General features: G+C 39.5%; 52 protein-coding genes, 1 tRNA gene and 1 pseudogene (1 of these 54 running past the window's edge). 15 read left to right on the forward strand and 39 right to left on the reverse strand.

Features of this window, described 5'->3' with window-relative positions; genetic code table 11:
- Positions 1-151 (forward strand): annotated as a pseudogene (locus HH219_RS21950) (IS66 family transposase); the annotation flags it as partial.
- Between the two features lie 252 nt (positions 152-403).
- Here HH219_RS21950 and HH219_RS09265 read toward each other — a convergent pair.
- The 13 genes from HH219_RS09265 to rppH form a co-directional block, all read right to left on the reverse strand.
- Positions 404-1,378, reverse strand: coding sequence for a transposase (locus HH219_RS09265; RefSeq protein WP_169327271.1), 975 nt, complete (start codon positions 1,376-1,378; stop codon positions 404-406).
- A 349-nt stretch (positions 1,379-1,727) separates the two neighbouring features.
- Positions 1,728-1,853: a hypothetical protein gene (locus HH219_RS22280; protein ID WP_282960297.1), complete on the reverse strand. Its 126-nt coding sequence runs from the start codon at positions 1,851-1,853 to the stop codon at positions 1,728-1,730.
- Positions 1,834-2,862 carry a hypothetical protein gene (locus tag HH219_RS09270; RefSeq protein WP_169327273.1) on the reverse strand — a complete coding sequence of 343 codons (1,029 nt, stop codon included), beginning with the start codon at positions 2,860-2,862 and terminating at the stop codon, positions 1,834-1,836. The genes HH219_RS22280 and HH219_RS09270 overlap by 20 nt, the downstream gene beginning before the upstream one ends.
- Positions 2,863-3,242: 380 nt before the next feature.
- A tRNA-Arg gene (locus HH219_RS09275) sits at positions 3,243-3,317 on the reverse strand.
- A gap of 134 nt (positions 3,318-3,451) precedes the next feature.
- Positions 3,452-4,117 carry a FlgO family outer membrane protein gene (locus HH219_RS09280; protein ID WP_169327275.1) on the reverse strand — a complete coding sequence of 222 codons (666 nt, stop codon included), beginning with the start codon at positions 4,115-4,117 and terminating at the stop codon, positions 3,452-3,454.
- Positions 4,118-4,124: 7 nt separating this feature from the next.
- Positions 4,125-4,802: a FlgO family outer membrane protein gene (locus HH219_RS09285; protein WP_054453835.1), complete on the reverse strand. Its 678-nt coding sequence runs from the start codon at positions 4,800-4,802 to the stop codon at positions 4,125-4,127.
- A gap of 13 nt (positions 4,803-4,815) precedes the next feature.
- The gene (locus HH219_RS09290) at positions 4,816-5,409 is read right to left on the reverse strand and encodes a FlgO family outer membrane protein (protein ID WP_169327277.1); all 594 of its coding nucleotides are present in this window, start codon (positions 5,407-5,409) and stop codon (positions 4,816-4,818) included.
- A 74-nt stretch (positions 5,410-5,483) separates the two neighbouring features.
- Positions 5,484-6,071, reverse strand: coding sequence for an SPOR domain-containing protein (locus HH219_RS09295; RefSeq protein WP_169327279.1), 588 nt, complete (start codon positions 6,069-6,071; stop codon positions 5,484-5,486).
- Positions 6,072-6,742: 671 nt separating this feature from the next.
- A complete protein-coding gene (locus HH219_RS09300; RefSeq protein WP_054203389.1) occupies positions 6,743-7,594 on the reverse strand; it encodes a thymidylate synthase in 852 nt (283 codons plus the stop codon).
- A gap of 318 nt (positions 7,595-7,912) precedes the next feature.
- A complete protein-coding gene (gene lgt / locus HH219_RS09305; RefSeq protein ID WP_054203390.1) occupies positions 7,913-8,716 on the reverse strand; it encodes a prolipoprotein diacylglyceryl transferase in 804 nt (267 codons plus the stop codon).
- A 12-nt stretch (positions 8,717-8,728) separates the two neighbouring features.
- The gene (locus tag HH219_RS09310) at positions 8,729-9,538 is read right to left on the reverse strand and encodes a sulfite exporter TauE/SafE family protein (protein WP_054203391.1); all 810 of its coding nucleotides are present in this window, start codon (positions 9,536-9,538) and stop codon (positions 8,729-8,731) included.
- Between the two features lie 83 nt (positions 9,539-9,621).
- Positions 9,622-11,892, reverse strand: coding sequence for a phosphoenolpyruvate--protein phosphotransferase (gene ptsP / locus HH219_RS09315; RefSeq protein WP_054203392.1), 2,271 nt, complete (start codon positions 11,890-11,892; stop codon positions 9,622-9,624).
- A gap of 20 nt (positions 11,893-11,912) precedes the next feature.
- Positions 11,913-12,431, reverse strand: coding sequence for an RNA pyrophosphohydrolase (rppH, locus tag HH219_RS09320; RefSeq protein WP_054203393.1), 519 nt, complete (start codon positions 12,429-12,431; stop codon positions 11,913-11,915).
- Between the two features lie 753 nt (positions 12,432-13,184).
- Here rppH and mutH point away from each other — a divergent pair.
- The gene (gene mutH / locus HH219_RS09325) at positions 13,185-13,856 is read left to right on the forward strand and encodes a DNA mismatch repair endonuclease MutH (RefSeq protein ID WP_054203394.1); all 672 of its coding nucleotides are present in this window, start codon (positions 13,185-13,187) and stop codon (positions 13,854-13,856) included.
- 225 nt (positions 13,857-14,081) lie between these two features.
- Here mutH and eno read toward each other — a convergent pair whose 3' ends face one another.
- The 5 genes from eno to rlmD form a co-directional block, all read right to left on the reverse strand.
- Positions 14,082-15,380: a phosphopyruvate hydratase gene (gene eno / locus HH219_RS09330; protein WP_054203395.1), complete on the reverse strand. Its 1,299-nt coding sequence runs from the start codon at positions 15,378-15,380 to the stop codon at positions 14,082-14,084.
- A gap of 111 nt (positions 15,381-15,491) precedes the next feature.
- A complete protein-coding gene (locus tag HH219_RS09335; RefSeq protein ID WP_054203396.1) occupies positions 15,492-17,126 on the reverse strand; it encodes a CTP synthase in 1,635 nt (544 codons plus the stop codon).
- 161 nt (positions 17,127-17,287) lie between these two features.
- Entirely contained in the window at positions 17,288-18,100 is an 813-nt protein-coding gene (gene mazG, locus HH219_RS09340; protein WP_169327281.1) for a nucleoside triphosphate pyrophosphohydrolase, read from the reverse strand.
- Positions 18,101-18,120: 20 nt separating this feature from the next.
- On the reverse strand, positions 18,121-20,277 hold the full coding sequence (gene relA, locus HH219_RS09345; protein WP_054203398.1) for a GTP diphosphokinase: 2,157 nt from the start codon (positions 20,275-20,277) through the stop codon (positions 18,121-18,123).
- A gap of 8 nt (positions 20,278-20,285) precedes the next feature.
- Positions 20,286-21,611: a 23S rRNA (uracil(1939)-C(5))-methyltransferase RlmD gene (rlmD, locus tag HH219_RS09350; RefSeq protein WP_169327286.1), complete on the reverse strand. Its 1,326-nt coding sequence runs from the start codon at positions 21,609-21,611 to the stop codon at positions 20,286-20,288.
- A gap of 98 nt (positions 21,612-21,709) precedes the next feature.
- On the opposite strand from rlmD, the gene barA reads away from it, so the two are divergent.
- Positions 21,710-24,475 carry a two-component sensor histidine kinase BarA gene (gene barA / locus HH219_RS09355; protein WP_054453818.1) on the forward strand — a complete coding sequence of 922 codons (2,766 nt, stop codon included), beginning with the start codon at positions 21,710-21,712 and terminating at the stop codon, positions 24,473-24,475.
- 78 nt (positions 24,476-24,553) lie between these two features.
- Here barA and HH219_RS09360 read toward each other — a convergent pair whose 3' ends face one another.
- The gene (locus HH219_RS09360) at positions 24,554-26,275 is read right to left on the reverse strand and encodes an amidohydrolase (RefSeq protein ID WP_249118484.1); all 1,722 of its coding nucleotides are present in this window, start codon (positions 26,273-26,275) and stop codon (positions 24,554-24,556) included.
- A 276-nt stretch (positions 26,276-26,551) separates the two neighbouring features.
- Between HH219_RS09360 and HH219_RS21955 the strand changes: the two genes are divergently transcribed.
- The 3 genes from HH219_RS21955 to HH219_RS09370 are packed head-to-tail and all read left to right on the forward strand — an operon-like array spanning position 26,552 to position 28,381.
- On the forward strand, positions 26,552-26,941 hold the full coding sequence (locus HH219_RS21955) for a response regulator (RefSeq protein WP_249118485.1): 390 nt from the start codon (positions 26,552-26,554) through the stop codon (positions 26,939-26,941).
- Between the two features lie 47 nt (positions 26,942-26,988).
- Entirely contained in the window at positions 26,989-27,219 is a 231-nt protein-coding gene (locus HH219_RS21960) for a helix-turn-helix domain-containing protein (RefSeq protein ID WP_349251613.1), read from the forward strand.
- Entirely contained in the window at positions 27,212-28,381 is a 1,170-nt protein-coding gene (locus HH219_RS09370) for a HAMP domain-containing histidine kinase (RefSeq protein ID WP_169327287.1), read from the forward strand. The genes HH219_RS21960 and HH219_RS09370 overlap by 8 nt, the downstream gene beginning before the upstream one ends.
- 16 nt (positions 28,382-28,397) lie before the next feature.
- On the opposite strand, the gene HH219_RS09375 is transcribed toward HH219_RS09370, so the two are convergent.
- Positions 28,398-29,387 carry a hypothetical protein gene (locus HH219_RS09375; RefSeq protein WP_231658953.1) on the reverse strand — a complete coding sequence of 330 codons (990 nt, stop codon included), beginning with the start codon at positions 29,385-29,387 and terminating at the stop codon, positions 28,398-28,400.
- Positions 29,388-29,494: 107 nt separating this feature from the next.
- Here HH219_RS09375 and HH219_RS09380 point away from each other — a divergent pair, with 107 nt between their 5' ends.
- Positions 29,495-29,959 (forward strand): YcxB family protein, encoded by a 465-nt coding sequence (locus HH219_RS09380; RefSeq protein WP_054203404.1) that lies wholly within the window; start codon positions 29,495-29,497, stop codon positions 29,957-29,959.
- A 34-nt stretch (positions 29,960-29,993) separates the two neighbouring features.
- Here HH219_RS09380 and csrA read toward each other — a convergent pair whose 3' ends face one another.
- The 6 genes from csrA to ribA form a co-directional block, all read right to left on the reverse strand.
- A complete protein-coding gene (gene csrA, locus HH219_RS09385; RefSeq protein WP_054203405.1) occupies positions 29,994-30,185 on the reverse strand; it encodes a carbon storage regulator CsrA in 192 nt (63 codons plus the stop codon).
- A gap of 84 nt (positions 30,186-30,269) precedes the next feature.
- Complete coding sequence (locus tag HH219_RS09390) at positions 30,270-31,493, reverse strand: aspartate kinase (protein WP_054203406.1); 1,224 nt, start codon at positions 31,491-31,493, stop codon at positions 30,270-30,272.
- 6 nt (positions 31,494-31,499) lie between these two features.
- Complete coding sequence (gene alaS, locus HH219_RS09395) at positions 31,500-34,100, reverse strand: alanine--tRNA ligase (protein WP_054203407.1); 2,601 nt, start codon at positions 34,098-34,100, stop codon at positions 31,500-31,502.
- Positions 34,101-34,119: 19 nt separating this feature from the next.
- Positions 34,120-34,572, reverse strand: a complete 453-nt coding sequence (locus HH219_RS09400) for a regulatory protein RecX (protein WP_054203484.1) — start codon at positions 34,570-34,572, stop codon at positions 34,120-34,122.
- A gap of 11 nt (positions 34,573-34,583) precedes the next feature.
- On the reverse strand, positions 34,584-35,372 hold the full coding sequence (locus HH219_RS09405; protein ID WP_054203408.1) for a BPSS1780 family membrane protein: 789 nt from the start codon (positions 35,370-35,372) through the stop codon (positions 34,584-34,586).
- Positions 35,373-35,450: 78 nt separating this feature from the next.
- The gene (gene ribA / locus HH219_RS09410) at positions 35,451-36,074 is read right to left on the reverse strand and encodes a GTP cyclohydrolase II (RefSeq protein ID WP_054203409.1); all 624 of its coding nucleotides are present in this window, start codon (positions 36,072-36,074) and stop codon (positions 35,451-35,453) included.
- A gap of 275 nt (positions 36,075-36,349) precedes the next feature.
- On the opposite strand from ribA, the gene HH219_RS09415 reads away from it, so the two are divergent.
- Positions 36,350-37,435, forward strand: coding sequence for a TonB family protein (locus HH219_RS09415; RefSeq protein ID WP_169327288.1), 1,086 nt, complete (start codon positions 36,350-36,352; stop codon positions 37,433-37,435).
- 52 nt (positions 37,436-37,487) lie between these two features.
- Here HH219_RS09415 and HH219_RS22405 read toward each other — a convergent pair whose 3' ends face one another.
- A complete protein-coding gene (locus tag HH219_RS22405; RefSeq protein WP_169327289.1) occupies positions 37,488-38,312 on the reverse strand; it encodes a LysR family transcriptional regulator in 825 nt (274 codons plus the stop codon).
- Between the two features lie 104 nt (positions 38,313-38,416).
- On the opposite strand from HH219_RS22405, the gene HH219_RS09425 reads away from it, so the two are divergent.
- On the forward strand, positions 38,417-38,812 hold the full coding sequence (locus HH219_RS09425) for a hypothetical protein (RefSeq protein WP_054203411.1): 396 nt from the start codon (positions 38,417-38,419) through the stop codon (positions 38,810-38,812).
- A gap of 90 nt (positions 38,813-38,902) precedes the next feature.
- Here HH219_RS09425 and HH219_RS09430 read toward each other — a convergent pair whose 3' ends face one another.
- The 4 genes from HH219_RS09430 to HH219_RS09445 form a co-directional block, all read right to left on the reverse strand.
- Entirely contained in the window at positions 38,903-39,112 is a 210-nt protein-coding gene (locus HH219_RS09430; RefSeq protein ID WP_054203412.1) for a cold-shock protein, read from the reverse strand.
- A gap of 186 nt (positions 39,113-39,298) precedes the next feature.
- Positions 39,299-39,508 (reverse strand): cold-shock protein, encoded by a 210-nt coding sequence (locus tag HH219_RS09435; RefSeq protein ID WP_016706518.1) that lies wholly within the window; start codon positions 39,506-39,508, stop codon positions 39,299-39,301.
- 181 nt (positions 39,509-39,689) lie between these two features.
- Positions 39,690-39,899, reverse strand: a complete 210-nt coding sequence (locus HH219_RS09440) for a cold-shock protein (protein ID WP_054203413.1) — start codon at positions 39,897-39,899, stop codon at positions 39,690-39,692.
- A gap of 413 nt (positions 39,900-40,312) precedes the next feature.
- The gene (locus HH219_RS09445) at positions 40,313-40,735 is read right to left on the reverse strand and encodes a hypothetical protein (RefSeq protein ID WP_054203414.1); all 423 of its coding nucleotides are present in this window, start codon (positions 40,733-40,735) and stop codon (positions 40,313-40,315) included.
- Between the two features lie 584 nt (positions 40,736-41,319).
- On the opposite strand from HH219_RS09445, the gene HH219_RS09450 reads away from it, so the two are divergent.
- Positions 41,320-41,949: an SDR family oxidoreductase gene (locus HH219_RS09450; RefSeq protein WP_169327290.1), complete on the forward strand. Its 630-nt coding sequence runs from the start codon at positions 41,320-41,322 to the stop codon at positions 41,947-41,949.
- Between the two features lie 62 nt (positions 41,950-42,011).
- On the opposite strand, the gene HH219_RS09455 is transcribed toward HH219_RS09450, so the two are convergent.
- From HH219_RS09455 to HH219_RS09465, 3 genes are read right to left on the reverse strand one after another with little or no spacing between them, the layout of a single operon-like run.
- Entirely contained in the window at positions 42,012-43,157 is a 1,146-nt protein-coding gene (locus HH219_RS09455) for an ABC transporter permease (protein ID WP_054203416.1), read from the reverse strand.
- Entirely contained in the window at positions 43,154-43,888 is a 735-nt protein-coding gene (locus tag HH219_RS09460) for an ATP-binding cassette domain-containing protein (protein WP_054203417.1), read from the reverse strand. Before HH219_RS09460 ends, HH219_RS09455 begins: the two co-directional genes overlap by 4 nt.
- A gap of 3 nt (positions 43,889-43,891) precedes the next feature.
- Positions 43,892-45,418, reverse strand: a complete 1,527-nt coding sequence (locus HH219_RS09465) for an alpha/beta hydrolase (RefSeq protein WP_169327291.1) — start codon at positions 45,416-45,418, stop codon at positions 43,892-43,894.
- A gap of 92 nt (positions 45,419-45,510) precedes the next feature.
- On the opposite strand from HH219_RS09465, the gene HH219_RS09470 reads away from it, so the two are divergent.
- Genes HH219_RS09470 through HH219_RS09480 form a run of 3 tightly spaced genes read left to right on the forward strand, consistent with a single transcriptional unit; the run spans position 45,511 to position 47,965 of the window.
- On the forward strand, positions 45,511-45,885 hold the full coding sequence (locus tag HH219_RS09470) for a GntR family transcriptional regulator (protein ID WP_008167164.1): 375 nt from the start codon (positions 45,511-45,513) through the stop codon (positions 45,883-45,885).
- Between the two features lie 2 nt (positions 45,886-45,887).
- Complete coding sequence (locus HH219_RS09475) at positions 45,888-46,724, forward strand: ABC transporter ATP-binding protein (RefSeq protein WP_169327292.1); 837 nt, start codon at positions 45,888-45,890, stop codon at positions 46,722-46,724.
- A complete protein-coding gene (locus tag HH219_RS09480; RefSeq protein WP_169327293.1) occupies positions 46,721-47,965 on the forward strand; it encodes a hypothetical protein in 1,245 nt (414 codons plus the stop codon). The genes HH219_RS09475 and HH219_RS09480 overlap by 4 nt, the downstream gene beginning before the upstream one ends.
- A gap of 100 nt (positions 47,966-48,065) precedes the next feature.
- Here HH219_RS09480 and HH219_RS09485 read toward each other — a convergent pair whose 3' ends face one another.
- On the reverse strand, positions 48,066-49,919 hold the full coding sequence (locus HH219_RS09485; RefSeq protein WP_169327294.1) for a serine hydrolase: 1,854 nt from the start codon (positions 49,917-49,919) through the stop codon (positions 48,066-48,068).
- Between the two features lie 152 nt (positions 49,920-50,071).
- Here HH219_RS09485 and HH219_RS09490 point away from each other — a divergent pair, with 152 nt between their 5' ends.
- A complete protein-coding gene (locus HH219_RS09490; protein WP_169327295.1) occupies positions 50,072-51,847 on the forward strand; it encodes a histidine kinase in 1,776 nt (591 codons plus the stop codon).
- Entirely contained in the window at positions 51,844-52,557 is a 714-nt protein-coding gene (locus HH219_RS09495; protein WP_054203423.1) for a LytTR family DNA-binding domain-containing protein, read from the forward strand. Before HH219_RS09490 ends, HH219_RS09495 begins: the two co-directional genes overlap by 4 nt.
- A gap of 87 nt (positions 52,558-52,644) precedes the next feature.
- Here HH219_RS09495 and HH219_RS09500 read toward each other — a convergent pair whose 3' ends face one another.
- From HH219_RS09500 to betB, 4 genes are all read right to left on the reverse strand, one after another.
- Positions 52,645-53,352, reverse strand: coding sequence for a TorF family putative porin (locus tag HH219_RS09500; protein ID WP_169327296.1), 708 nt, complete (start codon positions 53,350-53,352; stop codon positions 52,645-52,647).
- Between the two features lie 42 nt (positions 53,353-53,394).
- Complete coding sequence (locus tag HH219_RS09505) at positions 53,395-54,612, reverse strand: choline transporter (RefSeq protein ID WP_054203425.1); 1,218 nt, start codon at positions 54,610-54,612, stop codon at positions 53,395-53,397.
- A 135-nt stretch (positions 54,613-54,747) separates the two neighbouring features.
- The gene (gene betA / locus HH219_RS09510) at positions 54,748-56,418 is read right to left on the reverse strand and encodes a choline dehydrogenase (protein WP_169327297.1); all 1,671 of its coding nucleotides are present in this window, start codon (positions 56,416-56,418) and stop codon (positions 54,748-54,750) included.
- On the reverse strand, positions 56,418-57,671 hold the 3' portion of the coding sequence (gene betB / locus HH219_RS09515) for a betaine-aldehyde dehydrogenase (protein WP_054203485.1). The gene runs 210 nt beyond the window's last position; only the last 1,254 of its 1,464 coding nucleotides appear in the window; its start codon lies beyond the right edge, outside the window; its stop codon occupies positions 56,418-56,420. Before betB ends, betA begins: the two co-directional genes overlap by 1 nt.

The following is a 57,671-nucleotide window of genomic DNA, read 5'->3' on the forward strand; positions in this document are numbered from 1 at the left end:
AGGCTGTTTTAGAAGTGACAATGGCGCTAAGATGTTTTTTGGGCTGCGTAGTTACTTATCAAGTTGTAAAAAGCAAGGGATCAGTGCGTCTACCGCATTAGCATTATTATTCAATGGCATGTTGCCCTGCATTTTTACCCCTCCTGAGTAGTTACAAAAAAAAAACAAAAAGACAGTCATCTTAATTGAACAAAAAACAAAAAAAACAAAAAGACAGTCATCTTAATTGAACAAACACAGCTGCTCCTTTAAATTTACTTTTTTGGTTAATAAGTTATCTTGTACTACTGCGTTACTTTCATTTCACCCATTAAATGAGTTACTTGTCCTCTTAAGCCTAAATTACGCGCATGAAAATAACTGCATAGTTGCAGTTTTAACTTTTTACTGGGGACTTTTAACTTTATGCCAGCAACTTTTCGCAGTTACCTATATTTGCTCGCCGTTTTCTGTGTAGATTTTCACAGTAACTCTCTTGTGAGGCCGTCCTACCTACTGCGCCATGAAATACGCGCGTAAATTGCGTGGTCAGTTTTAACCAGTTTTCTGGGGAGATATTGACTCTTTCTAGTAAAGGTAAATGTGCACTTTCAATATACCCGCGTTTGCCTTCTCGAATACAACGCCCTGTTAATTCAACCAATTCAAGGTAGGATTTCAGTTCAAACGGTAGTCCTTTTGGCATGATTTGACGTGACATGCCGGCAAAACGCAATAGTTTTTTTGGTTGCTTGCCTTCTGTTGCGCTTTCTAATCGTTTTTGCACACTCGTATGTGATGACTCTTCTGGCGTGTGTGCTATTTTGGCCCTGATAGGATTTAAATCAACGTATGCCATACAGGCTGCCAATGCTGCTTCATCAAGAAGCGCTTGTGACTTGAAGCGTCCTTCCCAGAACCTGCCTGTGCAGCTATCTTCTTTATTCGCTTTACGCGCAATATCTTCATTTAATAGCCGCATAAACCAGCTAATACTTGCTAGCCGTTCACGGTATTGTTTTACTGTTTGATTAAAAAAGATAAGTTCAGTTTTACTTAGCTTCTCACCTTGTATGTATCTTTGCGTCAGTAACGTGCCTTTACACAGCTTATGCCAGCGAATAACAATCGCTTTATCATTTAGCCGATTCGCTTTTTTATCATCAACATACAACACTAGGTGCGTGTGGTTGCTCATGACAGCATAAGCACACACATCAATGCAAAATACCTTCGCTAATGCGAGTAGCTTATCTTCAACCCAGCCTCTGCGATGCTCAAAAGACTGGCCTGTAAAACGGTCTTCCCCGCACAAAAAAGCACGACGAACGCAACGTGAAATACAGTGATAATACTTTGTATCAACCAAACTTATTTGACGCTTTCTTGCAATTGCCATATATCACCCAGTTTATTTTTCACACTAATTAAAAGTTAGTAAAAAAATATGAGTAATACAAACTTTATAATGGGTGTCATCTTTGTTTATCTTTCATCTTTGTTTATCTTTGTTTATTAACCAGTTCTCTGGGGAGATATTTACTCTTTCTAATAAGAGTAAGTGTGTACTTTCAATATACCCACGCTTACCTTCTCGTATACAGCGCCCTGTTATACTTTAGGATGGGTGTCAACATTGTTTCATCAATTCTCTAGACCTAGACATATATAAGAATAATTTTTCGATATTTAAAAACAAAAAACTGACATAAGAGTCAGTTTTTTAAGATAAATATAAAGCTATTAATTTATTGTGGGTTCAGGATCGCTTTTTTTGCTTTACCAGCTTTAATCGCAATATCACAAGCTTTTGATAGCTTACGCATAGCTTCAACTTTACGTTGATTAGTCACTTCATTTCTTTTTGAACGCATAATCTACTCCGTCATTACCAAAACCACACCATGGCTCATATTCTAGTCGATCAACATACCGATTTGCAAGCAAATTGTAAAATGAGACAAGTCTTTTATCTGCGGCTGACGCAGTGTAAGCTGTAGCCTCATTATCTATAGAATGAGATAATATTAACCCTGAAATAACCCTACCTAGCAAGTTTAGTTGCTTTCTTGTAGCAGGTTCCTTTGGTCGCTCAAATGGAGTTTCATTTTCAATATTAGATTTAAGATCAAACTTAATCTCATAGCAATTTTCGTCGAGTTCCATCCCTATTAACGATTCAGTTTCTTCAAGTCTTTCTGCACTAAAATCACTTTCAGTCGAGGGAAGTATATATACTATGTACTCATCACCCATGATATTACATTCGAGCTGGCTTACAGTATAACCTAAATCAACTTCGATGAACTCAACCTGTGGCAAATTATTATGATCTAGAGCTCTAAAAGTATCTACAACATCACCTAGAACCGTGTCAGTACTAGTTTCATTATTGGGCATCACATTGTAGTTTAAAAACCTTGCTCCACTTACAAGTACATTGTCTTCGATAGCAGCTAATGGAAAACCTGTATTACTGACACCCAACACAATTAAAATATCATTTTGTTCCCATTTTAATTCAAAAAGATCTATGCTTGGAATATCTTTAAAACTAACAATACTATTTGGTTCAGCTATAGAGCCGTGTATATGTATAGCACTTCCACCTGACTTTTCGATTAAATCATCAATATTAAGTGTGTAGTGTTTAAACTCTACACCAATAGAATCACAGTATGTCTCAAGGTACTTACATTCAAAGTGAGCTTGATTTGGCATAAATGTCGCATATCTGTAGCCAATAGTCTCAATTAACTTCAATAATTCAGATTCATCAGCTATTTGAAACTGTTTATACTCAGGAGTTTCTTTGATGTTTTCATATAAGGGTAAACCCGAAGGAACAGAAAGTCCTGCACCTGATAAGATAACTACTTTCATAATTTGAATACACTATTGTTCATTCGAATTACCAATCCTCGGTTATTATGCTCATATCCATTAAAAAATACCACAACAGACAATTACGGTATTGGTAAACAATTATGCATCAAAGGCTTATAAATTTCCAATAAGCTAAATAAGACTATAAGCCTTCAAGTAGAAAAACTATTAACTTTACATCTATGCAGATGAACTCAACCAGCTACTTTTTGCATTTATTAGATGCTTATAAATTAAATCACGATACAAAATTATCGGGGTATTAAGAAGGTATAAATAGCCTCTCTAAAATTATAATAATTCAATTTAGATTGCTATAAATGTACTATAAAAAATAAGCTCCACAACATGAGGCAGGTATAACCCATTGATTTAATTGGTAGCCCCTGCAGGAATCGAACCTGCAACTGCCCCTTAGGAGGGGGCCGTTATATCCATTTAACTAAGAGGCCACATTCTAGCTTTGCGCTGCTGATAGCTGATAGCTGATAGCTGATAGCTGATAGCTGATAGCTGATAGCTGATAAGAAATTATAACGGTTTATCCTATTTACAATCAAGCAGTTAAATTGATTCTTTAATTAAGTTAGTTAACGCTTGCTCGTTGCAGGTTTATATCTGCGTTATTTAATACAAAATAAGGCAGTATTTTTTGGCTGCTGGCTACCACACGCTTGCTGTTTACGTCGATTATGCGAGTGTTAACTTCAACGCCGTTACCACGGTAGATTAATGTTCCTGACAGTACATGGCTGGCAAGGTGTCTGCGGGCTAGCTTTTCAATATCGCGTGAAAAAACAAAATCGCCACGTTTGTTTACTAAAACATGGTCAGTGGTTTTAAAGTCGACCACACCGTAACCAAATTTTTGTAATTGGTGAATAAAGCTCTCTGACAACTGGTTGCCTAATTGGCTGCTGTTGTTTAAATGTGCATCTAAATCTACAAACGACGCGACCCCGATTGAAATATCTTCATCAGTGAGCATGGTATCAACCAAATCAAGGGCTATTTGTTCTACATAGTTCACCAAGGTTTTATGGTGTTTAAGAGGTGTGAATTGCGTTGAGTCTTGGTACGCTTCGCCCTCTTTCTCCTCTGCTTGACTGATCCGTTGATCTAAGTGGTCGTTTTGTGTTTCATTTTGTGTAGGCTGCGCTTTGGCTGATCCGTCAAACAGGTTACAACCTGCAAGTAATAGTATTGCTACACTTGAGCTAATAAACGCTATACGCTTGATGAGTGTTGTCATTATAACCTCACTTATTCACTTGTTTTAGCATGACACCATCTGTGCGGTAGCTACTATCGAGTGCGTCCACGACTGATTGCGGAATAAATCCTTGGGCTGAGCCTACAACTGCTTTGCTTGTTAAACCAATAATACGCGCATTAATTAATACTCCACCTTGGTGATTTACCATGGTGCCAGCTAATACATAATTAAAGTTTTGATCTTGGCTTAGCTCTAAGTAATCACGGCTAAATACAAAGTCGCCATTGGGGGTAACACGCATGTAGTCAGTGGTTTTAAAGTCAATAACTGGCACGCCAAAGTTATGCAGTTCGTGCATAAAGCTTTCGGCAATCTGATTGCCTAGTAATGTGCCGTCGTTGTAATCGTCATCTAAAAATATAAAGCTGGATACTGCCAACGGTGTTTTGGTGTTCACGTATTGTAGGTTTTCAGCCATGTCTTGCATTATACCGCGCACGTAATGATTAATGTTCTTACGTGTTGGTACATTGATATGGCTGTTGTCGTTCATAACGGCTGTGTTTTGATACAAGGCATTGCTATCGCCGGGCGCTGCAACGCCGCGCTCTTGATTAGCTAATTGAGGGGGGCCTTTTTTTGCAGTGGTGTCGTTGTCATTCATTATGTGCGAACAACCAAAACCCAGCGGCAAGCATAAAGTTAATATTAAGCGTTTCATGATGGGCTCCTAATTAGTATTCGCTGCGATAGATAAACCCATCGCGCTGCTGAATTTTTTCATCTCCCCACATTACGTTAATAGGGATCTCGGTACTTGCTGCTGATACAACGGCGCTGTCATGTGTATTGACCATGCGGGCATTAACAATATAGGCATGTTGTTGCCGTGTTAGCGTGCCGGTGATCACAAAGTCAATATTCTGACGTTTGCGCAGTTTGGTTATATCGCGGCTCAACATACCGTCTGCTATGGGCGATAAGTTAAGGTTATTCTCAAGGCGATACTCAATGATGTTGTAGCCTAGTTGCGTAAATTGCGTTAATAGGCTTTCTTGTATCTGCTGGCTAAGGCCATCCCCCGGCCCTTGCGCAAGCTCTGAATCAAGCCCATCGGCAAAGTAAAAGCTAGTAACCGCAATACGTGCAGAGCTTTTAAAAGGCCCTTTGATATGGCTTAGCTGTGCGCTCAAATCACCAACATATTGATGAACAGTAAACGGCGCCATTGCTGACTTGGTTACTACTGTACTACGAGCTGGCGGCTTCTCTGGCGTTAAGCTGCAGGCCGTTAAGCTCAGCAATAAAAAACATAATAAAAGGCGCATAATTGCCATCCTCTATAAACATAACAAATACAAAGCAATTATTATGCCTATTTATATAAAGGCTAGACCGTTTATTATTTACTCTGATAATCAAAGGGTTTATTTGTATAGTTACTAACTAGGCAATCAACTTGATAGTGCTTAAAAGTTTGGCAATCCGCGAGTGCATTTTTATAGTATTTGTAGGCTCCAAACTTAAGCCTATAGACATTCGTATTTTTAACCAGCGCGGTTTCAACATTGGCAATTACACTGCCTTGAAACAAGTTTGGCGCTTTACTTTTTAACGACGCTAAAGTGGTCATTAAGTTAGATTTTTTATTAACCGATGCGATTTGCAGTGAAAATCGCCATTGGATTGGCTTTTGTACAAAAAGCTCTTTTTTTTCTAACATTAAGGCCGCTGGCCCTATTAAAGCATCCAAGACCTTATTTTTATATATATATTCAGCGCTATCTATTGGAATATATAAATAAGATAAATTACTCATTTCAGTAAAAGGTGCATAACTGCGACTAAATTTTGGAGTTACCTTCGTTGGTGCACTTATTTTTGGTTGAGTGTTATCAGTGTTTTTTTTTGGCTGGTAATGACAGCTTGATATTGATAAACCAACCCATAAAAGGCCGATAAAAGAAAAGCAACGAGTTGTATTGTGCATAAAAGTTCCTGTATGTTGAACATACAATTTCCATGACATTCAATTGCATGGTTTTTTGCTAAGCGTTTACTCCTTTTAACAGCTAAAAATTTTAATTACAGGCATTTCAATACCTTTTCACTAATTTACATTAGTAAAATGTTAATAACCATACATGAGGTGCAAAAACAGCAATTATCACTATCAGATAAAAAAGAACATAATAATAAAGTTGCTATGACGCATCCATTTATCAGCAAAAACAAGCTTAAAACGTAACAATAGAGGGAAGCTGGCATAGTCAGCCAGAAATAGGATTAAGTTAGTAACTCAATTTAGCGCTTAATAATGAATTTTAAACACAGCTGTTACACTACCCTGCTCGTTAACATGAGCAATATTCAATAGAAATAATGACTTGGCAACTTTTTATCACATTAGTTTAAGAATACAAAAGTGCTTTATACTCTCAAACCGACGATAGGCTTATTACTCATAATTTATACCAATCGATTTAAATATTTAACCATTCTAGCGAGTTAAATCAAGCGCTAACTGCGTTATAAATGGCCAGTAACTTAACACGATTGGTATTAGGTTATTTTTAGTTAAGGAAAGGATGCTTATAATGTAACTGATGATTTATAAAAAGTGCCAATGACACTTTTTATAAATAACTACTCGCTTGTCGTTTAAACCGAAAACGGGTATTTAATTGCGTCATGGCATTGGTAGCCATGCACTTCAAAGTCATCACGGGTAACCCATGTTTCTATGTCTTCAAGTGATTTAATATCAGGGTTAATAGTTAATGTGGGTGATTCAAACGGTTCACGTTTAAGCTGCACATCGCGCATCAACTCGAGTTGATTTTCATAAATGTGTGCATTAACAATTTTATGGTAGGCCTTACCTGCTTTGTGGCCAGTAATTTGTGCAACCAAAGCGAGTAATACAAAACATTGTATTTGATTAAAGTTTAGGCCAAGTGGTACATCGCAGCTACGCTGATACGAGGTTAAATACAAGGTATCACCCAGCAACGAGAATGTATGCGTGTGCATACATGGGCGAAGGCAGCCTAAATCAAACTCACCAGGGTTGAAAAAGGTAACGATCTCACCTCTATCATCAATGCCATTTTTAAGGTTATCAATCACTTTTTTAAGCTGATCTAGTGGCGTACCGTCAGGGCGTTTCCAATCACGGGCCTGTACGCCATAAACGCGGCCCATGTCGTCATCACCTTTGCGATTTGGATTGTTTAGCCATGCTTGGTTGTCATTGGCATTGGCATCCCATGTCATACACCCAATATCACGAAACTGAGCGGCACTGCTATATCCACGTAAATAACCTAAAAGCTCTGCTATTGCTGCTTTATAGTAGCTTTTACGCGTTGTGATCATTGGAAATTTATTATTCGCAACGTCGTATTCAAGTTCAGCATTAATCACAGTTAAACAGCGTGTACCTGTGCGCTTATTTTCAACCCACACACCTTCGTCAACAATACGCTGACATAACTCTAAATATTGTTTCATTATTCGCTTCTTTTATTAGGGTCTGTTGACCTTTCAAGGTTGAATTTTCAGCAGCCTGTTTGGTATTTAAGCAAGGTAGCGCCTATGTCGTGTGGTTATTCCCCATAAATAGGTAATAACGCAGCATCAATGCAAACAGGCGCTGCCCTTTGGGTCTGCCTCGGGCCGATTTACTCTTTGTTGCCTACATAGATGTAGGTAAGGGGCGTGGGCAGGACGCACAAGCTTTGCTCGGTTTTAACTTAGCTCACTCGATTCCAAACCTCGCGTCGCGATTAAACCGCCCCGAGCTTAAACAAATTTTAATCCACAAAGACCCTAAGCTTTGCTAGCAACAGTTGGCTGTGGCTTTTTATACGCCCATATTATCAAACCTAGGCCACCGATGACCATTGGCAATGACAATATTTGCCCCATTGAGATAAACCCGCCAAATAAACCTAAGTGCGCATCAGGCTCTCTAAAGTATTCAATACCAAAGCGGAATACGCCGTAACCTAATAAAAATAAGCCTCCTACACTGCCCGCAGGGCGCGACTTTTTAGTAAATAGGTAAAGGATAATAAACAGTACTAAGCCTTCAAAAAATGCTTCATAAAGCTGCGATGGATGACGAGCAAGCGGCCCGCCCGTTGGGAACACCATGGCCCATGGCACATCGGTTGTACGTCCCCAGAGTTCGCCATTAATAAAGTTACCTATGCGCCCAGCTAATAAGCCTACAGGCACTAAAGGCGCTACAAAGTCACCCACTTCTAGCAACTGCTTTTTACGGCTCCAAGCAAAAATACAAATCGCGGTGATCACACCTAATGTACCGCCATGAAAAGACATGCCACCCTGATCTATTCTAAATAAATACAGTGGGTTTTCTAAAAAGTAACTAAACTGGTAAAACAGTACATACCCGATCCGACCACCAAGAATAACCCCTAACATGCCATAAAAAAGTAGATCGCCGACCTCCTCTTTTGTCCAACCTGAGTTTGGTTTTGCAGCTTGGCGATTTGCCCACCACATTGCAAAAGCAAAACCTATTAAATACATTAAACCGTACCAACGTACGCTTAACGGGCCGACTGTGAAAATGATCGGATCGATTTGTGGAAACTCAAGAGCCATAAAAATTAAACCTTAACTAAAAACCATTTGAAGTGCGATGATGACTAATAATACTGCGAACGCTTTTTTAATCGTTGCAACGGGTAAATAATGTGTCGCTTTTGCACCAATTGGTGCCATAAACCACGACGTAATAACTATACCTAATAATGCGGGTAAATAAACAAAACCTGCAAAACCATGTTCTAAATCGGTTACTTGCCACCCAGCAGACACATACCCAACTGAGCCAAATAGGGCTATGACGATACCACACGCGGCGGCGCAGCCAATTGCTTTTTTAATATCAACTGAAAAATAATTAAGTAACGGAACAATAAGTGCTCCTCCGCCAATCCCTATTAATCCTGATAGTCCGCCCATTATGGCACTTAACGAGCCAATAACAGGACCGCTTGGCATGGGCTTTTCACTCTGTGTTTTACTACGAGTAGATAGCACCATACGTGCTGCTATAAATACCACGCTGGTTGCAAACACTACGCGCAATAGTTGCTCTGGGATATAGCTTGCGGCAAAACCACTGATCAATGCGCCAAGCCCTACACCTGACATAACCCAAGGTGCAATATTCCACGGAACATTATTATTTTTATGATGCGCTAATGCGGAAGATGTCGAAGTAAATAAAATAGAGGCTAAGGATGTCGCGATTGCGATTACTAACACATGATCAACCGATGCCACATTAAACTTAACAAGTAAAAGGCTTAAAACAGGCACAATGATTAACCCGCCACCAATTCCGAGCAACCCAGCTAAAAACCCTACAATGCTGCCTAATATTGCACAGCTGATAACCAGTATGGCTAAATCCTGCATAGTACACTCTTAAATATAAATTTGTTATATGCATATACTAATAGATTATATTGCATGTTCACAGCAAAAAATGACACGGGATATTAACGGTTTTTAGGGGTATAAAACAATTCAGCCAGATTATGCTCAATCATAAAGCTGCGTGTTAGCCTTAGTACCTGTTTAGCTGTTGACTGCGCTAAACATTCAGCAAGTAATATTTCCATATCACTTACCTTTAAACGCCTTAAAACCCACTTCACTTTACTCAATGAGGAGCTATTCATACTTAAACGACGATAACCCATTGCAATCAGTAGGATTGCCCCCTCAGGTTCACCACCTAATTCACCACACAAACTAAATGGGAGTTCGTATTGTTGGCATTCTGTCGCCACTTTTTGTAGCACTCTTAAAACGGCGGGGTGATAAGGATTAAATAGCTCTGCCACACGTGCATTAGAACGATCGACTGCGAGTAAATATTGCGTTAAATCATTACTGCCTACTGAACAAAAATCTACTTTTTTAGACCACTCGGGCAACATAAAAACACTGGAGGGAACTTCTAGCATTAGGCCTATTTCTGGGCGTTCAATAACGTGTTCTGGAAACTGCTCTTCCAGCTCAAAGTAAGCTTGCTCAAGCAATGCAAAAGACTCATCGACCTCTTCAATACCGCTTATCATTGGCAGCATGATCTTTAAATTACCTAAGCCTATATTGGCTTTGATCATCGCTTTGAGTTGATCTAAAAATAGCTCTGGGTGATCGAGCGTTACACGTATTCCCCGCCAGCCTAAAAATGGGTTTTCTTCTATGATATCAAAGTAATCGAGTACTTTGTCACCGCCTATATCAAGCGTACGCATGACCACTGGCTCAGGGTGATAACTGGCGAGCACTTCTCTATACCAGTTTTCTTGTTCCGTTTGTGATGGAAACTGGCCTTTTTGCATAAACCATGCCTCGGTTCGATATAACCCGACACCATCACATACTTTGGTATTTGCTTTTTCGGTATTAAGATCAAGCCCTGCATTAAGCAATAGACTGATGTGCTCGCCGTCTAAAGTGATCGCGTCACATTCTTGTTCCGCTACAAACTTATCATTTAATAAATTTTCTTGGTGCTTTAATTGGCGATATTCATCTTGCAGCATTTGCGAAGGAGAAATATATAAACGCCCAGCGTAAGCATCTAGAATCATCAACTTGCCGTCAAACTGCAACAGCGGTAAATCTTCAATCCCCCAAATTGCTGGGATCCCCATTGCGCGTGTTAAAATTGACGCATGGCTATTGGCTGCGCCATTAACACTGACAACCCCAGCTAAATGCCCTTTAGGAACTTCAGCAAGCATTGCTGGCGTAAGTGTGTTTGCGATCAACACCGTATTTTTAGGGTAATTTTTTACTGCATGCTCAGTATTAACTAAATGATGTAAAACCCGTAAACCAATATCTTTAACGTCAACTGCTCGCTCTTTTATATAAGGGTCTTGCATGGCATTAAATTGAGCTATTAGTCGTTCTATTACGATTTTTAACGCACTTTTAGCACACCAACCTTCTTGCAGTTGTGCTTCAACATTTTGCCCTAAGCTTTTTGCATCAAGTAACTGCTGGTAAACATCAAATACCGCCAGTGCTTCTTTAGGAATTGAATCACTTAAAGTCATTGATAGCGTATTAAACTCTTTTCGTGTTGCCGCAACCGCTTGGGTAAATAAACGACGTTGCTCTGTGCTGTTATCGTCTTTTTTTACTTCTATCGATTTAAAGTCTAGCTTTGGTAAAGTAACAAATGCATGCCCTATAGCAATCCCAGGTGCGCCTGAAACCCCTTTCAATACCGACGTTTGGTGAGAGAATTCATCTTGTCGCAGTACTTCTTTAATTTCAGCATGCGCTAATTGTGATGCTAGCTGAGCTGATAAAGTTATTAAAAACGATTCTTCATCTTGGCTAAATAACCGCGCACTTTTTTGCTGCACCACGATAACGCCCAACACTTTTTTTTGGTGTACAACAGGCACTGATAAAAATGCGTTATAACCTTCTTCGTTTACTTCTGGGGAGAGCTTAAAGCGAGGATGCGATTTAGCAAATGCAATATTAATAGGCTCTTCACGTTGCGCAACTAGGCCAACTAAACCTTCTGTGAAGCCAATTCTAAACTTACCAACAGCTTTGGGATTGAGCCCACGAGTAGCCATTAGTACAAAGTTATCTTGACTGTAATCAGCAAAATAAATGGAGCAGCACTGGGTATTCATGGCATCTTTCACCATTTCGACAAAACATGCTAATGCACTCTCTAAACTCGCTTGATGCGAGACAGATTCGGCAATAGCTCTGAGTGTAGCCAGCATAATACTGCTCCTTTATATTTTTACCTTTTATGACGCCACGTGTCTTTGGTTTGTTCACGCTTGTTAAATGGCATTGCAAATGGAGCAAACTCTTTCATTACTCGCCTATAAACATCCCGTTTAAAAGACACCACTTGCCTAACTGGGTACCAATAACTCACCCAGCGCCAATCATCAAACTCAGGGTGATGTGTTTTAAGTAAGTCTACATCTTCGTCTTTACAGCGAAGTTTCAGTAAGAACCATTTTTGTTTTTGCCCAATACACACCGGACTTGAGTCGCGGCGTATCAAACGCTTGGGTAATTTATAACGTAACCAATGTTTTGAACTTGCGACAATTTCTACATCTTCCGGACGCAAGCCGACTTCTTCGTGTAATTCACGGAACATGGTCTGCTCTGGCGTTTCACCACTGTCGACACCTCCTTGCGGAAATTGCCAAGAATGTTGACCATAACGTCGAGCCCAAAAGACTTGTCCTTGATTATTGCAAATTACAATTCCGACATTGGCACGAAAACCTTCGGCATCAATCACCTTAGTGCCTCATTTGTAAGTCGATTTTTAATGATTGTTCCACATTAGCTGCAATACGGCAAACACTATTATACCCAAGTCACTTCAAGACGTAGAATTGAGCATTCCATAGGGACTGAGTATCAAGGTGTTACTTTACAATAAGGGTATTCTCTTTTAAAAAATAACAACATAGAGAGTTAGTTTCAGTGAAACGTCTTACGGGTTGGTTTAAAAGCGATTTATACTGCGTTATTGATTTTAACAAGGGAGCAACCATTATTTGCAATCAATGCCTTGCCTAAATCACTTTTAATTCCAACTGAAACTGTATCTTGAGGTGGCCTTGGTGTAGGTACACGATGATTTACAATCAACCCGTTACCTCAAACCTCCTATTTTGAGAAAGCGAGGTATACACCTTTTACGCACCTTACCCACAGCTTGTGCATAACTTTAGTTTATACAGCTCATTTAGCAAACAAGTCCACAATGAATGATCTAAAATACAGCCTTTTCCACAGATTCTGTGGATAACATTGTTTATAGTTCTGTATTTATCCCCGCAACTATTCAGAACACAACGTGCCACCTATAGGCAATTAGTATAAAAGCTATAAAATTCAGTATATTAAACTTTAAAACTCGCAATAAAAAACGTTCAAAAACACGCCAAACCACACCAGTACAAAAAACACACAAAACCAAAGATATCCACGGTTAGTCACTTTTGCTATCATGACCGATGAGTTTATACAATAGAATAAAGCGGTTATGCGAGTAATAAAACCACATTCAATCAATGAATTAATGCAACGTGTTAATAATATTGCCGGTATGACGTTAGGCCAGTTAGCACAACAATATCAATTTAAAACCCCCGAAGACTTATTACGCGAAAAAGGCTGGGCTGGGCAGTTAATTGAGTATGTATTAGGGGCTACTGCGGGCTCAAAACCAGTGCCTGATTTTGAGGATCTTGGAATAGAACTCAAAACATTACCTATTTCATTTAAAGGTAAGCCACTTGAAACCACTTTTGTTTCGGTTACCCCTCTTTTAAATGTCACAGGCATGACGTGGCAACAAAGCAATGTACGTAAAAAACTGGCTCATGTGCTATGGCTACCCATTTTAGGTGAGCGAGAAATAACTCCATTTGATAGAACCATCGGCAGTGGCTTTTTATGGCAACCAAGTGCTATTCAAGACGCGCAACTACAACGCGATTGGGAAGAGCAAATGGAGCTCATCGCATTAGGACGCGTTGATGAAATATCGGGGCACTTAGGTGATGCTATGCAAATTCGTCCTAAGGCGGCGAATAGTCGCATTGTTACAGATGCCATCGGGCCAAATGGGCAAATTATAAAAACCCTACCTCGTGGTTTTTACTTGAAAACCAGTTTTACCGGTGAGATTTTAAAACAGCAGTTTCAGCTTTAAAATACCTTTAAATAATGCGCGAGGTAAACTTGCGCCTTCTACGCATGTTTAATCAATTTAAGCTATTTAAAACTCGGTTAATAATCACGGCTAAAGCCGGTTTATATGGGCGTCAGAATAATTCATATCGGTGGGACTTTATGCTGCGAAAATTAAGGTTTAACAAAAAAATCCTCACCGAAGCGAGGATTTTCTAAGAGTAAAAATCAGATTCTAATAAAAGAATTACTGACCTTTAACCTCTTTAAGACCGTTGTACGGTGCTTTAGCGCCTAACTGCTCTTCAATACGAAGAAGTTGGTTGTACTTAGCAACACGATCAGAACGGCTTAATGAACCCGTTTTAATTTGGCCTGCAGCAGTACCAACAGCTAGATCTGCAATTGTAGAATCTTCTGTTTCACCAGAGCGGTGTGATATAACAACTGTAAAACCAGCATCTTTAGCCATTTTGATTGCCGCTAACGTTTCAGTTAGTGAACCAATTTGGTTAAATTTGATTAAGATTGAGTTAGCAATACCGTTATCAATACCACGCTTTAAGATTTTCGTGTTTGTAACAAATAAATCGTCGCCCACTAATTGGATTTTATCACCCATTAGTTTAGTTTGATGCGCAAAGCCGTCCCAATCAGATTCATCAAGACCATCTTCAATGGATACGATTGGATATTGTTCTGTAAGGTCTTTTAAGAAGAAGTTAAATTCTTCAGACGTGAACTGCTTACCTTCACCTTTAAGGTCGTAAATGTTTGCTTCTTTGTCATAAAACTCAGATGCAGCACAATCTAGCGCAAGTGTTACGTCTTTACCTAACTCATAACCTGCATTTGCAACTGCAACTTTAATTGCCGCAAGTGCAGCTTCGTTTGAAGCAAGGTTAGGTGCAAAACCACCTTCATCACCCACAGCTGTAGAGTGACCATCAGCTTTAAGTACTTTTGCAAGGCTATGGAATATTTCAGCGCCCATACGTAGTGCTTCGCGGAAGTTAGTAGCGCCAACAGGTTGAACCATGAACTCTTGAATATCTACCGAGTTATCAGCGTGCTCACCACCGTTGATGATATTCATCATTGGTAATGGCATAGAGTACACACCAGGCGTGCCGTTTAGATCAGCAATGTGCTCATAAAGCTCTACTTTTTTAGATTGTGCAGCCGCTTTTGCAGTTGCTAATGACACAGCTAAGATTGCATTGGCACCTAATTTTTCTTTATTTTCAGTGCCATCTAAATCTAGCATTACTTGGTCAACAGTGCTTTGCTCTAATGCGTTTTGCCCTGCTAATGCGCCTGCGATTTCATTATTAATAAAACCAACAGCCTTTAATACGCCTTTACCTAAATAACGTGCTTTATCACCATCACGTAATTCCAATGCTTCGCGTGTACCTGTTGATGCACCTGATGGTGCAGCTGCGCGACCCCATGAACCGTCAGCTAGATGTACATCCGCTTCTACAGTTGGGTTACCACGCGAATCCATAATTTCGCGACCGATCACTTTTACGATATTTGACATCTTGATTCCTCTTTTCCCAAAATGGTGAGCATATTCCGACTTTATTAATTTTCCTTAACGCAGTCGGTTTTAAAACAAAAAAGCCGTGCAACTAGCACGGCTTAATAATTATTACGACGACGCTTTTTGATAGGCGTGTGCTGCGGCCACAAACCCTTCAAATAGCGGATGACCATCGCGAGGTGTTGAGGTAAATTCCGGATGGAATTGAGCTGCAATAAACCACGGGTGATCTTTATTTTCGATGATCTCTACTAATTTCTTATCTTCTGATAAGCCAGTAAAGCTCAAACCTGCTTGCTCAAGTTTTTCAACAAAGTTGTTGTTAACTTCATAACGGTGACGATGACGTTCTACAATTTCATCACTGCCATATACTTCATGTACTTTAGAGCCAGGTGTTAAATGACATTTTTGTGCGCCTAAACGCATAGTGCCACCTAAATCAGATTTTTCGCTACGTGTTTCAACGTTACCTTCTGCATCTAACCACTCAGTGATTAAACCTACAACAGGGCTTGCTGAATTAGCATTAAACTCTGTTGAGTTTGCGTCTTCAAGGCCTGCTACATTACGTGCATACTCGATAAGCGCAACTTGCATACCTAAACAGATACCAAGGTAAGGTACTTTATTTTCACGGGCATATTTTGCCGCTAAAATTTTACCTTCAACACCACGACTACCAAAGCCACCAGGGACTAAGATTGCATCAAGGTTAGCAAGTAACTCTGTTCCTTTGCTTTCAACATCTTGTGAATCAACGTATTGAATATTTACAGTTAAGCGGTTTTTAAGGCCAGCATGTTTAAGTGCTTCGTTAACTGATTTGTATGCATCAGGGAGTTCAATATATTTACCAACCATGCCAATAGTCACTTCACCTGTTGGGTTAGACTCTTGGTATAACACTTGTTCCCATTCAACTAAATCAGCTTCAGGGCAATCAAGGTGGAAGCGACGACATACAAAGTTATCAAGCTCTTGCGACTTTAATAGCGCAGGAATTTTATAAATGCTGTCTACATCTGGTAATGAAATAACCGCTTTTTCTTCAACGTTAGTGAAAAGAGCAATCTTTGCACGTTCATTGTTTGGTAATTTACGATCTGAACGACAGATAAGAATATCTGGTTGAATACCAATTGAGCGTAACTCTTTAACTGAGTGCTGTGTTGGTTTTGTTTTCACTTCTCCCGCAGGGCCTAAGAATGGCACTAACGTTAAGTGAATAAACAATGCGCGCTCACGGCCAATCTCTGTGCCAAGCTGACGAATTGCTTCTAAAAATGGTTGTGATTCAATATCACCTACGGTTCCACCAATTTCAACGATAGCCACATCATGGCCTACAGCACCGTCATATACACGTTGCTTAATGTCGTTAGTTATATGTGGAATAACCTGAATTGTTGCACCAAGGTACTCGCCACGACGTTCACGACGTAGTACATCTTCATATACACGGCCTTGTGTGAAGTTGTTACGGCTTGTCATTTTGGTACGGATAAAACGCTCATAGTGACCTAAATCAAGGTCAGTTTCAGCACCGTCTTCGGTGACAAATACTTCACCATGTTGAATTGGGCTCATTGTGCCTGGGTCAACGTTGATGTAAGGATCCAGCTTTAAAATGGTTACATTTAAACCACGGGCTTCTAAAATAGCTGCCAACGATGCTGCTGCAATACCTTTACCCAACGAAGAAACAACTCCGCCAGTAACGAAGATAAATTTTGTACTCATGCGAACCCTAGAATATCAGGAATTAAAAGGAATATAATACCCAAACAAGTGATTTTGGAATATGATCAAGACGGGGCGAAATTATAGCAAAGGCACTGCCATCAATCCAGTGAAAGTTAGTATTTCCCTGCACAAAAAACGCACTCGGAGTTTCGTATTATTTACTTCTGCTTTTTTATTGCATCCCACGCGGCGTCCATTTCAACAAGGCTTGCTGTATCAAGCGACTGCCCACGTTGGTGCAAATAAGTTTGCACTTTTTCAAATCGCGCTGAAAATTTATCATTCGCGCTGCGTAACAACTGCTCGGGATCACGCTTGATATGCCGCGCAACATTGACGGTGGCAAAAAGTAAGTCGCCAACTTCTTCAGCACTGTGCGCAGAAAGTGGATCAACCGCTAATGCTTCTTTTACTTCATCCACTTCTTCGATTACCTTATCTAACGCACCATGATAATTTGGCCAATCGAAGCCTAACCCTGAAACACGCTCTTGAATCTTTTTGGCTTTGCTTAAACTCGGTAAATTTGCCGGAATATCTTGCCAAATTGATGCGCTTTGTGGGGTTGTTTTTATGGCGCGATCTTGGGCTTTAATTGCTTGCCACTGCTCACTGAGTTGTTCATCGGTTAATGCTTGTTGCTCAGTAAATACATGGGGGTGACGACGAACCAACTTGTCATTTAATCCAGCCATTACATCACTAAAATCAAACAGACCTTGCTCTTGTGCTAATTGCGCATAAAAAACCACTTGGAAAAGTAAATCGCCGAGTTCACTTTTAAGCTCACCTAAATCACCTTTTTCGATGCAATCAGCCACTTCATAAGCCTCTTCTAAGGTATGTGGCACAATTGATTTAAAGTCTTGCTTTATATCCCACGGACAGCCTGTTTTAGGATCACGTAATTTGGCCATAATAGCTAATAGCTCAGTTAAAGCGTTTGTTGAGGTACTAGTTGTTTGGCTCATTTAATTTCCTAGTTGTGATATTAGTGACTGCGCTTGGTTTCATGCACACCTTCGATTTGATCTAACTTTGATAAAAGCCTGTTAGTACTGGACAGATCATGCACTTCCACTTGCATGGTAAAGAGCGCTAGTTGACGCGCATCGACCATTTCCATGTTCATACTCAACACGTTAACTTTTTCATTCGCTAACACAGAGCTAATATCACGAATAAGCCCTGCTCTATCGCTGGCTTCTATCTTAATTGCTAATGCGTAAGAGCCATGAATTTCATCTGACCAACTTACAGCTATGACGCGCTCTGGATGCTGTGTTTTTAAATTGGTGAACGAATCACAGTCATCACGATGAACACCAATGCCACGCCCTTGTGTTATATAACCAATAATTTGATCACCAGGAACTGGGCGGCAACATTTGGCCATATGACTCATTAAGCTGCCGACACCGTCAACCACGATCCCATTTTTGTCACCGCTAACTTTGCTAGGCGTTTTAAACCGAATAACGGGTTCATCATCGGTTCTGTCGGTTATAAAATTAAGTAATTGATTTAAACGCACATCGCCTGCGCCAATCGCGACCATTAAGTCATCTAACTCTTTAAAATTAAAGCGCTTAATTGCCGGTTCAAGATGTTTGTAGTTTAAATCAAGCTTTTGCAATTCATTATCGAGAATTTCTTTACCTGCACTGAGGTTTTTATCGCGATCGAGCTGCTTAAACCAATGGTGTATTTTTGCTCTTGCACGCGATGATTTAATATAACCTAACGATGGGTTTAACCAGTCTCGGCTGGGATTAGGTTGTTTTTGAGTTAATATTTCAACCTGATCACCGGTGTGTAATTGATGAGTGAATGGCACTATTTTGCCAAATACTTTTGCACCAATACAACGATGCCCCACATTTGAATGAATGTAATATGCAAAATCTAAAGGGGTCGCGCCCAGTGGTAAATCAAAAATATCGCCACGGGGTGTAAATATATACACGCGATCTTCGACCACTTGATTTTTTAGCTCATCCGCTAGGTCACTGCCATCAACGACTTCTTCTTGCCATTGCAATAATTTACGTAACCAGCTAATTTTTTGCTCATAGCCAGAGCCACGCCCAGGCAATGCACCTTCTTTATACATCCAGTGAGCGGCAACTCCTAGCTCAGCATCTTGATGCATGGCATGGGTACGAATTTGAATTTCAACCGTTTTACCTTCAGGGCCAAACACCACGGTATGAATTGACTGGTAACCATTTTGTTTTGGTGTTGCTACATAGTCATCAAATTCTTTATTAAGATGACGCCAATTAGTGTGCACAATACCAAGTGCACCGTAACAATCTTGTAATTCATCAACAACAATTCGCATTGCGCGAATATCAAACAGCTGGTCAAACTCGTAGTTCTTTTGCGCCATTTTTTTGTAGATGCTGTAAATATGTTTTGGCCGACCATATACTTCAGCCTTGATACCCACTTGCTCTAGCTTTGTTTTTACCTGCTCGACCATATCAGCCATATACGCTTCACGGCCAAGGCGCTTATCGTCTAATTGCTTGGCAATGCTCTTGTATAAATCTGGGTGTAGGTAGCGAAATGAAAGATCTTCAAGCTCCCACTTAAGTTGACCTATTCCTAACCTGTTCGCTAGCGGCGCAAAAATATCAGCCGTGGCTTTTGCGGCAATAACACGCTCTTCTTCAGTGGCGTTTTTAACTTCGCGCAAATAGCACACTTGCTCAGCAAGCTTAATTACAACGGCACGTACGTCTTCAACCATCGCCAATAACATACGCCGTATTTTATCAACTTGTACTGTCCCAGTTCCTTGATGCGCCAAAGTGCTAATGGTCGCCATTTGCGAAACCCCCGTTAGCAGTGAAGCTACATGACTGCCCATTACTTCACTAATGGTGTCTATTTCAATGAGGTTAGCTAAAAAACACGGTGTAATATAGGCCGTTACTAGCGTGTCTGAATCGAGGTTCATCTCCACTAAAATTTCAACCATTTCCATGGCCATATTTTGCTGGTGATGATTTTGAAGCTCTGCACAAAGGGTATTTGCTTTATTTAACTGGTCGCGTTTTTCTTGCGTTAAATTAAGTAAATCAAGTCGTGTATTAAAATCACCCTGTGTATCGTGTTGGTGTGATTGCCGAGTAGCTACCATAATGCGCTCTACCTCCTTTGAAATAACGCCATTGTTTCAATATGCCCTGTGTGCGGGAACATATTCATTAGCCCTATTTTTTCGAGTGAAAATGCCGCTTGCGTAATAATCGCGCTGTCACGGGCTAAAGTAACAGGATCGCAAGACACATATAAAATTGTTTTAAACTGCTTAAGTGGCAGTTGCTCTAAAATAGCCATAGCACCGGTACGAGAAGGGTCAAGCACCAATATATCTAAGTCTTTACTAAACCACGGCGCTTGTTGCATTGCCTGAGTTAAATCAAAACAATGAAATTGAGCATTTGTAATTTGGTTAGTTTGCGCATTTTGCGCCGCTATTGCAACCGCCGATGAAACACCTTCTACACCAATCACACTTTTTGCGTAGTTTGCAATCGCCAATGAGAAATTTCCAATGCCGCAAAACAAATCTAAAACCTGCTCTGTGCCTTTTAAATCAAGCCATTTTACGGCTTGCAATAGCATAGCCTGATTTACTTGCGCGTTAACCTGAATAAAGTTATCAAGGCCAAACTCAAATTTTAAGTCTAATTCAGGTAAATGATAAAATGGCATAGGTAAATGGCTATGCTCAATATGTTGGCTTTCACCTTGAAAAATAACACGCCACTTATGCACCAAACCAAGTTCTACAATTGTATTTTTTAACGCCTCACTAATGTTTTTTGTATGGCGAAGTACAACAAAATTATGTTTGTCAGCTTGGCATAATTGAATATGGCTCACACTTCTAAGCTCGCCATTTTGATTTAGTACTTTATCAAAAACACTAAAAATATCGCGGTACACATCGCTTAACACTTCACATTGTTTAACCGACACGATTTGCTTTGAGCCTTGAGCACGGTAACCAACGCGCATTTTCTTCGCTGTTTTGTCGTACATAACAGCTAAGCGTGCACTGCGACGGTAATGCGTTGGCGCGCTAAGTAAAGGCACTTGCCAATTCATGCCATCTAACTTGGCAAACTTTGTAAACAACTGGCTCACAGCAACTTGCTTTTCAACTAATTGTTGATCAAGGCGTAAGTGTTGCAACTGACACCCGCCACACTGTTGGTAATGCTCACAAAAAGGTTTTTCTCGTGATTCACTGGCGCTAATGACTTTGATCGTATTTGCCGCGCTGTAGCGGGCTTTATCTTCTGTTAGTTTAACTTTAACGGTTTCGCCCGGCAGTGCTCCATTTACAAAACACACTTTGTTATGGTGCTTTGCGACCCCTCGCCCCTGATGATCCATGCCTGTGATAGCCAATGTTAATGACTCTTGCGTGAGGGTTTTCTTTTTTGCTTGGAAAAACTGCGCCATCGGGCAACACCTTAAATATTGATTCTACGTGAGTGATTGATTACTAGCTTATAAGTATATACTCTTTAACTAACTAATAATGATAACAACGTTCACTTATGACTAAACTTGGTTTGCGCGACTCAGTTTTAACGCTAACACTTATTCCCACAGTGCTTATTGGGTTGTTACTTGGCGGCTATTTTACAATAAATCGTTACATTGAGCTTGATGAAATTTTATATCAGCAAGGCAGCACTATTTCTGAGCCTCTTTCAATTGCAATTGAACAACCCCTATTGGCAAAAAACAAACAACTGCTAAACCGTTTGATCAGTCATGCTCATAATAAACACTCCCCTTCAATTAAGACCATTGCCATTTTTGATGAACGCAATGAACTCGTGCTAACGAGTAACTATCATCGTGACTTTGATGATCTTATGCATGACGAAAATTTAAAAAATACTAAAACAACAAAAGTTTTAGACAATAATCACCTTATTACCTTTTTTACTCCCATCATTAATCATTCAACACCCGATTCACAATGGGACAGCGCAGCATTTCAAGCATCGCTTGGCACGGTTGTGGTACAACTAAATAAAAGTCAGGCCATTATTGGCCAACAACGCGCGTTATTAGTTACCGGTATTATTATTATTCTGGCTTTAGTACTTGCTGCGATATTGGCGATTCGTTTAAGTCATATGTTTATGACGCCTTTAAACAGGCTTGTTTTAGCAACAGATAAACTAATAGAAGGTAAAAGAGACACTGGTTTAGTGCAGCCTATGGTTGGCGAATTTGAATTATTACGCCAAGGCCTAAATACAATTTCAGATACCATGGTGGGTCAAAAAGATGAGATGCAAAAACACATTGACCAAGCCACCAGCGATTTACGTGAATCATTAGAGCTTTATGAAACACAAAATATTCAACTCAGTATTGCCAAAACAGATGCGCAAGACGCTAACCGTGTTAAATCTGACTTTTTAGCAAAAATGAGTCATGAATTACGAACGCCTCTTAACGGTGTAATTGGTTTTACTCGGCAGTTACATAAAACACCGCTTAATAAACATCAAAAAGATTACCTCGATACCATTGAGTTATCAGCCAATAGTTTAATGACTATCATTAGTGATATTTTAGATTTTTCTAAATTAGAAGCTGGTGCAATGGAACTTGAATCAATTCAATTCCAGCTACGCGATAACGTTAACGAAGTGCTCACTTTACTAGCCCCAAGTGCTGATGAAAAACAGCTCGAACTATCGATTTATATTAATTCACAAGTACCTGATAACATTACCGGTGACCCAACTCGCTTTAAGCAAGTGTTAATCAATTTGATCAGCAACGCCATTAAGTTTACTGAAAAAGGCGCAATCAAAATTGATATAGGCCATCGACTCCTTGATGAAGAGCGCGCCTCTGTTTTAGTCTCAGTTACTGATACGGGCGTTGGTATTCCGATGGATAAACAAGATGCATTGTTTACCCCTTTTGGCCAAGCGGATTCAAGCATTACACGTAAGTTTGGGGGTACTGGTTTAGGTTTGATTATTACTAAGCATATCGTTGAAGCGATGGGCGGTCGAATAACCCTCAATTCAGCGCCGGGCCAAGGTACGTGCTTTACCTTTAATGGTGTATTTAGAATCCCTAATCATAGTTACAATAGTGATTTACCGAGTAAATCACTTGCTAACAAACGCATTTTATATCTTGAGCCGCATGAGCATACTCACCATGCTGTATTGTCATTATTAAATGAATGGCAAACTCAAGTGACGGGCTGCTTTACAGAAGAAAGCTTTTTAGCAGAGATAAACAAAGAGTTTAATTACGACATCTGTATTATCGGCCATGTTGCTGCAGTCGATGAAATGCAGCGTTTAAAAGGCTATATTAAAGCCGCTAGAGACTCTACCGATTACTTATATTTAATGCTCAATACCGTCTCTCATAATATGCGAGAAGCCTATATAGGCTGCGGTGCAGATGCATGCCTTAGTAAACCACTCAACCATCGCAAATTATGTGAAGTACTTGCAGCACCGTATCGCCTTGATCACCCTGTTCATAACATTGAAGAAAACACCGAAAAGCTACTGCCGCTTAAAGTCCTTGTGGTTGATGACAACGATGCTAATTTAAAACTCATTTGCACATTACTTGAAGAGCAAATAGAGCACATAGATACCGCTCATAACGGATCTCAAGCTTATAGCATTTGTAAGAGCAATAAATACGATATTATTTTTATGGACATTCAAATGCCCATAATGGATGGTATTACTGCCTGCAAATTAATTTTAGAATCCTCATTAAATGAAGACACGCCTATTATTGCTGTCACCGCCCATGCGCTTGCTGGTGAAAAAGAACAACTCATTAAAGACGGTTTTAAAGGCTATTTAACCAAGCCAATTGATGAAGATATGCTAAAACAAATTATTAGTGATCATAGTCCACAATCGCCTCTTAAACGTGACAAAAATCGGAATATCCAAGCATACATTGAGCCTCCTTTTGTTAGCACATCGCTAGATTGGCCATTGGCATTGCAACGTGCCGGAAGTAAAAATGAGCTCGCTCTTGAAATGCTCAACATGTTACTACTGAGTGTGCCAGAAACATTGCGCCTACTTGATGAGGCCACCACTAGCCAAGATTGTGAGCATGTTTTAAGTATTATTCATAAATTTCATGGTGCGTGTTGTTATACGGGAGTGCCAAAGTTAAAGGCTCTTTCAGAAACTATTGAAACTTCGCTTAAAAATGACTGTGAACTAGAGCAAATAGAACCTGAACTGTTTGAATTACAAGATGAGCTTGAAAACCTTATGAAAGATGCCGGTTTAAGAGGTGACTAACTGTAATAACTTTAAACTCGAGTGAATGCCACTGCTATTCACTCGAATTTAAAACGGCTACTTTCAAGGATTAAATTATTAACGTTTATAGACTTGCTCACCGTCTAGCAATGTCATCATCACCTTCACCGATGTAATTTCGTCTGGTTTAATGTTGAATAGGTTTTTATCAAGTACGACGAGATCAGCGTGTTTACCCACTTCAATACTGCCTACTAAATCATCTTGTCGCATCGCATACGCACTATTAATGGTGTACGCTGCAATGGCTTGCTCTAAAGTAATTGCCTGTGGTGCACGGGTAACTGCATGCATTAACCCTACTAAAGGATCAAACGTACTGACATTCCAATCACTACTAAGTGTTAGCCTTGCTCCTGCCGTTACCAGGCTTTTTATTGGTACTAAATCTTGCGCTCGCTCGGTGCCAATAAACTCAGCGACTTCAGGCCAATGCGCCGGGTTAGTAAACTCTCCCGCAACTTGCGCATCAGCAATTACATTAAGCTGTGCAAAGCGTTTATAGTCATCAGGATCTATGACTTCTAAATGGGTAATACGGTGACGAGATTTATCCATAGACGCATTACCTATCGCATTGAGCGCTTCGCTGATCCCTCTATCACCAATGGCATGGATATTAAAATCAAACCCTTGGTTTTCCAGTGCTGTCAGATACTTTTCAATACGCGCTTGAGAAAAGTAATTAAGCCCTTTATTACCATATAAATCGAGCCAATTAATGGCATAAGGTTCATGCATTGCGGCGGTCGTATTAACTAAAATACCATCCATATAAAACTTTACTTGGTTTACTTTTAACAAGCTATTTTGGTCTGACTGGTACAAGCTTTTTAGCTTAGCAATTTGTTTTTCGTCATTCATTTGCGGATATGCCCACAACCCTAAATTAACTCGTAAACTTAATTTATCTTCGTCAGCAACCCGTTGCCACGTTTCTATGTGCCCGCGCTGCCAATACGTACGCGCATCGCTGATTGACGTTATGCCTGCCTTGTTCAGTTCGGGCATAGTGTATTCAATTAACCCTAAGTAATCTTGTTGCTGTGCATCTGGTAAAGACTGCATAGCAAGCTCCATCACCTGATTACCTGCGTTATCATATAAAATACCGTCAAGGTAGCCTTCTTCATCGCGACCAATCACCCCACCTATTGGATCTTTACTTTGGCTCGTAATTCCTGCCAGTTCAAGTGCTTTACTATTGACCCACATAGAGTGCGATGTTTGTTCCTTGATGATCACAGGTCTATCTTTAACGGCTTCATTTATTACAGAAAGTGGCGAGTCACGCATAGCGAGTAAAGTCGCTATTTCATGCCCATAACCTATTAGCCATGTCGCATCTGGATTTTGTACCGAGGCATTATAAATAGCATCAATGTACTCATTGGCTGTAGCATAACTCGGGATACTAAATTGCGTCGCTGTAGAAGCAGATTCTAGTGGGTGCATATGCACATCGTGAAACCCTGGCAGCACCATTTTACCTTCTAAATTGAGCACGCTTGTAGTTGCCCCAATAAAATCTTGAACGTCATCGTTAGAGCCAACAAATACTATTTTGTTATCCTGCAAAGCGACTGCCTGTGCCCACGGTTGTTGACCGTTAACCGTATACACATCCGCATTATAAAGAACTTTAGTCGCCACATGCGCGTTAGAATTATTGTTATCGGTTTGTTTTTCAGATGCTTGTGGTGGCGTATCACCGCAGCCAGACAGCATACAGCTGAGAGCAAAAACACTCGTTGCTAAATTCATTTTAATAGTACCCATTGTTGTCTCCAAATATTTAGCGCTACACTAACAAAGTAATGGTAACTTAAAGGTAACTGTATAGAAGCAGTTGACTTTTTATGATTAAAATACGTTCAATAAAGGGGCTGTTTTATCACCCCGCGTCAGAGTACAAAGGGCAGCGCATGTTTAGCATTTATGCTACGTTATCGCCTATTTATGGGGAACACCACACGACATAGGCTCTGCCTTGCCTAAATACCAAATAGACTGCTGCAAAATCAATCACGAAAGGTCAACACGCCCTAAAACACCATGATTATATTATTAGTTGAGGACGACGCAATTCTTGCACAACAAGCTATTACCTTTTTAGAAAATGAAGGTATTGAGGTGGACTATGCCCGCTCTTTAGCGCAAGCAAAAGGGATCTGTGTTGGGCAACATTATGATGCCATTATCCTTGATATCAACTTACCCGATGGCACTGGTTTATCATTAGCACAACAATGGCGTGATACTAACACCGCGCCTATTTTATTCCTCACTGCACGCAGTGCGCTTGAGGATAAACTCGCCGCATTTGCAGCAGGGGCACTTGATTATTTAACCAAGCCATTTGCACTTGAAGAGTTAGTTATAAGAATAAAATTACTTGCAAAAAACATAGCTGTGAAGCCACACACTTTAATCTTGATACCCTGAGTATCGATCTAGAAGCTAAAATTATAAAACGAGCGCAGCGCACTATTATTTTATCACCTCAACAATGGACTTTAGTCGCTTTATTACTAAGGCATAGCCCTGCTCCAGTGAGTAAAGAGATGATAATAAATACAGTTTGGCCAGATCAAGATGTAAATAACAACATGTATAAGTCACTACTTACGCGACTAAGAACGAACCTCACTAAAGATGACGAGGTGGAGCTACTGCATACGTTAAAAAAACAAGGCGTAGCGCTTAGGTTGGCAAATGACTAAAGTAAAACAACATTCAATCAGTCAATTTTTAGTATTACGTACAGCCATTACACTACTCACGATTATAGTGATTTGGATAGCTATCGTATTAAATAGCCATCACTATGCATTAGATGATACCGCCGCACATTACCTGTTTTATGATGCGGAGCAATTAGCTGAAAACCATTTGGCGCAGCCTTACATTGATGATTTTAAAATCGTTACTAAAAACATAAACGACTTACCAGCTTGGATCATTGACTTATGGCAGCAACAGCAACTAGAGCTTAACGAGGTATCGCTATTACAACACAATCGTGATGATGTTTATATTTTGCCATACAGCACAAACACCACTCCAATATTTGTAGTTCATTATTTTGCCCAAGCAGAGTCCCTCTCTTTACTCCCTTGGTTAGCGCTTATAGCTGGGATACTCACTGTCGTTATTATTGTTATCAACATAAATAGTGCGAAAAAAATCATCACTGAAACTTTAAAGCTACATGCCACTGTCCATGATAAGAAAATTCGTACTTTTTATTTTGATGAATTTGATACTGTTGCAACTCAATTGAGATCAATTAGAGCGCAAGAGCAAGATGCACAACAAAAAGAGCGGCTACTGTCCGCTTTTTTAAGCCATGAAGTGCGAACACCATTGAGCCAAATAAACCATTGTTTATCTTTATTCGCCCAGCAAGATGATTTACCACTTGCGGCTCTACCTATTATAGATCAACTGTCTCATGCACAAAAAAACCTTACCACAAGTAGCAATGCAATTTTAGCGTTATGGCAATTAGAAGAATGCCACTTACACGAAGTAGACCTAGCTACCGAGCTCAAAAGTTGGCAAACTAATTTAGCAACTCAAGGAGTGTCTATCGTTCTTAAAATGAATATGAAAACGTTGAAAGTTAATACTTACAAGCCGTTACTGAATTTAATGTTAGAACAAATCAGTAGAAATTATCAACATTATGCAAATGGCGATTTACAGGTAACTCTTTGTGAAACTGGCATTACATTTACTAATACTACGAATAAAGACATTACCCAAAAAGGCAATGGACTTGGCTTTATGATCATCAACCAAGCCTGTAAACAACTAAACTGGCACTATAATGTTACCCAGCAAGCAGATATGTTTACTGTGCGCTTAACATTCAATTATTAACTTAAACATAGATTGCTCAGTTACAGATTCTTACTAATGGTTTGTTGGTTTTAAGGCTCGTAATTTGCCAGTTTATCCCGTTGCTATCTTTACTTTCAGTAATGCTAACTTGGGCAATATCGCTAAACATATAGTCGCCGGGTGCATTTAAACGAGTTAAATTAGCAGCTAACTTTTGTTGGCAAAACTCACCGGTGTCGCCATGAATGACAAGTACAGGTTTTGCCACCGATTGGGCGAACTGCGCTAGTGCATCACGATAGATTTTAAAGCCATCACAATTGGCAGTAACCAACTCACTGCATGCAGCTTGCTCTGTTTTATGAGTATAAATATCTGCCTGAAAAGCTATAACATAGGCTTTGGCTTTTGGGTCTGCTTGCGCTAACCAGCTAAGGTTATTGCTATCTCTTAAGTCTGCGTGGTGATAAGCCATTTGCTTATCACTTTTTAATACTTGCCGACGACCATTATGAGTCCCCGCTATATGCAGCGTCATAAATTCAACGTCAGCGAACTGCCAACGCGCATTTTCTGTCATACTCGTTTGGCGTTTAAAGCCCGTCAGTGTAGTCACTTTTTCAAGGTAAGCCTTATCAAACATCAATTCTTTTATAAAAGCCAAACGCTCTAGCTCATCATAACGAGGGGTTAAGTTTTCACGGTCGCAGTCGGTCCAATCATTATCCCCTGGTGTAAATACAAATGGCTGCTCTGTTAAAGTGCTAAGCAGTTGCTTATGTGTTGTAAGTAACTTATCAGTGCATGGCTCTGCGCCCGCTTTCATATCACCTAAGTGCATTAAAAAACCATGAGGAGTTTGCGCTATTTTTTTGCCTAAAAGACCTGTGGGGGCTAAGTTTTTATGATCAATAATTGTATAAGGCATGTCTGCCATAACCAAAAAATCTGTCACCGGTTTTGCTTCTATTGGGCTAGCACTGAGTGAGCTTGCACTTACCAACACAATGATCGAACTCATTAAACCAAACATATTACCCATCATAAAGCGTCATTATTTTGTTTAACATCTCATAATGAAAGCCAAAAGAAACGGCTTTTTTTAATTAAGCTTGCTAAAATAGCGCAACTGTTAGAATCAATAGTAAAACTATGTTATTCACTACAAGCTACACCCTTGATAAACCTTATTTTTATGAATGTTTTGATGAATCATTGCCCTATAGTGGACAAGCAAAACCTAAATATGCTTTTTTAGCATTACTGGTAAGCCTTGGGCTGATTGCAATATATGTAATGGATAAGCACTATTTAGGCAACTTTATGATCATGGCTGCTGTATTGGAGTGTGTTGCTTTTTACTACCGTAGACCTTGGTGGGTAACGCGTCAAATGCTCAGTCGTGCATCAGGTTCAGAAGCGACCCTAACGATTGATAAAGAAGGGTTTAAAAGCGTTAATCCGTATAAAAGCTATCAACTTGAATGGCAAAACATTGATGAAGTGATCTTTACTAATCAAGGCATTGTTTTAAAAAGTAGTAAAGGTATGCAATATATTTCAAACAGCGTACTCACTGATGACGTTATTCAATACATAAAAAAAAGAGCCACTTAATAAGCGGCTCTTTCATATCAATTCAATTGGCTAATTAATCGTTGCCCGGATTCGGGTTAGACTTTTCAGCTTGGATACGCATGTAAATTTCTTCACGGTGTACCGATACGTCTTTAGGTGCATTAACACCAATACGTACTTGATTTCCTTTAACACCTAGTACAGTGACTGTTACTTCGTCACCAATCATTAGGGTTTCACCTACTCGACGAGTTAGTATTAGCATTCTCTTGCTCCCATTATTCCAATAAATTAAAAGATTCCGCGTTCGTATCTTAAAGAAAATAAGCCTTAAAAGTAAGTAAAAACTCTAAATCGATTCATTTTCCGTTAAAAAAACCTTATGTAATGCACGTACTGCCAATTCTAAGTATTTTTCATCTATTAAAACTGAGATTTTAATCTCAGATGTTGATACTAATAACACTTGAATATTCTCTTTTGCTAATGCATCAAAAAATAAACTTGCCACACCTGAGTGTGATTTCATACCTACACCAACGGCTGATACTTTAGCTACTGAGCTACAACCTGATACATCATCACTGTTAATACAGTGGGGATTATTACGTAATACTTCAAGCGATTGATCAAAATCATTAGTGTGTACTGTAAAAGCATAGTCTATTTTTTCAAAGTTATGATTAACTTGATTAATCATATCTATTTCGATGCCATTTTCTGAAAAAAGTTTCAATATTGACGCTAAATACTCAGTGCCACTAGGCACACCATTAACGTTAATAAGACTTTCGTCACGATTAAAAGCAATACCAGAGACCACATTACTTTTCATATCGGTTTCCTCAAAGCTAATTAGTGTGCCTTGATCTGGGTTAAAACTCGATAACACCCTTATCGGTAAATTATATTTACCGGCGGCTTCTACACAGCGAATATGCAATACCTTTGCACCGAGGCTAGCCATTTCTAACATTTCTTCAAAAGTGACATGACTCATACGCCGCGCTTTAGGCTCAATACGAGGATCGGTTGTATAGACTCCGTCAACATCTGTGTAGATTTGACATTCATCGGCACCTATTGCACCTGCAATCTCAACTGCAGAGGTATCTGTACCGCCACGACCAAGCGTTGTAATATTACCTTCAACATCGCGCCCCTGAAATCCAGCTATAATTGCAATGCGATTATGCTCAAGTTCATGTTTTAGCCTTGTTGCTGCTACGTCTTCAATACGCGCTTTACCAAACATATTATCAGTACGAATATTCACTTGATCTGCTAATAAGCTCACCGCAGAATGGCCACGCTTTATAATAGCCATAGCAAGTAGTGCTACAGAAACTTGTTCACCCGTTGTTAGAAGCACATCGAGTTCACGGCTGCTCGGACGAGCATCGATTTGTTTGGCAAGATTGATGAGGCGGTTAGTCTCTCCAGACATTGCAGAGAGCACCACCACCACTTGATGTCCTTGTTGCTTAGTTTTCACAACAAGGTCGGCAACAGCTTCTATACGCTCAATAGAGCCTACCGAAGTGCCACCGAATTTTTGAACAATAAGCGCCACTTAAGCTTAAGTACGCTCAGTTAACCAAGCTGTAACACTATCAAGTGCTGCGCTTAAATGTTGTGGCTGCGAACCACCGGCTTGTGCCATATCAGGGCGACCGCCGCCCTTACCGCCAACTTGAGACGCCATGTGGTTCACAAGCTCACCCGCTTTAACTTTACCGATTAAGTCTTTCGTAACACCAGCAATCAGGCTTACTTTGTCGCCATCAGCAACGCCTAAAGCAATAACACCTGAGCCAATCTTATTTTTAAGATCATCAACCATGCCGCGTAACGCTTTTGATTCAGTGCCTTCAACGTTTGCCACAAGTAGCTTAATGCCATTAATTTCAACGATTGAATCAAGTAAAGATGCACCCGCTGCGCTTGCTAACTTATCGCTTAACTGTGCAATTTGTTTCTCAAGGCCTTTTGATTTTTCAAGCAAAGCGGTTACCTTTTCAAGCACTGAGGCGCTATCGCCTTTTACCAGTGCCGCTACATCGTTTAAATGCTGCTCTTGCGTGCTCACGTAAGCTATGGCATCAGCGCCTGTTACCGCTTCAATACGACGTACACCAGCAGCAATACCACTTTCAGATACGATTTTGAATAAACCGATATCACCGGCACGATTTACGTGAGTACCACCACACAGCTCAATCGAGTAATCGCCAATGGTGACTACGCGAACTTCGTCATCGTATTTTTCACCAAATAACGCCATTGCGCCTTTTTCTTTGGCCTCATCGATTGCCATCAACTCAGTGTTAAGGGCAAAGTTACGACGAATTTCGTCGTTTACTACACGCTCAATTTCACGTAGCTCAGCTTTAGTAACCGCTTCAAAATGCGAGAAATCAAAACGTAAACGTTCAGGGTCTACTAATGAGCCTTTTTGCGATACGTGGTCGCCTAATAACTGACGCAGTGCTTCGTGTAGAATATGCGTAGCAGTATGGTTCTTTTTAACGCGATCGCGACGCGCATCATTAATGTTTGCATCTACTTTGTCGTTCACACCAATACGACCCATCACTGTTCCGTGATGTGCAAAAGCATTACCAAGCTTGGTTGTATTAGTAACAGTAAATTCACCACCTGCAACTGTTAGCGTGCCTGTGTCGCCAACTTGGCCACCTGATTCAGCGTAGAATGGTGTACGGTCCAGCACTACAATACCTTGTTGGCCATCTTCAAGTACTGATACCGTTTCACCTTGTGCGAACATTTCGATTACAGTACCGCTATAATGTGTTGCAGTGTAGCCTTTAAAGTCTGTGTGTTTATCAGACTTTAATTGTTGGTTGTAATCTGCACCAAATTTACCCGCTTGCTGGGCAGTCTTACGCTGCACAGCCATGCACTCTTGGAAGCCTTGCTCATCAATACTCATAAAGCGCTCACGGGCAACGTCAGCGGTTAAATCAGCAGGGAAACCGTATGTATCATAAAGTTTAAAGACTAATTCACCAGGGATCACATCACCGGTTAAACTCGTTAAGCTATCTTCTAAAATAGCTAAACCACGCTCAAGTGTTTTACCAAACTGCTCTTCTTCGATACGCAGTACTTTTTCAATAATTTCTTGTTGTTTTGCAAGCTCAGGGTACGCTTGACCCATTTGCTCGATTAACGCCGCTACTAATTTATAAAAGAAAGAACCTTGTGCGCCTAGTTTGTTGCCGTGGCGAACCGCGCGGCGAATAATGCGGCGCAGTACATAACCACGACCTTCATTTGATGGCATTACACCATCTGAGATCAAAAATGCACATGAACGAATATGATCCGCGACTACGCGCAGTGATTTATCATCCATATCTTGTGCATTGGTCACTTCTGCAGCTGCTTTAATCAAGCCTTGGAATAAATCGATTTCGTAATTTGAATGCACGCCTTGTAAAATAGCGGCAATACGCTCAAGACCCATGCCCGTATCAACAGACTGCTTAGGAAGCGGCTCCATCGCACCGTCGCTTTGACGGTTATACTGCATGAATACCAAGTTCCAAATTTCAATGAAACGGTCGCCATCTTCTTCAGGCGAGCCTGGAGGGCCGCCCCAAATATGTTCGCCATGATCATAAAAAATTTCAGAACATGGGCCACATGGACCAGTGTCACCCATTGACCAAAAGTTATCTGAGGTAGCGATACGAATAATACGCTCTTCAGGCAAACCAATTTCGTTAGCCCAATAACCAAATGCTTCTTCATCGTCATGATAAATAGTAACAAGCAGTTTTTCTTTAGGCAGTTTTACTACGTCGGTTAAAAATTCCCAAGCAAACTTAATCGCGTCTTGCTTAAAGTAATCACCAAAACTAAAGTTACCTAACATTTCAAAGAATGTATGGTGACGGGCTGTGTAGCCTACATTTTCTAAATCGTTATGCTTACCACCGGCACGCACACAACGTTGTGAGCTTGTTGCACGGTTATAAGGGCGACTTTCTGCGCCTAAAAATACGTCTTTAAATTGCACCATGCCGGCATTATTAAATAATAATGTCGCATCGTTACCCGGAATAAGCGAGCTTGATGGAACAATTTGATGTTGTTTACTGGCAAAAAAGTCTAAAAACTGTTGCCTGATCTGTGCGGTAGTCATGTGCTGCATGTGAACGTCTCACCCATTTTTACTGTGCTTGCATTGCAAAATCTATTTGTTCGTAACTGAACCCTCGATACATTAAGTAGCGCACGCGCTTAGCTTTTTCTTTGTGATCGAAGTCGTCCTGTGAATTTGAATATTTCTTTAAATACGCATCCTGCGCTAACTCAAACCAATCTATTTCAAATGATTCAATAACACTTTCTAAAAGTGTTCGGTCAATCCTTTTTCCCATGGCTTCGCTTTGTATACGTTTTAAACCATGTTTTTTAGCAATATGACGACGAACAAACCCTTCAATATAACGCTGCTCATTAATAAAATTGTGCTCTTCGCACCAATCTAATAAAGCCTCGATAAATTCAGGCGTTGCCTCTTTTTGCTGTAATTTTTGGGTTAACTCTCGACGCGAATATTCTTGGCGTCCGAGTAACCAAAGTACATAATTCTTTAGCTTTTTTTGTAAAGCTTCATCCATTTCATCAGCCATTACGCGTCAAAACGACCGCTGTCATCATTATGCTGCTGCGCCACAGGCTTTTCATCTGCTGGCGGTACAATCGGCATAAAAATAGCTTGATAAGAAACAAAAAAACTAATGTAACAAATCGGCATTAAAACCAACAGAGGCAAGAATGATAAGAACATTGAAAACATCATCAAACCCGCTGCAATTGCGCCGTATATACTCAGTGGAGCCATGTTGTGATAAAACACCATAAATGAGCTTTTTAGCACTTCAAATATATGTTTTTGTTTATTAAAATAAACCAGTGGTACAGCGTACGCAAACGCGGTTAAATAAACCGACAAAGCAATTAAAAACAAAGCCACATTCGCCATCGAAATACTGTTAATGACTTGCTGCAATGCGATATTTGGATCTACATTTGGATTACTCATAATTTCAACCGCTTCACCAAATAAACCACTGGCTAATAGTGCCATCAGTATACCCGCTGCCATTTGGTACAATGCCAAACGTAATAGCCCCATTCGATTACCTTTAGCCGTGAAAGGCTTAAGAATATCGGCCAGCATAATTTTTCCGCCTTGCTGCTTAGTAATTACCGCTTGGTAAAAACCAGCCGTTAAAAATGGCGTTGCAAGCGCGGCTAATATTTGCAAAAAAGGCAAAAATAGCGACAGTAAGCCGACAATACCTATAAATAAGTGCATAAAAATAAAGGTAAATGGCTGTGTTTTAAAAATATGCCACCCAGCTTTAAACCATTTCAGCCCAGCATCGGCTTTAAATACTCGTAATTCAATTGACATACTAGCTCTTAAATTAGCAACAAAACACGCCGAGTATAACTCGGCGCAAGGTGGGATCACAGAGTTGAAAGCTCAAAACTATGGTTTTTTAATCTTCTTTATATCTAACATGTGCGCGCCGTGCTTAATTTTAGTTTCTAAATAAGCACGATTCCCTACGACACCCGCTTTAATATGAGCGTGAGTGCCTACAACTGAATCAACCTCAATCCCAGCATCTCGCAGTGCATTTAATTTATTTGGGTTATTTGTCATTAATTTAACATGATTTAACCCCATCGCTTCAAGCATCAAAACGGCGTCTGAGAAGTCACGTAAATCATCAGCAAACCCTAAATGGTTATTTGCTTCATAGGTATTCATACCTTGTGATTGCAATACATAAGCATCGATTTTGTTATATAAACCAATGCCGCGCCCTTCTTGGCGTAAATAGAGCAAAATACCACCCTGTTGGTTCATCATCTCAATACATTCATTGAGTTGTTCGCCACAATCACAGCGAGATGAATGAAATACATCGCCTGTTAAACACTCAGAATGCATACGGATAAGTGGTACAGATTGCTCTGTATCTGCACGGTTAAATACCAATGCAACATGCTCTTGACCATCTTTTAAACCGCTGAATGAGATTATTTCTGCGGGAATATCACTGTTTTTGCCAACATTAAGCTGGACTCTAGCTCTTACTTGCGCCACGACAAATCCAAATTTTAAGAATAAATGCGATGTTATAAAGTGTGATATTATCACGAGGTGTACTTGTATTTAAAATAATGCAACATCGCAATAAGTAATCACTATATTGAGGCAATTACCAACAATTCAAGCATTATACCTCAGATAGCGCATAGGCTAAATCGCCAATTTAACTTACCTATACCTTACGGCTGAGATATAAAATAAAAACTTTAAATCAGTGACAACACATCAACATCTTGATAGCCTAAATCGTCATTACAGCAAGGATTTTTATGAAGTTACCCACCTTACTTCTCTGTTTAGGGGTCGTTTATAGCGCCAACGTATGTGCAGAAGATACAGTAAAAAGTCAATTCTCCGCTGTGTATCAGCAATATTTAGATGCCATCCAATCATCGGAAAATGCACAACATTATGCACAACAAGCCTATTACTTAGGGAAAAAGTTCTATGGCGACAGCTCAGATAACACGGCTAACTTGGCTGTAAATTATGCAAATACGCTCAAGGGGAAAAGCGCTGAATTAAAAAAACAACGCTTTGAGCTATATGAATATGCATACAATACTTTATTAGCGAATCACTCATCTACCAGCCTAGAGACTATTGACGCGCTTATTGGTATGGCTGACAACACACTATCACCTAGAGAAGCGGCTAATTATTATGAGCAAGTGATAGAGGCAGCCAAACAGCAAAAACAACCTAAACTTGTTGCTGATATGCAATTTATTGCAGCACAAGGTCTCGCTTATAATTATCAAGGGGATAAATACAGAACAGCCCTAAATTATCTAAATGAAGCTGATGAATATTATACAAAGAACTTACCAGAAAATTCAGTTTCGAGAATTAAAGCTGACTTCCTAATGGCTGCTTTTTTACAAGGTAAACGCCAATATGATGAAGCAATCACACGACTTAACAGAGTCGTTAATGTGTTTGATAAAGCACTCAGCTTTGATCATGACGCGGAGTTAAGTGCCCATTCAAAGTTGATTTATCTTTATGAAAAAACAGGTAACAGTGACGAAGCCACTAAGCACTGCATTGCTATAGCTAAAATGGTGCCATGGAAAGGTAATCAAGATCTAACTCCGCTTTACAGACAAGAACCAAAGTACCCTAGACGTAAAGCAGAGAAGAGGCAAGGTGGTTTTGTCCAAATGGAATTTGATATTACACCATCAGGGTTTGTCGATAACATTAAAGTAATTAACTCATCTAAGGCTGGGTCTGCTTTTGAAAAAGAAGCCATCAAAGCGATAGAAAAGTGGCGTTATGCGCCTAAGTTTGAAGATGGTAAAGCTGTTACTGCAAGCACAAAAGTGCAGCTAGATTTTAAAATAGGCCGTTAATTTAAATGCTTGCACTGTTGCGCAAGCTTTCCTATTCACTTAAATAATTATTTTAAATCAGTGAGGTACCTTCGATAACTGCAACTACACTCTTTGGTAACTTTCGATAAGCTAATACAATCGAGCGCATTATAGGGTTATTTAAGACAATCGGAATATACTTTAAACCACATTCTTTTTGAATGTATGATTCAGGTATAACAGCAACCCCGAAACCTAACTTTACAAGGCCTTGAAGCTGAAAGTCATGGATAGCTTTGCCTTGATAAGTGATTGATATGTTTTCATCACTAATAAGTCTTTCAAATGCTTTTCGATTAGTGCAGTAAGGCCTTTCAATAAAGGCTAACCCTTGCAACTCATTCAAACCCACTGTTTTATTTTTCGCTAAGGGGTGATCTTTATGTACGATCAGCTTATAGCCTTCTTGGTTTAGCCCTTTAAATTTAAACTGTGGTGGTAATAATTGCTCATCAATCAGCGCTATTTGTGCTTGTTCAATAACATCAACGATGAATAAGTTAACATTTATAGGTGTATTTTTTATCAGTTCTAGAATATTAGCGTAGCGCTCGATATTTATATCCGGCTGCACATAAAGATTTAACTCGTGCACATTGCTAGGTATAAAAGCGGCCTCTAACTGCTGGTTTTGTAACAGTAAATCACTCGCAAGTTTGTAAAGCTTATGGCCATCAGCGGTGGGTTTTATACCTCGTTTACTGCGTTCAAATAACTTAACACCTAAACTTATTTCCAGAGTTTTAATAGCATGAGTAACTGAAGGCTGAGCAATGAAACATCGCGATGCCGCTGCAGTGATTGATCCTTCCTCATATGCTGAGATGAAGTAAGTTAATGGCCTAACCTCTATCACATAATTTACCTATAGATTGATAATATAAACAATATTATACCTATAACTATGAATTTGCTAATTTCAACTGAGAAAACAATACAATTAACCAAAAGGACTAAAAAATGATTGAACGCTATAGTGATATTGCAATTCATAAAGTTTTAAATTTATTCGAAAAAGGAAATATGGCATTACTAGATTTAATTGCTGACGATATTGATCTGCGTATAGAGCATTACAAAGATGATGCGCAAACCAGTTGGCAACAATGCAATGACAAAGCTGGCTTTATAACTTTATTAACTCGTCTAAGTACTGATATTTTTCCTAAAGGAACCCTTATTACAAGCATGGGATCTCAAGCTTTAGGGGATGGCTGGCATATAACAACCTTTGATCAATCATTTTGGTATGGTGAAGCAAAAAAAGACGTTAGCAGCCGTACTTATATTATTTCTCATGAGTTGGCAGGTAAAGTGGATTATTTTCGCGAAACTGTGAGTACGATAAGATACTGAATAAAAGAATGTGAAATGTATTAAAAATGCAGAGGTTATTTTAAATAATAATATTAATGGGTTATTGCTAACCCATTAAATTGTATGCAATTAGATGCAAACGATGTTTTCAGCTTGTGGACCTTTTTGACCTTGAGTAACAGTAAACTGTACACGTTGGCCTTCAGCAAGAGTTTTGAAACCGTCGCCTGAGATTGCACTGAAATGAGCAAAAACGTCAGGACCTGACTCTTGTTCGATAAAACCGAAACCTTTTGCTTCGTTGAAAAATTTAACTGTACCAGTTGTAGTGTTAGACATAATAGATATCCTAAAAATTAATAAAAGTGTGCCATAAAGAGGCGGTTGAGCTGGAAAAAACAAATATTTAACTGAGGATAACGCGTAGAATTATTACTAATAACAACGTGGTACGTACAAATAAACAATCTTTCTTTCAAACTTCTAAACATTAATGGGTTATTGCTAACCCATTAAATAAGGCAATTAGATGCAAACGATGTTTTCAGCTTGCGGGCCTTTTTGACCTTGAGTAACAGTAAACTGTACACGTTGGCCTTCAGCAAGGGTTTTAAAACCATCGCCAGAGATAGCACTGAAATGAGCAAAAACGTCAGGACCTGACTCTTGTTCGATAAAACCAAAACCTTTTGCTTCATTAAAGAATTTAACTGTACCAGTTGTTGTAGTAGACATAATAGATATCCTAAATATAGTAAATGTGTGTCTGTAATTCAGACGATTGAGCCGGAAAAAATATTTAACTGAGGACAGCGCGTATAATTATTACTAATAACAACGTGGTACGTACAAATAAACAATTTTTTTTCAAACTTATATATTGACGGGTTAGTAATAACCCATCAATTTAAACAATTTAGATGCAAACGATATTTTCAGCTTGCGGGCCTTTTTGACCTTGAGTAACAGTAAACTGTACACGTTGGCCTTCAGCTAGAGTTTTAAAGCCATCACTTGTGATTGCGCTGAAATGAGCAAAAACATCAGGTCCTGACTCTTGTTCAATAAAACCAAAACCTTTAGCTTCGTTAAACCATTTTACTGAACCAGTAGTTGTAGTAGACATAATAGTATCCTAAGAATTAATAAAAGTGCGCCTTTAAAATAGGCAATTTAACAAGGAAGAAAACGAATATTTAACTGAGGATAACGCGAAGGATTATTACTAATAACAACGTGGTACTTACAAATAAACAGGGCTTTCTATCAACCCGATGCGAAGAAGGATAACAGTAAATCCGACCATAGAACAAGTTTTATTTAATTTTATTTATATATTAACACGAAGAAAACTATCAAACGGTCGTGTTATTGATACTTTCAAAAGCTCTTTCCCTTGTTAACAGTGTCCTGCAGCAAGATCCCACTTTATTAATAATTATTAACGATGTTGACAACTTTAATAATTATTAATAAGTGCAATGTTTATTTTTAAGCTAAACGCGTCCAATTATTTCTATTTAAACAATGCGTTCCCTATTATTTAGCTGAAAGTTTTTCTAATAATTCGTCAATTTCAGTTTTTAGTTCTTTATCTGCGATTTTATTCGCGCTTACTTTAGCGTTTTCAAGACTTGTAATTGCAGCTTCAATTTGGCCTAGCTCTATTTGCATAGTCGCTATTGAGTAAGCGATTGATGACATGTAATCCTTCGCGTTAATTTCTACCGCTTTTGCTAATGCCTTTTCATACAATAATACTGCATCTTCAAACTCGTCAGTAAAATCTGCTAACGTTTCCCACTGAACGGGATGATCTTTATCGGTGCTTTCGTTTTCAATACACAATGCTTTTAGCTCAGCGTAAAGAGCATCAAACCTAGTTTGGTTTTTTCTTTGTGCTGCATCTACAAGCTCGCCAGCTAAATTTAAAACTATTTTATAAAGCTTAGTATTCATCATTGTTCATTGCCTTTTTTGTAAAAATAAAACCCATACTTAATCATATTATTGTGTACTAAAAATAGTGCCTCGAAAAATAAAAAAAAGACCGAGCAAGCATTAAATTAAGAAATAAAATGATAACACAGCAACTACGCTTATTTCATTTACTCCACTTTTTATTGCACGTTTCATGCAACTTTAAGATAAAGATGACCCTGTCTTAGTAAAAGCATGTTTAGTGCTTACTTGTTATACCCAAGTCACCTCAAGATGTGAGTTTCAGTTGGAATTAAAAGCGATTTAGGCAAGGCATTGATTGTAGGCAATGGTTATTCCCTTATCAAAATCAATAACGCAGTATAAATCGCTTTTAAACCAACCCTCTGGGCGTTTCACAGGAGCTTACTCTCTGCGTTGTTACTCCTTAAAAGGGACCGCCATTATTGCGAAGTAACGCCTTGATATTAAGCCCCTGTGGAACGCTGAATTCTGCATCTTGAGGTGGCTTGGGTATATATACCCCTTTAAAAATAAATATCTCCCCCAAGCTCTATTGTTACGCGAGTAATTTAGCGATTCATTTATAACGAAAGGAGTTAACAATGGGCAAAACATTAATCATAGGTGCAAGTGGCCAAATAGGTAAAATGACGACACAATTACTACTTAATGATCAGCAGCATGTTATCGCGCTTGTTCGCGATAAAAATAAGTTAAGCGATTTAAGTAGTAGCTACTTGGATATTATCGAGCAGGATCTTGAAAGTGACTTTAGCCAAGCGTTTGATGGCTGTGAGCAAGTAATCTTTGCCGCAGGTTCAGGTGGTAGTACGGGTGATGATAAAACGTTATTAATTGATTTATGGGCGGCAACTAAAGCCGTAAATTATGCAAAACAATATGGCATTAAGCGCTTAATCATGGTCAGTTCAATTGGTGCAGATAACCCGGATGCAATCCAAAGCGATTTAAAACCTTATTTAGTGGCAAAACACATGGCTGATGAGCATTTAATAAATAGTGGCTTAAATTATACAATCGTACGCCCAGGCTCACTCACCGACGAAGATGCTTCACTAAAAATTACCACACAACAACCCAGTGAGCGAAATGAGGCTAAAATCAGTCGAGAAAACGTTGCGAATGCGCTATTACAAATAGCCAACCATTCAACAAACGAAAATAGCATCTTTGAGTTATTCGATGGCGATAAGCCAATCACTTCACTTTAATCGCATTCCATATTAAAAGCGGCTCAACGGCCGCTTTTAATATGTTTTTAAGGTTTTTAAACTTACAAACCAAATACTACTTTTTCGCTTTTAAGCATACGGCTACTTAAATAACTAAATACGCCAAACAATATAATTGTAATCAATGTTGATAGCACTAATTGTGGCACCGGTATTGGGTTGCCTTTAATAAACTCCATGAGTGCAAATTGCTGCGCAGCAATAGGTAACCATTGCACAATATCTGTCGCAATATCGTAAGTCGTTACCATGCTTAATGCCATCGGAATAAATAACACCATCGTCACGTAAGATTGCGCCTCTTTAAATGATTTTGCCGTAAACGAAACAAACACCTGCAAACTGGCTGACATAAATGCAATTGGCAAACAAACTACGGCACAAAAAAGCATAAATGACGGTGTAATGGTTACGCTAAACCCTAGCTGCTGCCACGGCACCATACCGTAAGAAAACTTCGACACCACTAGAATGATCGCTAACCCCAGCATAGAGAATGTCGCTATCGCCGCCGATTTTGCTAATACAATGTGTAAGCTACTTAATGGGTGACTTAACAATAATGATAAAGAATTACGTTCACGCTCCCCAGCACTGGTATCTATTGCCAGGTTCATTGCAGCATAAAATACAGTTAAAATCATTGATAGAGTTGCAATCCCCAAGAACATACCACCTTTAGAATCAGGTGTTGCTTGATCATTGACCTCAACCGCAAGCACTCTCATTAGTTGAGGGTCGACACCCCGTGTGATTAATCTTAAGCTAGCCACTTCAGAATTATACAAAGCAAGCGTTTTTTCCACGCGTTGAATATGTTTACGTAGCTTATCATCTGATTTATCTGCAATGAGCGTTACAGTCGCTGGGCGACCTTCGCGCATATTCTTCTGATAATCATCACTTATTTGCAATATAATTGGCTTTAATTTGCTATCTGTATTATCCGTTCCCATTGCGATATCATTGTTTTTTAAATGAGCCACTAAGTTAGGTGCTGAAAGACTATTTTCAATCGTTATTTTTAATGCATCAGGCGATGCAAGCTGTTGTAATAGCAATGTAAAAAGTATGCATATGCCAAGCGGGGCACCAATTGCATAATAAAGTCCTGCCATTACTGAACGTTTGTCACGACTGGCATCCATGACTTCTTTTTTATATAACACTTTTAATAAATTAATCATGCTGCAATTCCTTCGTCACTGCCTATCAAGTCTATGAATGCTTCTTCTAAACTGTCTTTACCTGTTCGCTCACATAACGACTCTACTGAGCCCTCTGCAACCACTTTACCATTGGCCATAATCACCACGTGGTCGCACAATGCAGCCACTTCTTGCATAACATGCGATGAAAACAGTACGCAGTGCCCTTGCGCTTTAAGTAGCAATAATAACTCTCTTAAAATACGTGTACTCATAACATCCAAACCACGTGTTGGTTCATCTAAAATAATGTTTGATGGGTTATGCACAACCGCTTGAGCCAGTGCTGTTTTCATACGCTGCCCCTGTGAAAACCCTTGGCAACGACGATCTGCAATATCATCCATGCTTAATTTTTCGAGCACTTTTGCTGTCGCTTCTTTTGCCGCAACCTCTGACATGCCGCTCAACTGCGCAAAAAAGGTTATATATTCTCTGGGCGTTAATCTCTCATACAATCCACAAGGATCAGGAAACAATCCCAAATTTTGTTTAGCTGCCATTGGATTTTTTGCAACATCAATACCATCAATCTCAGCTGTACCTTTATCTGCTTTTAGCAAACCAAACACCGTTCTTAAACACGTTGTTTTGCCCGCACCATTGGGGCCAAGTAAACCCGTTATTTTACCATTTTGTGCGCTAAAGCTAAGATCGTTTAACGCATTAACATCACCAATTTTCTTTGTTAAGTTAGTTACTTTAATCATGGTTTACTCCTTGTCTTGTGCGTTTAAAGTTGCGGTCTGAGTATGCATTGGTGCAACACCATTGATATTCATAAAGAACTGTTTATCGTTTTTATCTTTGATACAGTCGGTATCAATATCTTGCATATTTTTTTGATCAATAAATTGGGCGATTATTTTAGGCGCACACGTTTGCGAGCCGATCCCATGAGTTGCCGTGGGTGATACCAAATGCGTTGCTTCACTCATGCTTACCATAGCAAGTTCAGCCCAACTTGGCGGTGTTGCTGGGTCACGCTCACCAGATAACAGTAACGTAGGTGTTGAGCTGTTAAGGGGTTGATAAAATGATTTATCTACGGCTGTTACATTTAATATTGGGCACATAATATCGAGCCCCTCTATCATCAAGCTGCCCACATACGTTTTATTATATTGCTGACGGGTTTGTGTATTTAATCGTGGCCAGTCTTCGCCACAAACGATGGCGTTATGCATACCCATGGCGAGCATTTCTGACATATCAGCCCCTGCCATTAAGCCCGCCAATGCTGAATAATTTCCTTGTGCAGTTTGTGTAATAACCAGTGGCACAATCGCACGACGTGAATGACTGTACAAAGCCATACGTATTGCCCCGAAAAACTTTGTTTTTGTAACAGCGAGTGTAATAGTCTCATGTGTACGCGGATGTAAAACCTGCACCTCGACTGGTTGAGCATCGAGTTTAGCCAATAAAGCTGTAAACTCAGTTTTCAAATCAGGGTATTGCTGAGCACACTGTGCGTTGGCTTCACAACGACTAAATAGGGCCGCAAGCGAGCTATCAATAGCCTCACCAATGGCAGCTAAACTTTGTTGCATAGGTACAACACCATCAAGCGTGCTGGTGATCACTGAACTTGGAAATTGACGCGTATATTCTTGCGCTATTCGCGTGCCGTAGGACACCCCATATAGATGAAACCCTTTGTAGCCAAGCGCTTTTCGTACCGCTTCAAAATCTTTAGCGGCAATGGGTGTAGTGAAATGACTTAAATCAATATTGAGCTTATCTTTACACTTTTGCGTGTCTTGCGCGCCCAGAGCAGGTAAATCAGCAAAGGCTTCATTAAATGCAAACTGCGTTTGTAAATCATCACTGTCACACTGCAACTTATTTGAATAACCCGTGCCACGCTGATCAATCAATACTATATCGCGTGTTTCACGGGCAAATTGTAAGTTTCTATTAAAGATAGCAGCGAGATCAATTGCGCCTTGCCCTGGACCTCCGGCAAAACCAAGAATGGCTTCGTCAGGGTAACTTGGTTTAATAGCTGGAATTACAGCAAAGTGGATATCAATATTACCATCCGCCGGATTTTGCGATAAAGACTGGCTAATACTGCCGCACATCAACCTATCAGCAAGCCCTTCCATGTAGCAAGGTGTGAGTAATGGTTGGTTTTTTTTATTATTATCAGCTAATACAGCTGTTGAGCCGGCCAATAATATTGGTAATATTGTAAGCTTTATCAGGCTTTTACGTAAATTAAACATGATTTTCATTAATCTTTCCCTTGTTGCATTTTACACTCAATATGATAACTTAACCTTAGTGTATCGGTGTATTAATGTATTAATACAGTAGAGAAAGAGTAATGCTAGAATTTATTAATGTCAACCCTAATAATGGCGATCCAATCTATAAACAATTGCATGAGCAAATTGTGCGCTTGATTGTGGGCGGGCAATTATTAACCGGTGAAGAGCTGCCATCAGTGCGTAAAATAGCAGATCACTTTGCTGTAAACCCGATGACGGTATCACGTGCAATCGGTCAATTGGTCGATCAAGGCTGGTTAGAGCGTCGTCGCGGTCAAGCCACCCGTGTGGCACAAAAAACATCGCAACAACCTGATCAACAAGACACCTTGCTTTTTAAGGCTATCGATCAACTCGTTCAACAAACAAAACAGCTTGATGTATCGCAAGAAGCGCTCGTCGAGCTTATAAAAAAACGATGGAAATTATAAACATGGAACAGCCCCTTCTTAGCTACAATAATATTTATAAAAGCTATGACCAACGCAGTGTATTAAACAATGTTTCGCTTGCTTTAGAGCCAGGTATGGTCATTGGTTTACTGGGTAAAAATGGTGCAGGTAAAACGACATTATTACGCAGTGCGCTTGGGTTGATAGCACCTGATCAAGGTGAGATACGTGTTTTTGGTGAACCCAGTGATAAGCTCAGCGCACAAAGTAAAGCCCAAATAGGTTATGTGCCACAACAAACATTTGGTTATGAAGGCTTTAAGGTCGCTGACGCTTTGGCACTACACCGCAGCTTTTACCCTACATGGGATCTGCAATTAGAAGCTAAATGGCTCAAACGGTTTGAGCTGGCGACTGATGCTGCAATTAACGAGTTATCTATCGGCCAACGTCAAACTTTAGCGCTGATCATGGCTATGGCTTATCATCCCAAATTACTTATTTTAGATGAACCAGTAGCCAGTTTGGATCCAATAGCACGACGCGAGTTTATGGGCGACTTGTTCGACTTAGCATTAGACTCAGGCTCTGGTATTTTATTTTCCTCACATATCACATCCGATATAGAACGTGTAGCCAGTCATATAGCCCTAATAAAAGACGCCGAGCTTATCTTGATTGACGAATTAGATGTCGTACGCGATACCATCAGAAGAGTCAATTTTACAGAGCAAAACATCGATCTAAGTCCCTACCGCGTGCTTAATTTGCAAGCAAACTCAGCCATTATTTATGGCTACCAAGGAGAGCCTATTCCGGGCGCACTTGCCATCAACCATTTATCACTAGAGCAACTATTTGTGGAGCTGCATGGATGATGAATGCAGTAAAACGACCTTGGTATCAGGGTAGTCTCAATTTTTGGTTTAAAGATTTGGGCTGTGCCAGCTACTTAATTCAGGCTATTTTAGCCGCAGCCGCATGTATCATTTTTATTCGTGTGGAATCGTTATCAACTATGATGATGATATTTGCTGTTGTGTGTGCTTATTGTGCGCTTGCATGGCAAAGTATTCGAATGCAAGCAACTGAATGGCAATGCTTAGTCGCTGATTACTGCAAACATGTAATGTTTCAAGGTAAAGTCTTTATTGCCTTAATAAACCTCATTCTGCTGTGTAGTATTGCCCTATCGCCTAGCTTAAATAACATCAACATGCTGTTACTAGCAAACACCTTGGGCTTAAGTATTTGGTTTACTTGCCGCGTTACAAGCCACTTATTTACAACATGTTGTTATTTAGCATTCACATTCACAATTATTATATCTATCTTTTTTGAACACTTACCTTTGTGGTTAATACCATGCTCCTTACTGGTTTTAAGTCTAATTTTACTATGTAAAAACAAATTAGGTATGCCCTATATATGGCAAGCCGATGCACTTGTAAATTACCGCCAAGGACTTCAGTCAGGTTGGTCGCCCGTACCAAGTGGATTTTTATCAAATTACGGCACAGCCATAAATAAACAACTATTCCCATTGAGTTATTTTGTTGGATCTAGTTTATCGCAATACATTATTTTATTAGTGCTCTTTTCTATCATAGCAATAGTGATAAACTTTTTTTATAACATTGCAGAGCATGTATTATTCGCTTTAACATTAATGCTGTTAGCTGCGGTTACGTTATGCCAATGGGCAAAAGCACAACGTTCACAATCGTGGGAATTACTCACCACTTTACCAATTTATAATGGGAGTCACGCAGTTAAAGTTGCCCTTAGTAACAGTGCACTTAAATTTTCATTGTTAATTGGTATTCTGTGCTTCGTTAGTGCATCTATATTGCTACTGACCCATCAACAATGGCAACTTCTAAATGTTGCAAGTTATGCGGTAGCTTGTATAGCAGCTACATTGACAAGCTTTGTTCTTGGCAATGTATTTAAAAATATAAACGTACTGAGTGTTTTATTATGTTTATCGTGTGGCGTGAGTATGGGAACTGTCAATGTAATGATTGAACATGGCGATAGCATATTGAAGCTTTTACTTATTTCACTTTATGCCAGTGTTTTGGCTGTTTTGAACCGCTTTACAATAAAATACTTATAAACTACTTCAAAAGCCCTTTGCCTTTAGCAATGCTTAGTTTAGCGGGTGTTTATCAAAAAGATTTAACACCCGCTATTCCACATTCTAAATCTATAACTACTTATTGCTTTTTAAGGGTATGTATCATCTTTTGTGCATTGGAATTTTGTGGGTTCAATTGCAAAGATTGCTCATAGTTTGCTATCGCATTAACAGTATCTCCAAAGAGCATGTACGCTTCTGCTAAACTATCAAATGCATTTGCATCATCAGGATATAGATGGCTATAAACCCTAAAAAGCGTTATAGCTACTTGGTAGTCCTTGTTACCTAACGCATTATATCCGGCATTATTAATTGCATTAGCTGAAAGAAATTTTGAATCAGGATAGTTTTTTTTCCATGCTTTATATGCCTTTAATGTGCTTATAAAATCAGCGTATTTTGCTACTTCAAAAGGAAGTTGTTCATCTTTTTCAAGTTTGCGCATCGCACGCTCAGTTAAACCACTCCCAACATTATTTAGTACTAAAAAATATTTATTAGATAAAGGGTTCATTACAACACTTATCTGATTAGGGTTATTATCTACAGCAAACATCCCACCTCCTTGATAATGCATTTTAACGCCTTTTTTGTTTTGAAGGGGATCTTCATATATCAAGTCGTTACCGGATTTTGATAATGTAATCGTCACTATTTGATCAAACTGAGATAAATACCTGCCGAGCATTTTCTCTATTTGATGCTTGGGGGGTTTTGCTGTTGCTGAAATTACACGTGCCCATTTCATTTTTTTTATCGTACTGTCAATAAACGCATCTATTGCAGGGTTTCTGTGCTCTGTTGTCGCATTCATAAAAACCATAATACCTTTACCACCTTGCATTGTTGACATAATATGCCCGCCAGTACCAGTGTTTGAGCCTCCATGCGAGAACCACTCTAAATTACCTTTGGCCTCAAATCTCATCCAACCCGGTGACCACCCGCCTATTTTTTTTAGCGTGTGAATATCTGTAGTGGTACGTGCTACGAATGTTGAAATAACCGACGTTACTTTACCTGCTAACGCCTTTTGATATTCAATTGTGAATTTGGCCATGTCTTGTGGCGTACTCCACAGCCCAGATGGTGCTATTTGCGGACAAATTGGTATGCCATCTCTTATAACCTGCTGCTGACGATCATGAACCTTCGCAACATTAGTTAAAAATTGTTTATCTCCATTTTGATACATCGTTGTATTTTTCATACCTAATGGATCAAATAGCATCTTTTGAGCTAATGCTTGCAATGGTTTACCGGTTATATCTTCAATCGCTACTTGTACTATTACATACCCTCCGCCACTGTATTGCCAATCAGTGTCAGGGGCAAATAGCATCGAAATCGGACGTTTATATCGTGGTAACTTTTTACCTTCAAGCACATCTATAAGGGTTGGAATATCATCCCCTAAATGAAAGTCAGCATATCCGCCTTGGCTCATCCCTGCGGTATGCGACAACAACTGCCGAATAGAAAGGTTTTTTGATGACTCAAACACTGATGAAGGCAACGCCCAACGTTTTAAATAGTTACTCACAGGTGTATCTAAATCTAATTTACCTTGCTCTGCGAGCATTGCTGCAATTGTTGCAGTGACAGGTTTTGCAATAGATGCCGTTGAGAAAGCAGTAAATTGATCAATTTTCTGCTTACTTTTAGTATCTTTAACGCCTGCAAAATTAGTATAAATCACTTTATAATCATCAATAACAGCAAAACTTAGCCCTGGTATTTTGTAGTTATCAATAAACTGCTGATAACTATATTCTTCACCTACCGGTGACCTAAAAGTAGTTAATTGATGTGTATTACCAGTTATAGATAGTTGCGTTTTTTGAGTGTTAGCGACACACACACTAGCCACAATTAAACTTAGCGCTGCGCAACATTTACTCAAAGTCATGATAGTTTTTTTAATAGCCATAGGAGCATCTCGTTTTGAAAATTGAACCTCAGTGTGGCGCATTAGCCGCCTTAAATAAGCAACTTATGCATGAACGGCTCGTATAATTCCTCAACACCTCGAATGTTTTCCTTTTTTATTGCTAAGATGGGGAATATAAAAGAGGGAACACAATGCTTAAGTATCAGCTCATATTCGTTTTATTTTTTACAAGCTTCGCTACCTATGCGCAAGAGCCTGATGCTATCTTTGCCGAGCACTATTATTTAATTGATGATGACGATATTGCTTATTCATTACCTATCGTAAACCGCTCTGTGTGGCAAAAAAATACATTTCACGGTATTAAAAATTCAAAAAATATTCGATGGGTGCAAATGGACTTTAATTTTGAAAAAAAGCCTTCGTCTTCGCTAGGTTTGTTTATTAGTATTTTGGGATCGTTTGAGGCTTATTGGGATGGTGTTTTAATAGGTAAAAATGGCCTTGTAGGTGATTCCCAACACACTGAAGTTGCGGGCCTGATCGATAAAATAATGCTGTTGCCTAATACTGCAACTGATAAAGGCACACATACTTTAAGTTTACGTATTTCTAATCAGCGCGTTTCTTCTGAGGTAGATTATGTCTCGTTTACAAGTGCGATAACAGAATATGACTATTTAATACAGCTGCCTTATAAAAAAGCCAGTTTACCGTTGATAATGACCAGCGCCTTACTCTTAATTGCTTTGTACTCATTGATTGTATTTATTACTAGTTACCGCCAACCCAGCTACTTAATATTTAGCATATTATGCTTAAGTATTTTGGTTCTTATTTTTGTAGAATCATGGCGTGGTCTTATGCCTTACCCTTACGATTGGCAAATCCCTCGCTTACAAATAGTTTTAGCATTATCGTGCTTAATTTCACTGCTTTTCACCTGTTTTTTTGCATGGTTTTTTAAATTATCAAAAACAAATCGTACAACATGGCTAGCACTTGTTATTTGCTTGCAAACTGTGTTGTTAATCACGATTGATGGTTATGATAATAGAAGCTTATATGTATTTTTAGTGGGCGTTTTTAGTGCTGTGTGCATTTGTATCAAAGCTATCATTACGCAACAAGCCAATGCAAAGTTAATGGTTTTGGGTTTAGCTCTATTCATTGCACCTATTTTTATAAATAGTTATTCATACATGGATCAGTACTTTTTTCTCTCTTTTGCTGGGTTAATCTTTTTAATGCTCTATACCCTTGCACAAACCATGAGTGCTAATACCAAACAACTTGAACAAAGTAAAATTAATGCAAGTCGCCTTGAGCTTGAATTAGTCAAACGTAATCTACAACCTCATTTTATCTTAAACACATTAACAGCTGTTGAAGAGTGGATTGAAGACTCACCTGCAACAGCGGTAAAATTTATCCACGCCTTAGCGGATGAGTTTAGATTTATGGCGCAACTGTCTGCAAAAAAAATAATCAATCTCCAAGATGAAATCGACTTATGCCGTTCCCATTTAAAAGTTATGACATATCGCTCAAATATAAATTACTCCCTAAGAGTGGATATATCTCACCCGAATAACTGCATTCCACCGGGTATTATTTTAACATTAATAGAAAACGCAATTTCGCATAACCATTATCAACAAGGCCATATTACCTTCTTTTTTGAGCAAAAAATAATGAATAACACGCAGTATTTAACGTTTATCGTCCCTATAAATGCGATTACTCATAATTCAAACAAAAATGCTACACAAGAACGTACACAGAATAAAATAGGCGCTGGTATTGGTAATAAATACATAGCAGCAAGGTTAAATGAAAGCTTTTCTAATCAATGGTCTTTATTGCAGGATATTGAAAAACAACAATGGGTTACAAAAATTTCAACGCCGTTAATAGATTATGACGATCACCGTGCTAATAATAGCAACCTCAAGGATCCCCTATGAAAAAAGTATTAATGGTTGAAGATGAATTTATGGTAGCAAAAAGATTAAAGCGCTTTATTGAGAACGCCTTTGATGAACAAAAAATCGAATTGCATATTTGTACTAATCTTGACGACGCCTACGATTACTTAGCCGATCACCCTATTGATGTTTTGTTTTTAGATTTAAACCTGCAAGGTAAAGATGGTTTTGAGTTATTAAAGCACACCCTCTGTGAGAGCTTCCACACAATTATTGTTTCTGCTAATAGCGATCGAGCGATTGACGCGTTTGATATTGGCGTACTCGATTTTGTAGCGAAGCCATTTACTCAAGAGCGTATTAAAAAGGCAATAAACCGGTTACAACAGCAGCATAATGGGGCTAGCAAATACTTAACCTATAAATATTTAGGAAAAATCGAATTACTTCCAATAGAAGATATTCTCTATATCAAAGCTGACGGCCATTACAGTGTGATTGTAACTAAAGCCCAGCAAAACAGAGGCACTAAACAAATTTTACACGATAAGAATTTAGATAAATTACTCACGTTATTGAGCCCAGACTTTATCCGGATACACCGCTCGTATGTATTGCCAATATCTAACATTAAGGCATTACTCAGTGAAGAAGGCAGCAAATATAACGTGCAACTTCATACCGGTGAACAGCTCCCTATAGGCCGTACCAGACTTAGTACCTTAAAGGCTAAAATAAATGGTGAATAACAAAACAGAAACCAAGCTTACAAGAAAGCACATAAAACTGATCTAAAAGCAGTTTAATGCGCTTTCTTATTATTCTAAAATACTGTTTTATAGCGAGAAAGTACGGCCTATAGACAAGACAATACGCTCATCAGCAGTATCGATATCTAAGCTGGTGTTTTCAGCAGCTACTTCAATATCAAAACCTTCAAAGCTGGTTTGATAAGCAAGACGATAATGGTTGTAAGATTTACCATCCGTATCCCAAGCAAACTTATCACCATCGAGTGAGTTTGAAATATCAAAGCTCGCACGTAATGCATGATTAGGCGCAAGTTCAATCGTATGCGTAACCATAGATATTACATGTCCAGCACCTGTGCCAAAGTAATCCCAGCTATACCAAAAATTAAGCTCTGTTTGGCCTAAGTCGCTTGCATAACCAAATTTAGTGTAGGCTTCAAAGTAATTACCTTCGCTTGAGCTACTTTGTCCGTGGTAGCTATAATAGGCTATACCGTAGTCAACGCTCAGCGCATCATTTAACTGCGCATATCGGCCAAAGTACGCATCCCATTCAATGTTTGTATCGTCACCAAAATCAACATTTGATGCCCAAGTACCCGCATACATGCCCGTATCACCAAATGAATAATCAAGGCTACCTTGAAGTGCAGGATCATTTTTCGTTTGGCTTACGCCGTTAAACGTATAATCAGATGCACCTGTTACAGTCGCTGACCAATCAGCTAATACTGATGTTGAAAAAAGGGCAAATGGTAATGCCACTGCTAGTACTATTTTTTGTGTTGTCATGTTAATTCCTTCGCATATTTTTAAACGGCTGCTTAGTTAATATTAGTCAGCGGTTTCAATTTTTGTATAATCAATTTTGTTGTCTTTCGGCGAGCTGTCTATATTACTCACAGTCTTAACTTTGCTGTACGCAATAAACGCAGCACAACCAAAGAACAAACCAATCACTAACGCGCCAACCCACTGAATTTGTAAAAAGTTTAGCTTGAATAATAGGGTTAACAACGATAAAGCCACAACGTTGAATGCTATATATTTAAATTTACCTAAACGTTTCACGGTCAAGTTCATATTGTCTGTGTATAAACGTATTAATGAATCAAGCGAATTGATCACAAACACAACACCTACAAACGCCATAGCAAAGTTTTTCAATCCTGCTGTTGGAATGCCTGCTTCGTGGTACTGATACAGAACACTAAACCACACCGCAATCGGAATTGAAGGGAAAATAAGCATAGCGCCGAGTACTTGGTACGTTTTTAATCCACCGACAAAGCGCGAAGTAAATTGACCAATCATAATGCTCCATGCAAACCACCAAAATAAGTAAAACTCATGGTAATCGTTCAGTGGTAATACAAACTCGTGAATATTGCTAAAGTAGCTACCAATTAATACAAGGTTATCTGTAAACGCAGCTGTTTGAACATCACTGCCCATAAACGCGCCAACCCACATAAAGGCAATTAAGGCGATAAATAACCAAGACGTTGCAATACTTAAAAAACGTACATACTTAATATCTGTGCTTGAATACACCGCAAAGCAAATAGCGGCAAATACAATTAAGTAGAAGGTTGGAATAATGGATTCGCCATCCCCCAGCGCAGGTAAATACCATGGTAGGTTAGAGAGCAATAAAAAGGCTGTAAACGCACAAGTACCAATAATGACAACATTATTGATTAATTTCACCCAAGGAATTTCGAAAAATTTAACCTTAGGTTCTATTACACAGAAATAAAAGCACGTAAGAAAGTAAAATCCCCAGATCAGAAAGCCCCAATAACCAAACTCAATGGCCAATGGATTGGCAAACGCATACTCTGGGCTTGCTTTTATGTCTGCATAACCTGCAAACTCAGTAAGTGGAAACATAATCAAGCCAACGTCTAAGCCTGATGTAAATAAAATGGCGATAAAGGTAAAGGTTCTTACGGGGGTAACCCCAACACACTGTACATTTCCCCATTTAACTAAAATTGCAACAATTGCTAATAGAGTGAAAATAATGCCAGCACTAAGCCATAAGGTCATAATTTCCTCCCCAAAATAAATGATAATAAGTCATTCTTACTCCGTGTTTTTAGCCTCGCATTAACGCACCACAAACAACTTATGGTGCGCGCCACTGCAAGCCCCGAGACACAACACGTGTCTCAGGTGGCCGAGTTAAATCTCCGAGCTACGCTGCTTTGTTTGCCATTGCGAATCGATGGCAACCGCTGCATGCGATTTACTAAGGGGTGGCTTACCTAAAATTAAGTCAGCCGCTTTTTCTGCCACCATAATAGTTGGCGCATTTAAATTACCATTTGGTACGGTTGGGAAGATTGACGAATCCACCACTCGTAACCCTTTGATACCGTGTACTTGGGTATTTGAGTTAACAACTGCCAGCTCATCTTCGCCCATTTTGCATGAACATGAAGGATGATAAGCACTCTCAACCGCTTGGCGCACAAACGCATCTATTTGCTCATCGGTTTGAATATCTTTACCTGGTTGAATTTCATCATCTCGGTAATCATCAAACGCGCTTTGCTCAATGATTTCACGGGTTAAACGCACGCATGCTCTAAACCCTTCAATATCATCTTGGTGCTGTAGATAGTTAAATTGAATTTTTGGTGCAACAGTGGGATCGGCTGACTTAATCGTCACTTCACCACGGCTTTTAGGCTTGTTATGACCTACGTGTACTTGAAAACCATGCCCAGCAAAGGCACTTTGCCCATCGTAGCGAATTGCAGCAGGTAAAAAGTGATACTGAATATCAGGCCATTCAACACCCGCTTTTGAGCGAATAAACGCACATGATTCAAAATGATTGGTCGCGCCAAGACCACTGCGATTTAATAACCAACGCGCACCAATCAAGCCTTTTGAAATTAAACCTAACTTGCCATTTAAAGTGATTGGCTGCTTACACTTATATTGAAAATAAAACTCTAAGTGATCTTGTAGGTTTTGACCCACGCCCGGCAAGTGATGCTTAACCTCAACACCCGCGGCTTTAAGTGTTTCACTATCACCAATACCTGAAAGCTGTAATATATGGGGTGACCCTATTGGCCCCGCACTTAAGATGACCTCTTTACTCGCTTTGGCTTTAACTTTATGACCATTAACACTGTATTGAACGCCTGTGGCTTTTTTACCATCAAGCAATACTTTTTCAGCTAATGCACCCGTTATCACCACTAAGTTTTTACGTGATTTAACCGGATCTAAATACTCTCGACTTGCAGAGCTGCGCACGCCATCTTTTACCGTCATGTGCATAGGGCCAAAACCCTCTTGCTGTGAGGCGTTATAATCGTCCGTTTTGGCGTAACCAGCTTGCTGGCCTGCTTTTATAAACGCTTTATAAAGCGGGTTAGCCATTTCGTTACCGTTATTAACACCCAGCGGGCCGTTATCACCACGGTAATCATTTTTTCCTAAATAAAAGGACTCTGCTTTTTGAAAATACGGTAAACACGACTGATAATCCCAGCCTTGCGCGCCATGTTGCTGCCATTCGTCAAAGTCTTTAGCGTGACCACGTACATACACCATGCCATTTATAGACGACGAGCCGCCTAATACTTTACCGCGAGGGCAATGCATTGTGCGGTTATCTAAAAATGGTTCTGCGTCGGTATGAAACTGCCACGCGTATTTATCTGAGTTCATAGGGATAGAAAGTGCAGTAGGCATTTTAATAAAAATACTCTTATCGCTGCCGCCAGTTTCAAGCAGTAAAACGCGTTTAGATTTATCTTCAGATAAACGATTAGCCAGCACACAGCCTGCAGAACCTGCCCCCACTATGATGTAATCATATGTTTGTGCAGTCATTAAAACGGGCTCTCTATATCAGTCATACCTACGTAAATAGATTTAGTTTGCGTATAGTGATCAAGTGTTTCAATACCATTCTCGCGGCCAATACCTGATTGCTTATAGCCACCAACAGGCATTTCTGCCGGTGAGTTACCGTAGCTGTTAATCCAACAAATACCCGCTTGCATTTGATGAATAACACGGTGTGCGCGTTTAATATCTTTGGTAAACACGCCAGCTGCTAAACCTAAGTGCGTGTCGTTAGCGCGGCGAATAACGTCGTCTTCATCTTCAAAGACAAGCACGCTCATTACGGGGCCAAAAATCTCTTCTTTAACAATTGTCATATCGTCGGTGCAATCGGTAAAGACTGTCGGCGCAACAAAGTAACCATTTGGCGCAGACTCAGGCCTAAGTGCCTTGCCGCCAGTTAATAGCGTTGCACCTTCACTAATGCCTTTCTCAATATAACCCATCACTAAGTTGTGATGATTTTTTGAAATAAGCGCACCAAAATTAACGCTAGGATCGAGTGGATCACCGGCAACAATGTTTTGCTCAGTACGGGTTTTTAGCTCATCAATAAATTGTTGATAAACACTCTTGTGCACATAAATACGCGTACAGTTAGTACAAATTTCACCTTGCGTATAAAAATTGCCTAGCATAGCAGCGCTCACTGCTTGTGATATATCAGCATCTTCAAATACTAATAATGGCGACTTACCACCAAGCTCCATGGTTACATCTTTAAGTGTACCTGCTGCACTAGCTACAACCTTTTTACCTGTGCCCACTTCGCCAGTAAACGAGACTTTTTCAATATCAGGGCTGTGCGTTAACCATTGACCAACTTCTGCTGCACCTTGCACAACATTAAATACGCCTGCGGGTACGCCTGCTTCTGTAAATATTTCAGCCAATTTAATCGCGCCAAGTGGTGTTTCTTCAGATGGCTTAAAAATAAGTGCGTTACCAGCAGCAAGTGCCGGCCCTGACTTCCAACATGCAATTTGAAGCGGGTAATTCCACGCACCAATACCTGCGCAAATACCTAATGGCTCTTTACGGGTGTAATAAAAGTCCTCGCCCACCATTTGTTGCTGACCGACTTGTGCGGGTGCTAGCCCTGCAAAATATTCAATGACATCGGCACCTGTTTGCACATCAACACATTCAGCCTCTTGCCAAGGTTTACCCGTATCCAGCACTTCAATTTTTGCAAGTAAATCATTGCGCTCACGTAGTAAAGCAACTGCTTTTAATAA

Origin of the sequence: Pseudoalteromonas sp. NEC-BIFX-2020_015 (assembly GCF_012952265.1) — a bacterium.
Classification (GTDB): Bacteria; Pseudomonadota; Gammaproteobacteria; order Enterobacterales; family Alteromonadaceae; genus Pseudoalteromonas; species Pseudoalteromonas neustonica.

Bases quoted from the DNA above. Each gene is read 5' to 3' on its own strand.
- HH219_RS09265 (WP_169327271.1), bottom strand. From the start codon at position 1,378: ATGGCAATTGCAAGAAAGCGTCAAATAAGTTTGGTTGATACAAAGTAT.
- HH219_RS22280 (WP_282960297.1), bottom strand. From the start codon at position 1,853: ATGCGTTCAAAAAGAAATGAAGTGACTAATCAACGTAAAGTTGAAGCT.
- HH219_RS09270 (WP_169327273.1), bottom strand. From the start codon at position 2,862: ATGAAAGTAGTTATCTTATCAGGTGCAGGACTTTCTGTTCCTTCGGGT.
- HH219_RS09280 (WP_169327275.1), bottom strand. From the start codon at position 4,117: ATGACAACACTCATCAAGCGTATAGCGTTTATTAGCTCAAGTGTAGCA.
- HH219_RS09285 (WP_054453835.1), bottom strand. From the start codon at position 4,802: ATGAAACGCTTAATATTAACTTTATGCTTGCCGCTGGGTTTTGGTTGT.
- HH219_RS09290 (WP_169327277.1), bottom strand. From the start codon at position 5,409: ATGCGCCTTTTATTATGTTTTTTATTGCTGAGCTTAACGGCCTGCAGC.
- HH219_RS09295 (WP_169327279.1), bottom strand. From the start codon at position 6,071: ATGCACAATACAACTCGTTGCTTTTCTTTTATCGGCCTTTTATGGGTT.
- HH219_RS09300 (WP_054203389.1), bottom strand. From the start codon at position 7,594: ATGAAACAATATTTAGAGTTATGTCAGCGTATTGTTGACGAAGGTGTG.
- lgt (WP_054203390.1), bottom strand. From the start codon at position 8,716: ATGGCTCTTGAGTTTCCACAAATCGATCCGATCATTTTCACAGTCGGC.
- HH219_RS09310 (WP_054203391.1), bottom strand. From the start codon at position 9,538: ATGCAGGATTTAGCCATACTGGTTATCAGCTGTGCAATATTAGGCAGC.
- ptsP (WP_054203392.1), bottom strand. From the start codon at position 11,892: ATGCTGGCTACACTCAGAGCTATTGCCGAATCTGTCTCGCATCAAGCG.
- mutH (WP_054203394.1), top strand. From the start codon at position 13,185: ATGCGAGTAATAAAACCACATTCAATCAATGAATTAATGCAACGTGTT.
- eno (WP_054203395.1), bottom strand. From the start codon at position 15,380: ATGTCAAATATCGTAAAAGTGATCGGTCGCGAAATTATGGATTCGCGT.
- HH219_RS09335 (WP_054203396.1), bottom strand. From the start codon at position 17,126: ATGAGTACAAAATTTATCTTCGTTACTGGCGGAGTTGTTTCTTCGTTG.
- mazG (WP_169327281.1), bottom strand. From the start codon at position 18,100: ATGAGCCAAACAACTAGTACCTCAACAAACGCTTTAACTGAGCTATTA.
- relA (WP_054203398.1), bottom strand. From the start codon at position 20,277: ATGGTAGCTACTCGGCAATCACACCAACACGATACACAGGGTGATTTT.
- rlmD (WP_169327286.1), bottom strand. From the start codon at position 21,611: ATGGCGCAGTTTTTCCAAGCAAAAAAGAAAACCCTCACGCAAGAGTCA.
- barA (WP_054453818.1), top strand. From the start codon at position 21,710: ATGACTAAACTTGGTTTGCGCGACTCAGTTTTAACGCTAACACTTATT.
- HH219_RS09360 (WP_249118484.1), bottom strand. From the start codon at position 26,275: ATGGGTACTATTAAAATGAATTTAGCAACGAGTGTTTTTGCTCTCAGC.
- HH219_RS21955 (WP_249118485.1), top strand. From the start codon at position 26,552: ATGATTATATTATTAGTTGAGGACGACGCAATTCTTGCACAACAAGCT.
- HH219_RS09370 (WP_169327287.1), top strand. From the start codon at position 27,212: ATGACTAAAGTAAAACAACATTCAATCAGTCAATTTTTAGTATTACGT.
- HH219_RS09375 (WP_231658953.1), bottom strand. From the start codon at position 29,387: ATGATGGGTAATATGTTTGGTTTAATGAGTTCGATCATTGTGTTGGTA.
- HH219_RS09380 (WP_054203404.1), top strand. From the start codon at position 29,495: ATGTTATTCACTACAAGCTACACCCTTGATAAACCTTATTTTTATGAA.
- csrA (WP_054203405.1), bottom strand. From the start codon at position 30,185: ATGCTAATACTAACTCGTCGAGTAGGTGAAACCCTAATGATTGGTGAC.
- alaS (WP_054203407.1), bottom strand. From the start codon at position 34,100: ATGCAGCACATGACTACCGCACAGATCAGGCAACAGTTTTTAGACTTT.
- HH219_RS09400 (WP_054203484.1), bottom strand. From the start codon at position 34,572: ATGGATGAAGCTTTACAAAAAAAGCTAAAGAATTATGTACTTTGGTTA.
- HH219_RS09405 (WP_054203408.1), bottom strand. From the start codon at position 35,372: ATGTCAATTGAATTACGAGTATTTAAAGCCGATGCTGGGCTGAAATGG.
- HH219_RS09415 (WP_169327288.1), top strand. From the start codon at position 36,350: ATGAAGTTACCCACCTTACTTCTCTGTTTAGGGGTCGTTTATAGCGCC.
- HH219_RS09425 (WP_054203411.1), top strand. From the start codon at position 38,417: ATGATTGAACGCTATAGTGATATTGCAATTCATAAAGTTTTAAATTTA.
- HH219_RS09430 (WP_054203412.1), bottom strand. From the start codon at position 39,112: ATGTCTAACACTACAACTGGTACAGTTAAATTTTTCAACGAAGCAAAA.
- HH219_RS09435 (WP_016706518.1), bottom strand. From the start codon at position 39,508: ATGTCTACTACAACAACTGGTACAGTTAAATTCTTTAATGAAGCAAAA.
- HH219_RS09440 (WP_054203413.1), bottom strand. From the start codon at position 39,899: ATGTCTACTACAACTACTGGTTCAGTAAAATGGTTTAACGAAGCTAAA.
- HH219_RS09445 (WP_054203414.1), bottom strand. From the start codon at position 40,735: ATGATGAATACTAAGCTTTATAAAATAGTTTTAAATTTAGCTGGCGAG.
- HH219_RS09450 (WP_169327290.1), top strand. From the start codon at position 41,320: ATGGGCAAAACATTAATCATAGGTGCAAGTGGCCAAATAGGTAAAATG.
- HH219_RS09455 (WP_054203416.1), bottom strand. From the start codon at position 43,157: ATGATTAATTTATTAAAAGTGTTATATAAAAAAGAAGTCATGGATGCC.
- HH219_RS09460 (WP_054203417.1), bottom strand. From the start codon at position 43,888: ATGATTAAAGTAACTAACTTAACAAAGAAAATTGGTGATGTTAATGCG.
- HH219_RS09465 (WP_169327291.1), bottom strand. From the start codon at position 45,418: ATGAAAATCATGTTTAATTTACGTAAAAGCCTGATAAAGCTTACAATA.
- HH219_RS09470 (WP_008167164.1), top strand. From the start codon at position 45,511: ATGCTAGAATTTATTAATGTCAACCCTAATAATGGCGATCCAATCTAT.
- HH219_RS09475 (WP_169327292.1), top strand. From the start codon at position 45,888: ATGGAACAGCCCCTTCTTAGCTACAATAATATTTATAAAAGCTATGAC.
- HH219_RS09480 (WP_169327293.1), top strand. From the start codon at position 46,721: ATGATGAATGCAGTAAAACGACCTTGGTATCAGGGTAGTCTCAATTTT.
- HH219_RS09485 (WP_169327294.1), bottom strand. From the start codon at position 49,919: ATGGCTATTAAAAAAACTATCATGACTTTGAGTAAATGTTGCGCAGCG.
- HH219_RS09490 (WP_169327295.1), top strand. From the start codon at position 50,072: ATGCTTAAGTATCAGCTCATATTCGTTTTATTTTTTACAAGCTTCGCT.
- HH219_RS09495 (WP_054203423.1), top strand. From the start codon at position 51,844: ATGAAAAAAGTATTAATGGTTGAAGATGAATTTATGGTAGCAAAAAGA.
- HH219_RS09500 (WP_169327296.1), bottom strand. From the start codon at position 53,352: ATGACAACACAAAAAATAGTACTAGCAGTGGCATTACCATTTGCCCTT.
- HH219_RS09505 (WP_054203425.1), bottom strand. From the start codon at position 54,612: ATGACCTTATGGCTTAGTGCTGGCATTATTTTCACTCTATTAGCAATT.
- betA (WP_169327297.1), bottom strand. From the start codon at position 56,418: ATGACTGCACAAACATATGATTACATCATAGTGGGGGCAGGTTCTGCA.